Genomic DNA, 55,825 nt, shown 5'->3' on the forward strand with positions numbered 1-55,825 from the left:
TAGAAAAACACCTTCAAATTCCGAAATAAATGAAGGCGTTTGCCAATTTTCATCCAAATTGCTTCTTCGGTTAGTCCTATGAATAATCCGGGTTTAGGTTTGCTAATTAATTCCTGCTTTTTGCTTACCTTATTTATTTATAAGAAATCCTTCAATATCCCTAACAAATATCTCTCTTTATTTTCAATAATTGTCCTATTAATACTTATTGTTTGCAGTGTCTTGGAATACCAATTTGGCAATCAATTATTTCATGTCTTAGGAAGCTCTCACGACGCGAATTCTGTTATTTATAGATATCCTGTTTTAAACGTTTATACAAATTCTCTTTTATTTAATCTATATACTTTTGTTGGCCTATACAGCATAAGTGCCCTAATTGGTTTTTTTCTCAGATTTTTTTGAAAACAAAACATTTAAATGTAAAAGCATAGTTGGACACCTATATATATGGCCTAGGGTGACTTATAACATTTAAGGGGACCATTCACATTTAGTATAAAGGCCACTTTACGCCGAATAGACATTGAAATAAGCTATTTGGTATTATATTTATATATACCTTAGGGAGTCGGTTATATGAATACCGAAATATATAATAAAATTGAAGACTTTTTAGTGAGCAAGTTAAATCCTTCTTATATTATAGTGTTCGGTTCTCAAGCGAAAGACACTGCCCGTAAAGACAGTGATTTGGATGTGGCTTTTTATAAGGAAGATCAAAACATCTCTTCGTATGAGACGTTTCTTTTAGCCCAAGATTTAGCTGATATTATTAAAATAGATGTTGATTTGATTGATCTGCAAAAGGCATCTACGGTTTTTAAAGCACAAATTTATTCAACAGGGAATGTGATTTTTTCAAAAGATGACACCCTGTTAAAAATTCACCAGATGACTGCGCTTAGTATGTATGCAAAATTGAATGAAGAACGCGAACCCATCTTAAAGCATATTAATGAAAGTGGGTCAATCTATGGAAAATGATGTGATATTAAACAAAATTAATGTGATTGAACGCTGCGTACAACGTGTCAAGGAAGTATACGCAAACAAGCCATCCAACCTGAAAGATTATACGAAGCAGGATTCGATTATTCTAAATATCCAGAGGGCTTGTGAGGCTTCCATTGACCTAGCTATGCATATCATTTCGGAAAAGCGGCTTGGTTTACCGCAAACAAGCAGGGATGCTTTTGATCTCTTAAAAACATATGATGTTATTGACAAAGCTGTTGCCATACGATTAAAAGCTATGGTAGGATTTCGGAACATTGCTGTACATGACTACCAAGAAATCAATTTAGATATACTTAAACAAATAATAGAGAAACATACAGGCGATTTTACTGATTATACAAAACAAATCATAAAATATTAAAAGTGTCTGACTTCCCCAAGGTCAGGCACTTTTTTTAGAAGAAAAGCAGGAAAAAGCAAAGAATTGATAGAAATATGATAAACAACTGCAAAAATCATTAATTTATAAAAGGGAAACAAGCGAATAAATGATTTATTACATATAAAAATGCATAATGACGCAGAAAGGGGTGCTTGTTTGTTCGTTGAAGAAAGGCGTCAGAAGATACTTGAATACCTCACACAGAAGGGCAGGCTGCAGACAAAGCAGCTCGTCTCAATGTTAGATGTATCGATTGATACGATTAGAAGAGATTTGCTTGATATGGAAGCACGAAAGTTATTAAAGCGAACGCATGGCGGTGCGATATCAATGAAGAACGGGGATATGCTGCAAGACCCAAGCAGCCTTATTTATCAGGAAGGATCTCCTGAACAGAAAGCTGTAGCCAAAGAAGCCGTGGCATATATTCGAAGAGGCGACACTATTTTTATTGGCACATCATTTTTACATCATGTCATGCTCAATTACATACCAAGAAGTGAACCGTTTACAGTTGTTACAAACGGATTGAAAATCGCCGATGTGTTAAAAGACTATGAACATATTGATACGTACCTTATAGGAGGTAAAATAAAGCCATCTGGCAGCATCGTAGACGCCTTTGCGATTGAGTTTTTGAAAGGTCTCAAAATTGACCTTTGCTATCTTGCCGGGGAAGGACTTACCCCCAGTCGCGGGTTAAGTACGACGGCAAGCGAAGATGCGGTGCTATTGAGGACCGCCGCCGAAGTTTCCGGGCAAATCATTTGCATGGCAACGCACGAAAGGCTTGGGAACGAGGCTTTTGCTCGAGTGTTATCATTGGACCATATAGATACAGTCATTACTGATTGGGAAGCCCCTAAGGATGAATTGCAAAGAATCTTTGAACAAGGCGCTGAGGTAATTGTTGTGGGGGATGAAAAATAAGCTGATATTTCGTCAAAAGTCACCCTATAGTTGCTTTTTTATTGCAAAATTTGAAACCATCCCACTGATTTCCTATGATTACAGACACAAAGGGGCTTTAGCTGGCACGATTCGACTTAGTTAGATATGACTTAAGTTGTGTTTTTTGAAAAACAATTTTATTTTCAAATTTTTCTGTTAGTCTAGTATTATACAAAAGAGAGATTTATAATTTGATGTGCGTGAAAGCGTTCTTACACCAGAAAAAAACCGGCTCTTAGGCCGGCCCAATAATAGTCTTTTGATGTGAATTATCTCAAACTTCAGATTCTTTGGCGGTGCGGACACTGCCGTGCTCAGCAAGAAACTTTCCAGGAGAACGGACACTGCCATGTTCCGCCAATTTTTGATCAGAAGTACGAACACTGCCATGCTCGGCCAATTGTAGATCATGGGTACGGACACTGCCATGTTCGGCACTGAAATCTCCTGAATTAAAAGAAAAAGCGGCGGCACCAACCAAACCAAGCCCAAGGACACTAGTGAGAAATACACGTTTTAACACCATTATGAGCCTCCTTAATCAAGATATGACAACTATCGACATATTCATTATACCAAAATGTACTAATTTGTCGATAGAAATTTATGAATTTTTTAATTTTTTTGTTGAGAGGAGTAATTTTATGACAACGAAAGCTGTGTCTTGCGAAAGTGTAAGTAAGGTGTTAGGCCTTTGGCACAATGCTTTAATTCGTAATCAGCTAAATGAAGCGATTCAGTATAAAGACGATGTGGAAAACATCATTATGGACATGGAACAGGATCAAACGATTTTACTTTATTATTCGCTGCTGGTTTTAAGGCATAATTTATTAACTAATAATGCAGAAACACCTAACCAATATTTAAAATCCATCAAACCTTTTGAAGAAAAAATGGGTTCACTGTTAACCTACTATTACCACTTATTTACTGGGATGCATAAATCAGCAGAGAGACGATATGGTGAAGCATTGGATCACTACACAGCTGCAGAAGAGAAATTAATTGACATTCCGGATGATATGGAGAAAGGTGAATTTCATTACCGGGTGGCATCGGTCTACTATCATATTAGGCAAACAATGTTAGCTTACAAACATGTCAAACAAGCGAAAGCCATTTTTGATACGGACAAAGATTATGGGAAAAAAAGTGCTGATTGTGATAACTTGCTTGGCCTCTGTTACATTTTAAATAAAAATTTCGGGTTAGCTGAGAAGCACTTAAGGCAGGCATTTGAGACAGCGGAGCTTTTTAAAGATGAGGAATTGAAGCTGCACATTTACTACAATTTAGGTTTCCTATATGCCGAGAAAAAGGAACCTGACCATGCCATTGACTACTTGAACAAGGTGCATGCAGCCGGCTTCAACAAGGTCAGAACCCCGTTCCTTTTAGCCAGGGAATATTTTAAAATCGCTAAATCGGATAAGGCTTTCGAAATGATTGACAAGGGTCTTAAGGTTTGCGAAGAAACGAATAATGTTGAATATCGGCATCACTATAGTATTTTAAGAGCGTTTAACGATGGTTCAAGTGATGATGAGATTGAGTCCGCGGTAAAAGAGGGTATGACATATTTTAAAAAGCATCGCCTTAATGGTTATGTTAATGATTATTCAAGTCAGTTGGCATATTACTTTTGTGAAAGAGAAAATCACGAGAAAGCAAGCCGCTATTTCCGGTCGGCTTATGAGAGCAGGGAGACAGAAGGGCTTTTTATAAGTTAGGGACCTTTGTCGGAAATATAATAGGGTTTTAGCGCCACATCGGTATTATTTATTGCCTTGGCACTCATTTTATCTGATTGTTCCTCAAAATCGTCCGGAAGCGGCGATGTAGGAACACTCCATATATTGGGGGTTCCGAAGATCGCATATTTCCTTATTCCTGCATCTTTTTTTAAGCAACAATCTTTAGCCATTTATTTATAAATGACTAAAAAAGATTCCAAAATAAGATAGCCAAGCGCACTTATTTAGTAGGCATTAGTTTATTTTTCTAAAAAATGTTGTATAATGAATGTGGAAATATTCATAACATATAAAAGACCAGAGATGGTACCAACATCTCCGGTCGAGCAATAAGACGATACCCTTCAAAGGGGGCAGCGTCGGTTTTGATCAAAGAATAGACCTCTCCAAGCCGCAAAACTCGGGGGTCTATTTTTTGTCTTTTCTTATATATGTCAACGTTCTAATCAATACATTTAATCCTTCGTATCTTGAGATTATCAAAGTTTTTATTCATAATAGATAAGGAAATAGACTACGTGAGGTGAAAAATATGGATAAAGTACTTGTCTTCGGACATAAAAGCCCGGATACAGACACAATTTGCTCTGCCATCGCTTATGTTGATTTAAAAACTCAATTAGGAGTTAAAGCTGAAGCGGTTTGTTTAGGTCCAGTCAATGAAGAAACCCAATTTGCACTGGATTATTTTAAAGTGGATGCGCCCCGGCAAATTGAAACGGCGGCAAATGAAACAGAGGCTGTCATTTTGGTAGATCATAATGAACGCCAGCAAAGTGTATCTGATATTGATAAAGTTCGTGTACTAGAAGTAATTGATCATCACCGCATCTCTAATTTTGAAACGAATGATCCTTTGTATTACAGAGCTGAGCCGGTTGGGTGTACCGCAACGATTATAAAAAAACTATATAAAGAAAACGGAGCAGTCATAAGTAAAGAGATAGCTGGGTTAATGCTATCAGCTATCATTTCTGATTCGCTGTTATTTAAATCGCCAACATGTACGGAAGAAGATATCGCTGCAGCAGAAGAATTGGCCGAGATAGCTGAAGTGAATGCTGAAGAGTATGGATTAGCCATGTTAAAAGCAGGAGCTGATTTAAGTAAAAAGACCATTGACCAGCTGATTTCCCTTGATGCAAAAGAATTTCAAATGGGGGAACACAAAGTTGAGATTGCCCAGGTTAATGCAGTGGACACAAACGATGTTCTTGATCGCCAAACGGAAGTAGAGGCAGCAATTTCACGAGTTATTGATGAGAAAGAATTAGATTTATTCTTATTTGTAGTGACTGATATATTAAACAATGACTCGATCGCAATCGCGCTTGGCAACAAAGCTCATGCAGCCGAGAAAGCCTTTAATGTTTCGCTCGCGGGTAACAGAGTCATTCTAAAAGATGTTGTATCACGCAAAAAGCAAATCGTCCCTAATTTAACCGCCGTTCTTGGATAAAGAGATATCCTTGGATTTATTGGATAGAGGTCAATATTTCGTGATATCAAAAAAGGCCCTAATTCGGTTATATTCACCGAATAAGGGCTTTTTAATATTGGCTGATTCCTGTTTATTCGTATTTTGAATTAATTCTAATCTACTTCTATTTCAGCACCCATTCATACGTACCGGCAACACTCCATGCAAAGTTTTGAAAGGTTGTCTTCGCCGAATTACGCGGATCCCCGTTAACCTTTATTCTAAAGTAAACATTGGTTCCGTCGTATGCATAATAAAGTGATGGAAATGTTGAATTACCAAATTACCAACTAAATCCGTACTTGCTGGAGATTCATCCCCGACGGTGTTAAAGTACGGCTGCCCGTTAAGAGAAATAGCCGAAAATTGGCTATCGCTTGGAAACGGCACGATCTTCACCTCCATATAAAAAGTCCATAACTATAATATGTTTATAGTTTTAATGAACAAATGAAAAGACACTTGTGGCAAAAAAGAACAATGTTTAAAAGCGGAAAGGTAATTAGTATGAAAATAAAAAATGCATGGCCAATGAACAGTTATTTATCTATGCCATAAAATAAGAATGAAGCGGAACAAACGACTATTTATGAGCTTCGATGGAAAAGAAATCAAAGAATATCACATTGCATAAGGCTAAGGTAAACCGAAGGGATCTGGCATAAGCTTTATCAGAGGGGGATAGGGTCGTATGTTTTTAGACGGAGCTAATATTTGACATGGGTTAAACAATGACCTGGGGATATTCAGGGGGAGACAAGAAAAGAATATTAGACGAATCGGAGCAGTAACGAAACTACCTTGAGGTAAATAAATATTTATAACATAAAAAAGCAGGCTGCTACTCTTGTTCACAGCCTGTTTTTAGGATTCCATCGCTGCTACTCTTGTTCACAGCTTGGAAGCTTATCTTTTACTTAGAGATTATAGGGTTCCAGTGGTTCCTTCTTCTCCTAAGCAAGCAATACCGGCAATGCTGCGGCAATCCTCAATAAATGTCCGTCTTACTGTCGTTACTGGCGATGTTCCGGTCATCATCTCGAAGCTGAATACTGCACAGCAGTTGTCACGATCGAAATTTTCCAAAGTGAATTCCGTTGGAACGCCGGTTCCATCAAGAGACACTGGCTGAGCTGCACCTTTGTTTTTAATTAACAACCTTTGCCGGCCGCCATTTGTACAAAAGTCACTTACTCTTCTGTCATCAAGTTGAGCTAACAGTTCACAAACACAGCCTTTGCATTTTGTGTTTGCAGATTCTGTTTTACCGCTGCAGCCGCAACCGTCATTAAATAAGCTACTCATTATATTTTCACTCCTTTAGAATGAGATACATGTACCTGATTCTAAAATCATCAGGTAATATACTATATTAAAAGTTGACATTTACTGTATGGATAAATAACACGGGTTTGCAAAAAAGACTCTTGACTATAAAAGGTGTGGTCAAATGGAAAAATTAAAGCTATTATTTATTACCAAAGATCAATCCAACAAGCCTGAGAAAAGCAGTTACTATTTAACAGAGGAATTGAAAAAACATTGTCAGTTAATGGTTTGGCATCAGGATGGAGATATATCGAATATTTTGTCTCAATTGTCGTTTCAACCGGATTTTATTTTATTAAATGATTGGTTTGCGCCCAAATTATGCCCAAATATTAACGGTCTAAAAAATAACCGAATCCCAAAGGGCATGATATTTCATGACATGTCGAACCATGTTCATGAGCGTAAAAGATTTATCGTAAATGAAAATATTGATGCCGTTTTTCCGCACTATCGCGACGCATTTAAAAAATGGTATCCCAAATTCATACATCGTATGATTTGGTTACCCCATCATGCCAATATCGACGTCTATAAGGACTATCAAATAAAAAAAGACATTGATTTGCTTATGATGGGAGCAATAGCCCCACAGCTTTATCCTTTAAGATCCTTAATGTTGAAATCATTTTACAACAAACCGGGGTTCATTTATCATCCACATCCGGGCTATACGAATGAAAAAGATAGAAAACCGGGTTCATTTGTTGGTAAGGATTATGCAAAAGAAATTAACCGTACAAAGTTATTCTTAACTTGTAATTCTATATTTGGATATTCATTATTGAAATACTTCGAAGTGCTTGCATGCAACACCCTTCTGCTTGCACCGTTGAATAAAGAACTTTCCGATTTGGGATTTGTCGACGGGGAAACGATGGTTCAAATAACAAGGCATGATTTCCATGAAAAAGCGATCTATTATATAAAGAATGAGGAAGAACGCTTGCGAATTGCCAATAAGGGATATTATATGGTTAGGAGGAATCATTCAACAGAGAATAGGGCGAAGATGCTCGTTAAAAATATTGAGAGAATCATCAATCGGTTTGAATGATTCATTAGATCTAGTCAGGGGGACCTCAATTAAAAGCTCACCAATAATTTTGATGAGCTTTATTTAAGATTCAAACTTGATCCAATATCACTATACCCAATGCAATTCCTTAACCGTAAAAGTCATCTTCCCAATCATCACAATCTTGATTGTCTTCAAAATCAGACAAAACGTCGGCCCTTCTTTGACAGCTGACACAGTCATTGAAGCATTGTCCGAAATCCCCAGGGAAGAGGCGAACACATACATTCAAACAATAACGTTCGCAACTGTTTACATTACTCTCATTTCGATAACCCACTTTATCACTCCTTTCATATTAATATTTTATTCTTTCAACTAAAAGTTGAGAGGACGCATGTCTTATCAGTGAAAAATAGGGCAACGAGATGTGGTGATAAGTTAATAATCGCTTTCAGTTTTATTAGGACAATCTATTATTTTTTACAAATGACAAAGATCGTTATAGTACCAACTATTCTATGAAATATTTCAAAGTTTGTTATCCTGTAATCTAACTGTAAGGCATGAATAAAAGAATAGGACATAAAAGTAATACAGATCGACAATTAAGGAGGGATCTTCATGGCTACTAATAATGCCCTAATGAAGAAACTAGCTATAACCGCGACTCTCACGTCTTCTGTATTAACGATACCAACTGCCGCCAGCGCACATTTTAGCGATTCGTCGCTGAAAAAGGGTATGCATGATGATGAAGTCAAGACGCTGCAATATGTGCTAAAGGAGGCAGGTTACTATAAGCTATCAAAACCGAGCGGCTATTTCGGTGCATCAACAGTAAAGGCGGTAAAACAATATCAGCAGGATAAGCAATTAAAGGTTGATGGAGTGGTTGGCCCAAAAACAAAAACATCATTGAATAAAGATATGGAAAATAATTGGGATCTAATGCGGCAGGGGGATAAAGGTCATGGGGTTGAGGGAGTTCAGGATGACCTTAAAGACCTTGGTTATTATAAAGGGAATTTGGATGGCATCTTCGGTCCTTTAACAAGACTGTCAGTATTGCATTTCCAGAAATCAAATGAACTGAAAATGGATGGGATTGTCGGACCGAAAACATATTATGCGTTGCATGATGATCCGGTTGCAGCGGAGGAAGCAAAGGCTACCCGAAAAAAGTCGACAGAGAAAAGACCGGTAACCACAACAAATAAAAAAACAACTAAAAAGACTGTTAGCAGAGGTAAATCTTCAAATACCGTTAAAGAGTTATTTGTCAGTGCAACAGGCTATACAGCTAATTGTGCAGGGTGTTCGGGTATTACTGCTACAGGCATTAATTTGAAAAATAACCCCGGTGCAAAGGTTGTTGCTGTTGATCCCGACGTTATTCCTTTAGGGACGAAGCTTTATGTAGATGGGTACGGATATGCCGTTGCAGGTGATACCGGAGGTGCTATTAATGGTAAACGCATCGATCTCTTCTTTCCTGACCGGTCTGATGCGCTGCAATGGGGTCGCCGAACCGTTAGGGTTAAAGTACTTGATTAGGATTTAGCAAGGTGATACTTAAGGTCGTCACAGTATCAATAAACATACTTAGTGAACATGAAAAAACCTTTTGAAAACAAAAGGTTTTTTCAATGTGGTAACCAGCGTTCAATATTCTATAAGGTTAAACGGAAAGAATGTTTGGTAAAGAAAGGAATCGAATTTATACTGCGGAGAGTGATAGTGCATGGCTCGAGATTCCCGTACCCTTCCAAAAGTCCTCATTGTTTCTATCCCTAAAGCAGGTACAAATCTTCTTATGCAAGCGATTTTAGGAATTCCAGGGATGATTCAAATACGTACTAATATCTTCCAAACAAAATATTCTAATACCGATGAATTAATTAAAAATGGGGAAATGAGTGTTGTACATCTTCCTTATGAAGCTACTCTAGAGCGGATAATCAAAAAAAATAATATAAAGGTTATTTTTATTAGCAGAGATTTACGTGATGTTGCTGTTTCTATGGTTCACTTTATTGTTGATAAATTCAATGAACACCTATTATATCCAATCTTTATGAATCATTTACAGGACCATGATCAAAGAATATTGGCCATCATAAATGGGATTGATTTAATAAGAGATATCCCAGACTCAGTAACGATCAATAAAGGATTTGTTAAAAGTGGCGTGTTTTCCTACCCCGATATTTACCAATATAATAAATCTATATTAAGGTGGTTGACGTGTCCTCTCATTTGTCGTGTCAAATTTGAAGACCTAGCTGGGGATCCGTCATTAAGATATGAAACTATTCTTAAGATAGTAGACTTTTTGTGGGAAGACCTTCAAAAGTCAGGATTAAATAAACAATTTTTTATAAAAACAATGAATGAAAATATTAATCCTATTAAGTCGCCAACCTTTCGGAAGGCAAATATCGGTGACTGGAAAGCCCAATTTAATGAAGAGCATAAAAAGGCATTCAAAACAGTTGCAGGAAAAACATTAATAAAATTAGGGTATGAAAAGGATTCGGATTGGTAAAATTTGGTGTTGGTAAAAGGTAGATGTTTTAATAAATAATTATCTTTAACACAATTCCGTGAGTCATCGATGTCTATGGTTTCTAGGTTAACTTTTATCAAAATGGGATGATTTATTTCTTAATCCAAGTTGGCTTTAAGGCATCCTGAAATATGGTAATTGTCTGATAGAAATATAGGAAAATGATAGGGGCTAACCCCTATCATTTTCCTTATGATCAAAATAAAATAATTTGTTTTCGCAGTTTCAAAAGGGGAACAATGTAGCAGTGGATACGAATTTAGCTCGTTTTTTAATTAGCTTGTTTTTTAGCAATATCTTTCCAAGCTAAAATGGCATCGATCGGTGGATGATTATCACCATAAGCCTGGCGGAAAGAGGAATTGTTTGGACCGTGAAAATCTTTGAAAATTGTTACGTTATAACCCATATCTAGAAAATCCCTGGACTCCCATCCACTTCGGTGTTTCTGATACTTTTCTCCACCCATATTAAAATAATCAAAATCCTTTTGAGGGAAATAGCCTCTTGGGGTAAAAACGATGACTTTATCTGTTGCTATCTCTTCCGCGATATTTAACAAGTGTATGCCGTCCCGTTTTTTAAAATGTTCTATAGAATCATTAAAGAGTACTGTTGTAAACGTCTTTGGCAAAAATAATTTGTCCATTTCAAGAGCATTTGCGTTTATAGGGATAATATGGGGATGTTTACATTTTCTTTGTTCTAAATATGGACGGTGTATTTCTAATCCCGCAATGATCTTACAATTATATTCAGATAGTGAGGAGCATAGTCCACAGCCAACATCTAATAAACTGTATGAGGGATCAATCAATTTCTTCAATGCCAATAATATATCTTTATCATCACCCTTTACAATCTTCTTTCTATTGCCTGAATTTAAGCTATCTGACAATATGACCACCTCCTTTACAAGATCATCTTCTATATATAGCAAAGGAATGATAGAAGTAGATTGGTTCATACTTATTCTATGAAATTCAATTCAAAGTGAAACGGATAAGTATACAGACACAGAAGGATAGGATAGCCATTTAGTAGTATTTTTGCAGTTAATAAAATGTATTTTTGCTACTAATGGTAGTATACAAACGCTTTAGTATTTTCCCCATAAACTAGTAACAAAGGGAGTGTTTAATTTGGCAACAGTAATAGATTTCAATGCTAGTGTACCTGCCAACGGAAGCAATACAATTTTTATCCCAATAAATGCACAACCATTGAAAATAGCCGGATTTGGTTTAGGTATAACAACTCCATCTAACACCGTTATTATTGATACGACAGTAGGTGTAGTCAATACATTGGGGAATCCTGTACTTTTGTTTAAAGTGTTAAGGAACACACAGGTTATTCTTACTGTAAGGGAGGAAGTACAGCTAGCTGTTGGGGAAAGTAAAACGGTATCCTTTCAATCAGTTGATGTAGACGTACCAACTGGAAGTCAAGGTTATACTGTAACAGTAGAAATTGAAAATGGACTAGTAAATTCGGCCGCTGTTTCCGGTCCAATTACTCATTCAGGGGTTGCACTTACTAAGTAGGTCTGAAACTTGAATAAAGTGATTTTGAAACACATAAGAATGTTAAGAGAATATACCTTAACATTCCTTTTTTATTTATTTTCTAACTTAGAGTTATATCGGCAGTTTAAAGAAAGGAGTCATCATGAATATACTTTTTGTGTACTACTTACCAAGTGGAGGCATGGAAACATTAGCCCGTCAAAGGCATGCCGCATTAAAACAACACGGGGTAAACTTCCACTTTTTGTATTTTCAAAGTGGATCAGGGGTTCAGAATATCACTGGTATCCCGATATTTATAACAAAAAGTGATTTAGAAATACGAAAAATTTTACTTGATGGCAACTATGATTATATTATTGTTGGGGCTGACCACCTATTTGTAAAACGATTAAGGCAAATGAAATATAAGGGAAAGATAATTTATGAAGTTCAAGGGTTAGGAGATAAAATTATTGCCCAAAATTGGTTAAGAAATGCGGCTCCGTTTATTGAGAAGTATGCGGATGGCATATTATTTCCACGTACCCCTCATTTAATCAATTTCATTGATTCATATTATCCAAACACAAAAAAATTTTGTTTTGATAATTGTATAGATACTTCTATTTTTCAGTACAAAAAGAATTCAAGCCCTAATAACCCTGTCATTGGTTGGGTTGGCAGAATTGAAGAAAACAAAAACTGGAAAGACTTTTTAGACATATGTTATACGCTGCATCAAATAAATCCCAATATGAAAATTTGGATGTTCGAGGATAATACATTAACCGCTAAATCAGAACGACTTAACTTCCAAACAAAACTACATTCACTTCAATTAGTAAAACATCTTTCTTTGTTTAATAATATTTCTCATCATAAAATGCCTGAGTATTTCTCCATGATCGGTGATTCCGGTGGCTTTTTATGTTCAACTTCTAAAGTAGAAGGATTTGGATATGCGGTTGTTGAGGCAATGAGTTGCAGGTGCCCTGTTTTGGCGTCTGATTCTGATGGCATTAAAGCTTCTATTATTCACAATGAAACCGGGAAAATATACCCTCATCACAACATATCTAAAGCTGTTCAGGAAGCCAAAGAGTTAATGACTAATCAAGAATTAAGAAAAAACATCATAAATAATGCCCTCAACCTCGTTCAAAAAAAATTCACACTGACTACTTACGCAAATAACTTTATGGACATGATTAAAAGCTTAAAAAATAAATAATTGGGATTCCTTTTTAAAGGAATCCCAATTTAGGTTTAGTTAATAAAAAAGTATAAACTTTCTTACGCACATAAGTGCGGGCTAAGCCTCTGGCTACGCCTATTAAAGGCTTGCCAATCGGCAAGTTTTATTTACCAATTATTATCCCGTTCATATCCATAGTGACGCAACAAGTAGCCAGCATTATTTTTAAATGCATCTTTTAATTCATCGTCAAATTCCTGTTTCCAGCCTCCGATTTGACCTGAACGGAAGGTTGCGGATGTTTTTTGATTGATATTAGCGACCATACTTTTTACCATTTGTTCATAGGTGCAAGGTGGTGTCGCCTCTGCCCACAAAAATTTCGTTAAGTTTAGTAATGTAGATCGTTGGTACTGAACTGAATGCATAAGAGCTTCAAATGAAACACTATACGTATTTTTGTCATTTAGCCAGTCATAAAAACCGGAAATATATGTGGAATAATCCGGCCATTTTCCTGGTTCACCTTTAATCAGTGCCATTTGTCGCTTTTTAGGAGTCATGTGGGGTGACTGAAAATCTTTATGAAAAGGATGTTCAGGCCACTTGTCTTTTATAAAATAAGACATCGATACTAGTACATCTCTTGGATCACGTCGTAGAAAAATGTGTTTCATATTGGCTTTTTCCAGGATACTCGCATATTCCTTTGTATATCTAATATGCCCTAATCCGAATTCATTTTCCTTAAGAAGACTTAAACGATTGGAGTGATCTTGATAAAGATTTGCGTAATATTGTTCCGTTTCATTTACTGCATCGAAAAAGAATTTTTTTTGAGGATTTTTAATATCCATCGAAATGTGCGGCATACCTGTTAAAATCTGATGCAAAAGATGGGTACCGCTTTTTGGCACCGATGACATTAAAAAGGGTGGTAGCTTAGCAACTTTTTGTCCCAAATGTAAACCTCCTTAAATTCTTTTTAGAACATGTATATATTTATATGATTGGAAACCAAAAGGTGATTGAGTATTTATCCACTATTATATTTGTAATAGTTAAATTGTCTATTGAGAAAGAGACGGCTGTTTCCGGGCTCAGACAATTAAAAAAAGATTCCCATTGGAAAAAAGGCCCATATACACATAAGGGGTGATTGGAATATTTAAAACCTCTCTAATTCTTGAAAACTTTGTAATAGATTATGGAAAACCCTCAATTTAGCTAGATGCATCTTCTGTAGCGCCAACATTCTGTTTTCATTTGGGGTAATTAATCCATCAATCAATCTGGCTATTGGCTCATTGTTTTTTCTCTTGTAAGCTATTTTTTTAAGCATTTCCCTATATACTTTTTTAAATAACTTATATTGTTGGGGGTGACTCGTACCCAATTGATGATATTCATTTAAAATAGCGTTAATTTTATGGTAATTTGTTGGCCTTGGGGTAAATGATAAAGTGATTCCCATCGCATCAATATCATTATGTTTTTCGATAAAACGGCAATAATTATTATTTGCATCAATTTGGTTAGAAGTGGAAATTGGATGTTCTTGATGATAGGTCACGATATTGCGCCCATTTTGAAAGACAGCTCCAGACTTGTATAGACGATAACCCATTTCTATATCATCCCAACCGTATCCATCGTATTCTTCAAATAATAATCCGACCTTTTCCAAAAAAGACCTTTTTACTGATATATTTCCTGTGCCAAATGCGATCCAAGGTAACCGGTACCCTGCAAACGAATCGTTGAAATGATTAAAAATGCCTCTTTCATAAAATTTCTCCAAAGGTTTTACAAATGATAACATACTATAATTCTCATTATGGATATCCGCTTGGCTGATCAAAGGGGTTATTTTTTTATTCGAAACGAAATCGTTAATTTTTTTGTTATAATGCGGGTTATCCTGTGTCAGCTTGTTTACTTCGTTAAGTTGTGCTTGTGTATAGCCTGGAAATAGGACGGAATATAGCCCTTTCATTACTAATACTCCAATATTCACTAAATTGTTTCGAGACATATGACTATTAAAATGATTCAATACAAAGTCGTTTTTTACGATAACTTCCGCATCCAAAAAAATAATGACTTCACCACTGGCTGCCTTGATGCCCAAATTTCTGGCTTTAGGTCTTCCTATATTATTAAAACACTTAATATATTTTAAAAGAAAAGGGAATTGATGTTGAAATGGAATAGAGGAGGTCGGATCGGTTGAACCATCGTCGACTAAAATGACCTCCATTTGGTTCATGTTGAAGTTTTGTTTTTCCAGCGAATATAAAGTAAATAGGTTCAGCGGATATTTGTTATAGGTAGGAATAATAATACTTACCTTAATGTCTGATTTATCATTAAGTTGTTGTGTAACAGGAAAAACAGATGTTTCCACTTTAGGCAGTTGTAATGACTTAAGCACCTTTACCGACCACCCTTTTGTTTTAATTCCAGTAGAATAAATCGCTGTAACATTTGCTTATATTTAAGTTGTATGACCTTGACCTCCTGCATTTGTTTTGCAGTATGTTTCTTACTCCCCATGGTTTCATGAATTCTATATTTAAGTAGCGACTCATTCAATGAAACGACCTTTTTCTTCATCGCTAGACGAATCCACATATCATAGTCATGTGTGTATATAAGAGACTCATCAAATTGGCCTTCTCCTCTTAGAACATCCATTTTCATTAAAACGGTGCTTCCATTAATCGGACAACCCTTCATAAGAAATCTTAATAAATCAATACGCTTTGCCAGGTGAACACCAACCTTGCTTTTTGTTAATTCGTTCTTGTCATTAATGAGGTCAAAATTTGTATATACTATATCTGCATTAGTTGCTTTCATAAAATCAACTTGCTTTTGTAATTTATTTGGCAGGAACATATCATCGGAACTTAACCATGCAAAAAGATCACCTGCAGCATGTTTCATACCAAAGTTCAATGCTGTCGCGGTGCCGCCATTTTTCTTAAAAATATATTTTATTTTTTCTTTATAGGGATCTATTAATTCACGATATTGTGTTGACCCATCATCGACTACTATGATCTCAAAATTTTTATACGTTTGCTTGAGAACACTTTCTATTGCATGTTGAACATATTTACAATTATAAAAAGGAATGATCACACTTACCTTTGGATTCTGTGGATTTTTAAACACTGACTTCATCTCCTAACTATTCAATATTTCCACTAGAAAGAACGTTTTATAAAGACTTTTTTATCTAATATGGAGCTTCTAGACGCTAATAACAGTTGAATGCCTATATATCACTGTTATAGACAATGACGCCAATTACAACGTGTCGCATACAAGGCCCACAAGGTACTTTATTAGCGGATTGTCATAAAGCCGAGTTTCAAGTTTTCCAGGGTCAATATGATGATAGACGATACTAATGGACCTACCTTTTTTATATATATTGGTGTTCCTTTAAATATTTGATGATTTTATCAACTGCGGTCTCTTTTGTTTCCTTCTCAGTTTCAAGAATTATTTCGGGGTCTTCAGGTTTCTCGTAAGGTGATGAGATACCTGTAAAATTTTTGATTTCTCCCTTGCGGGCCCTTTTATAAAGCCCTTTTGGATCCCTTTGTTCACAAATATCTAGGGGGCACTTAATATAGATCTCAATAAACTCTTTATCTTGGACAAGGTTTCTCACAATCTTCCGGTCTGCTTTGTATGGAGATATAAATGAAACAAGGGTTATAATCCCGCTATCGACAAATAATTTAGCAACTTCGCCTATTCTTCTAATATTCTCTTTACGGTCTTCAGAATTGAAGGAAAGGTCGGAATTTAACCCATGTCGTATATTATCCCCATCGAGAAGATAAGTCGATTTTCTGTATTTGTGCAGGTTTTGTTCAAGGAGATTTGCGATTGTCGATTTACCGGAACCGGATAATCCAGTAAACCATAATATAGGGCTTTTATGCCCATGCAATAATTGCCGATGTTGTTTTGTGACATTGGTATTATGCCAAGTAATGTTTCGTTCTTTTTCCACTGTAAACACACCAGTCTTATAAAATTATAAAAAAGTGTATGAAAAAAATTTTAACTTTTCATTCCATCTATTAAAACGTCTATAACCTCGGAACGGCTAAATTCAGCGGGTGGGCGTTTCCCGTTTTTTATCATTTCTCTTACCTTTGTACCCGACAATATTATGTGTTCCTTATCGCCATGAGGGCATGTTTTGTCGGAAGTCATACCATGGCACTTTTTACAATAATAACTGTGTTCAAAAAATAAAGGGGTAATCCCTAATTCGTCAGGTTCAAATTGTTTAAAGATTTTTTGGGAATCATAAGTTCCGTAATATCCTCCGACACCGGCGTGATCCCTTCCCACAATGAAGTGAGTACATCCGTAATTTTTACGGACTAACGCATGAAAAACAGCTTCACGGGGGCCTGCATAGCGCATGAAAGCTGGAAATGTTGCTAATAAAACGCGGTTTTTAGGATAATAGTGTTCAATTAAAGTTTCGTAACTACGCATTCGTACGTTTGCAGGGATATCGTCCTTTTTTGTCTCACCTATTAGTGGTTGAAGCAGAAGGCCGTCTACTGTTTCCAGTGCGGTTTTTTGGATATACTCGTGTGCTCTATGAACGGGGTTCCTTGTTTGAAAACCAACAACGGTCTCCCAGCGCCTTTTGGTAAATTCAGCCCTGATTTTCTCAGGTGTCATAATGTAATTGTTCATGTCTTTTTTGTCAGGATATTTAATCATAATCACGCGGCCTGCAATATAAATATCAGGTCTTTCAAACAGCATCTTTACACCTGGGTGTTTTGGATCAAGTGTTCCAAAAACATGTTTTGCCTCGTAAAATTTATTCGGTTCGTACATGTCATCGATTTCAATCACACCGTATATAATCCCGTTTTTTACAAGCCGTGCTTTTGATCCAATTGATAAACAACTAGCTGCTTTTGCTGTGACGGGCAGTGTTACAGGCAGGGTCCATACGACCCCGTTTTTTAGGTGCATATCTGAAACAACTTGTTTATAATCCTGCTCATCCATAAATCCCTTCAGTGGACTAAATGCTCCATTTGCAAGACATTCCGCATCTGCCAAGGATTTATTATCACATTCAATTTCAGCCTTAATATTCTTAATATCGTAATCAGGAAGAAATTGATTTATTAGTTTTCCACCATGTGGATTAATTGTCACACTAACCCTCCTAAATTATAAAATAGCTTTCTATAACATTATGCAATCGTGCTTTAAATGTCTGGATACTTATAATAGTTAAACGGCCATTATGGATGATAGGTAAGGAGTGAAATCAACAGAATTAAGAAAAATATCCAATCAGAAAGCCGAGTCAGGAATAAAATAGAGCATCTCCTTTAAAACACTATTAAGGATTGATGTTATGAACATAGAATTGGTTTTGGGCGGATTTATCATCGGGGGACTAATAGGGCTCACCGGAGTAGGGGGGGCTTCGTTATTAACGCCTTTTTTGCTTTTTTTAGGTGCAAATCCTGTCGTAGCAATTGGAACTGATTTTTTATTTAACACTGTTACAAAATTTTTGGGCTTTATGACGCACTTAAGGCAAAAAACGATAGAATTCGGGATTGTTAAGGAACTTGCATGGGGGAGTATACCGGGAATATTTTTAGGAATCATTATTTTGCATTTACTTAATACATTGGAAATCGGCTCAAGTCAGTTATTAATAAAACATTTAATTGGTTATGTTCTGATTTTAACATCATTATTAACAATTTTGCAGCTTACTCTACCTTCTAAATACCTAAAGGAAAAGTTGGTTTCTTTGAGGAAATTAACACCTTTATTTGGATTTATTATAGGTACTTTTGTAGGGATGACATCAGTTGGGTCCGGTTCTATATTTGGCCTCTTTTTACTTAGTGTATACCGTGTTGCCCCTTCAAAAGTGGCAGGGACCGACATTGCCCATGCCCTAATCCTGGTTGCAATTTCTAGTCTTATAATGGTTGGGACAAACAGCGTGAATTATTCGATATTAATTTTATTATTGATCGGTTCAATTCCCGGAGTATTTATTGGAAGCAAATTAGCGACAAAGCTTCCGGTACTACCTTTTAAATTGATAATCATTTTTATCATTGCAACCAGTGGTATTTATCTAATAAAGTAATGACTATTAAAAATATAAAACAATTAAATTCCTAAATTGGTTAAAGACTTGCTTTTTTCTAGGAGAACAATCCAAGCTAAGGGATGATTTTATTCATACCCTATAATTATGAAAATAAGAAGAGGTGAAAGCAATAGTATGAAGATTCTAACAATCATAGGAACAAGGCCAGAAATAATTAGGCTTTCCGTAATTATGAAGAAAATAGATCAATTTGCCGACAAACATATCATTGTGCACACAGGCCAAAATTTTACCTACTCTCTTAATGATGTGTTTTTTGAAGAATTAAATCTTCGGAAGCCTGATTATATTCTCGACAATCGGGAGAATTCTTTTGGGAATCAATTATCTCTCATGTTTCGTGAATTGGAGAAGATTTTAGAAAGTGAAAAGCCGGATAAGGTGCTGCTGTTAGGTGATACCAATAGCGCGTTAAGTGCAGTGCTTGCCGAACGGATGAACATACCAGTATACCATATGGAAGCAGGAAACCGTTGCTATGACTTAAGGGTTCCTGAGGAAAAAAATCGTAGAGTAATAGATGCCGTATCAACAATAAATCTTCCATATACAAAAAGGAGCCGGGAAAACTTACTGAAAGAGGGTTTGTCCGCACAACGTATTTTTACATGCGGCAACCCAATATCTGAAGTATTGGACAAATATAAGTTGAACATTAAAACAAGTAACATTTTAAACAAATTGCAATTAAAGTCTGGAGATTATTTTCTTGTAACGATACACCGGGCTGAAAATGTTGATGTGGAACACAATCTAACTGAAATCTTTAAAGGTTTAAATCGAATTGCAGAAGTCTTCAATCAAAAAATGATATGCAGTATTCATCCCCGCACACGCTCGAAATTAGACCGTCTTTCCACATTCACCTTAAATCCTCTGATTGAATACTATGAGCCTTTCGGTTTTTTTGATTTTGTAAAACTTGAGAAAAATGCCCGGTGTGTCTTGACGGACAGCGGCACCGTTCAGGAAGAATGCTGTTTATTTGGAGTTCCTACAGTCACGGTGCGTAACAGTACCGAACGTCCTGAGACGGTAGAGTGTGGAAGTAACATTGTTTCCGGGCTCGATTCAAAAAATATCGAAAATGCCTTACGTATCATGGTATCAAAAGAAAAAACATGGGAAATACCGGAGGGCTACTTGGATCCTTTGGTTTCAGACAAAATAATAGCTTACTTATTTGGAGGGATAGCAAGTGCTAAATAATATTATTCTTATAACAGGAGGGACGGGATCCTGGGGGCATGAGCTCGTAAAACAGCTTTTGGAGAAGGATCCAAAAGAAATTAGAATATTATCCAGAAATGAAGCTAGCCAGGTGGCTATGCAAAGACATTTTGATAATAATCCTAAGCTTAATTTTATCATAGGCGATATAAGGGATATTTATACAATGAAAAAAGCCTGTGAGAATGTAGATGTCGTCTACCATCTTGCGGCTTTGAAGCATGTTCCAATTTGTGAACATCAAACGAACGAAGCCCTAAAAACAAATGTCATTGGGACACAGAATGTGATAGAAGCGGCTATTAAGAACAGAGTAAAGAAAGTTGTGTATATCTCTACTGACAAAGCTGCAAACCCTGCCAATTTCTATGGTATGACGAAAGCGATTGGCGAAAAGTTGATTATTCATGCAAATCTTTTAAGTGATTATACAAAGTTCGTTTGTGTTCGCGGAGGAAACGTTGTAGGAACCAATGGCAGTGTTATCCATGTGTTTAAAAATCAGATTTCAAAAGGTTTTGTAGGCATAACCGACAAACGGATGACGAGGTTCTTTTTAACCTTAGAGGACGCAATCAAGTTACTATTTAAAGCGACATATGAAAGCAGGGGCGGAGAAATATTTGTCATGAAAATGCCAACCTGTCGGATTATCGATCTAGCAGATGTATTAATAGAAGCCTCTGGAAAAACTAATATTAAAATTCTGGAGTCAGGTATTAGGCCTGGAGAGAAACTTCATGAAATTCTTTTATCAGAGTATGAAACAAATAACACTGTTTACTATGATAATGAATATTTCGTTATACTGCCAACTATTAATATATCAGGGCTTAAGGATTATTATTTGAATTTTAAGAAGGTAGACTTGGAGAGTTATAGCTCGTGCGAAAATCTTATGGGGAAGAAGGATATTCTCGATATGTTGCAAAAAGGCGGTTTTTTACCATGAGAATTCTTGTCCTAGGCGGCAACGGAATGGCAGGACATCTTATTGCCAATTATTTAAGTGAGAACACAAATCATAACATCCTAGTAACTTCGCGAAAAAAGAATGATGCAAATCATATATTCCTTGAAGCAACCAATTTAAGCAGTGTTCACGCATTACTTTCAAAAATAAAACCTGATATTGTAATCAATTGCATTGGTATTCTAAACGAGTCGGCTTCAAAAAACATTCGAGAAGCGATTCTCATTAACAGTGCTCTTCCACACGGGGTTGCCAAACACTTGGAACAATATGGTGGGAAACTAATCCATATAAGCACCGATTGTGTATACAGCGGATTAAAAGGCGCTTACACAGAGACAGATGAACCTGACGGAACATCTATTTATGCGCGGACAAAGGCCCTAGGAGAAATCAAAGATTCTAGACATTTAACAATTCGGACATCAATAATCGGCCCTGAGATAAAAGAAGGGATCGGTCTCTTTAAATGGTTTATGGAACAAAAGGGAAGTATAGATGGCTATAAAGATGTTCTTTGGAATGGCGTGACAACATTAGAACTAGCTAAGTTTATTACAAAAGGAATAGAAATGGATGCTAAGGGTCTGTATCACTTAACGGCCCCCGAAAGAATATCCAAATTCGGGCTTTTAACCCTTATCCAAACCGTATTTTCTAAAGATGATGTCGTCATCCATCCTGTTAATGAGCCTGTCTGCAATCGAACGTTGTTAAATACCCGAAGAGATATAGCCTATCAAACCCCTGGGTATCTTACTATGATCAAGGAGCTAAAACAATGGATTGATGCCTCATGAAAAAGGCGCCGACCATTCTCATAACAGGCGCCGGGGGATTTACAGGGCAGCATGCCTGTATGAACTTTATAAAAAAGGGATGGAGAACTGTTGCAGCAGTTAGGACAAAACAACATTTTTCTCTTAATTGCTGCTCCGTGGAATGTGATCTAACAAATTTTGAAGCTGTCAGGCAAATGATCCAAAGTGTTGATCCCCAATATATTTTACATTTGGCAGGCGTTAATTCAGTACCGCAATCGTGGGATACTCCTCTTACAACAATGCAAAACAATGTACTTGGTACATTAAATCTATTGGAAGCAACGAGGGAGCATGCACCCAAATGTAACATTTTAATAGTCGGCTCAGGACTTGAGAAAACATCACAGCCCAAGGAACCTCCCCTTCATCCTTATGGTATTAGTAAAACCCTCCAAAGAATGTTATCTGAGTCTTGGCATGTCTTGTTTGGGCAACATGTCGTTATTGCGAAACCATCAAATCTAATAGGACCCGGTCCATCAAATGGTGTTGTTTCTTTATTTGCAAAAAGGATAGCTAATGAGGAACAGAAAAATAAATCGGTGGAATTAAAAGTTAATAACCTACGATCACAAAGGGAATTTTTGGATGCCAGGGACGCAGTTAAAGCATACGAACTATTATTACTTAAAGGACAACCGGGATTAACCTATGAAATTGGATCAGGTCATTCAGTAAGTATTCAGGAGATCATCAATATATTTCAGCAAATGACCTCAGTCAAGATAAAAGTTATTGACCAAGGAATAAAAGAAAACGGAGTCGCAAAAATGGATACCGCCAATATGGAGAAAATAGGATGGACTCCCAAGATAGCTTTTAGTGATTCTTTAAAAGATATTTTACATTATCATCGTTCACTACACTGAACCATCAATGTCACAAGTATTTAAAAAATGACTATAAGTATAAATGAACATACAAAACCCGAATAAATGGACATTAAAGTGTCTGTTATTCGGGTTTGCAAATTGTGCGGCTAAGTATTTCGTAGAGACCTCACAATGTATTGGTTTTTATATAATCGGGAAAAAGGCTTTTCTAAGTTAATCAGAAAGTATAAACTTTCTTACGCACATAAGTGCAACTAAGCCTCTGTCTTCGCCAAAGGCTCGCCAATCGGCGAGTTTTCTTTAGTTAATCAGAAAGTATAACTTTCTGACGCACATAAGGGCAACTAAGCCTCTGGCTACGCCTATTAAAGGCTTGCCAATCGGCAAGTTTTCTTTAACTTTTGTTGAATTATAGTTTTGTAGCAAATATGGCTATCGCTGATATAACGTTTCAATAATGACGTCGTAATGTTTTTCGACTTCTTCAAGCGGGTAGATCTGAAGCTTGCTCTTCTTGTTAATAATCATGTCAAGGTTTCCTTTTAATAAGTACATAGGGCGGTCGCCAATATAGTCGCCTTCGTTTTCTTCAAAATAAATATCGTCGAGCTTACGGCGAAAGGTGAGATCCATGAAGGCATTTACGAGAAGAAGCGTGTTTTCTTTTTGATCAATCGCGTAGTAATAATTACCGTATTGATCCACAATGAGATCTCCGCGTTTTTTGATTTGCATGACAACCATCCTTTCATCATGTAGTGGTTTAATGATAGTATAATGCAAAATACAAGGAATGGGGGAATTTTCTGATGGAACTCAGACGAATAACTGATGACTGCTGGTATTTCCACAGTCCCGTGAATGTCGGATATATTAAAAATGAGGATACGGGTGTGTTAATTGACGCCGGCCTTGATGCCTCTGCGATCAAGAAGGTACTCAGACAGCTTGATGAGAAGGACTGGCCGCTGACACACTTGTTGATTACTCACGCCCATGCCGACCATTTCGGCGGAGCTCATACCGTGCAAAAGAAAAGAGATATCCGAACGATCGCACCCAGTATTGAAGCGGATATCTTGGCCTATCCCAAATGGGAACCTCTTTATCTCTATCAAGGAAATGAACCGCCTGCAGCGATGCGAACGAAATTCCTTGAAGGGAAGGCAGCAAGGGTGGACGAGCTATGTGACGAGGGTATGCTTCAATTAGGCGATGTAACAGTAGAGTGTATCAAGCTTGACGGGCATTCAGAAAACCAAATGGGCATCATTTATAAAGATATTTTATATGCCGCTGACTCGTATATGTCTCTTGATTACTTGGAAAAGCATGGCATCCCCTTTTTGATTGATCTTGATCGGACCTTGGCATCTCTTAAAAGACTGCTTGACTTGCCTGTAAGCGGTGCGGTGCCTGGCCATGGCGTATATGAGGAAAATTTTAAGGAAACGGTTCAGAACAATATCGATTTTCATCAAAGGAATGCGGAGCAGCTGTACGGTTTGTTTGAGAAGCATCCTGAAGGGCTAAGCCAAGAGGGCTGTATACAGCTCGCCCTTTCTGAATGGCGCATTGAATTAAAAAACATCGGATCTTGGGCATTGTATCGCACGGCGATAACTGGATATCTCCATTATTTATGCAGGGAAGGGCGCTTGGCGGTGGGCATCAGCCAAAATGTCCTTTGGTTCAAAAGGGGTCATCAATGATTTTAGCTGATATCCAGTCATGGGATGATTGGCGGGACGTTTTTACAGATGTTAGTTTTTGGCGGCCGTATATTGACCGGATTTGTAAAAAAGAGGGGCTTAAGTTTAAGAACATTGAAGGGAGCCTTCCGGGAACAAGCGCTGTCTTCATTCTTGACCGCAGCATGGTGATCAAAATTTATCCTAGTGTCCTAATCGATGATGACCAGATTGAGCGGGCTGCACTAGGACTTGTAAAGGAAAAGGATGAGATACTGATTGCTTCAGGCAGCTATGAAACCGAAGGCAGCTTATGGCCGTATATTATTATGACCTATATTGAAGGCGAGCCATATGGTGCAGCAAGACAGACTATGACTGCACAGGAAAAAACAGCATTTCTTCGCAAGGCTGCCGGGTGGTTAAAAGGTGTGCATAACATCAAAACTGATCATTTGCCGTCTATTGAACGGGGTATCCTTAATTGGCGCTCACACCGGGCGACGGCACTCCTTCAGATCAAGAGGCGAATCAACCAACTGCCCTTTTTGGCAGCCCATAAGATATGGCCTGATCTTTGCGATTTTTTGAACAAGCAGCTGCCTCTTCTTGATGCCATGCCGGTTAATCTCGTGCATGGTGACTTGACCGAGGATCACTTTTTGTTCAGCGAAGGGAAGACGTTAAGAGCGGTGATTGACTGGGGTGATGCGAGAGCCGCCCCTTATCTGTATGATTTGGTGACATTTTGGTTCTCGGTATTGAAGCAGAATGGTGAAGACCTTGATACTTTTCTTAAAGCTTATAATGAAGATTTGCTTAACAGCGATGATCTCCTCCCTCGGCTAACAGCCTTAACCTTCCTTCATCCTTTTTGCCCGGAAATAATGAAGGAGCTTTGGGAGCATCAAATGAGAGACCAGGCTTTTAGCGATTTTCCTTCTCTTTGCCGGTGGCTATGGCCGGTATCATAACAGAGTACATCATGCTACACTAGGATTAAGCATGTGTTGGAGGACATTAATTTATGGCTGAAAATAAAACGAAAAAGGGTATTTTGGTTACAATTGGGCTCTTGATCCTATCAAAAGCAAAATGGCTGTTTGCTATTTTAAAGTTTTCCAAGTTTGGCGTCACATTTATCAGCTTAATCGTGTCGCTTGCCGGCTATGCCGTTATCTTTGGCTGGAAGTTTGCCGCTGCTATTGTTTACTTGATTTTTGTCCACGAAATGGGGCACCTTGTTGCGGCAAAGCAAAAAGGTATCAAAACCTCCCCGGCTGTGTTTGTCCCATTTTTGGGTGCGGTCATTGGCATGAAGGAACAGCCAAAGGATGCCGCGACCGAGGCCTATTTGGCGTATGGCGGACCATTAGCGGGCTTGATCTCAATAATGCCTGCCATTGGGCTATTCTATATGACGGATGAGCCATACTGGGCTTTGGTTATTATGCTTGGAGCAATGATCAACCTGTTTAACCTGTTTCCAGTATCTCCGCTTGACGGCGGCCGGATTGTTGGAGTGTTGTCTACGAAGATTTGGTTTGTTGCTTTGATTGTTTTCTTGGTGTTTTTATTTTATAATCCCTCACCGCTTCTATTCTTGATCTTCATCTTTGGTATTTTTACATGGTGGTCAAGAGCGCGAGACAGTTACAAAAGTCAAAAGCTGGACCTGGAAATCCAAACAAAGAAAAACATGCGTGATTTTCTTGAAAAGTGCCAAAAGGACGTATTTTATACACACGGCACAGATGATGAAGGCGATCCTTTAATAAGTCCTGATATGATTTTATATCACATTCGGACTCTTCAGGGCAGAATAGCCGAAATTGAAACCGAGCTGTCATACATGAAAAAGTGGTATGTGCCTTTTCTTCAGGATAAGGAGCGCCTGAAGAAGGACGCGCTTCTTTATGAACGGCAGAGGTATGCCGAACTTGTCATGTTTTTGCAGAGTGAGATAAATTATTCCGAACTTCAAAGTAAAATAACGGATACGAATCACTCCATTAACAAGCTTAATAAAGAAAAGAACAAGCTTAAGACCTATTATAAGGCCAAGCCATCTACCAAGTGGAAAGTGTTCATTGCCTATGTTGTTTTAGCTGTGTGTTTGTCGCTGCTATTTGTCTATTATAGAGGCATACTGGATGCAGCGTACGGATATATTTACGCTTACTAGAAAAGCCTGCCGGCCGGCAGGCTTTTTTCTAAAGAACATAGGAAGCAGAGTGGTTCGCCCCATTTTTCCGAAAATTCGGGCTCGTGTTATAATGGACGAAAAGGATGATAGGGTTTTCACTGGTTCCAATAAAGGAGGAAGAGCATTGTCAGATCATAATGTTATAACGATTGATGGACAGGAATATTTAGCTGATCAGGGTCAGAATTTACTTGAATTGATAAAAAATAGCGGCATCGATCTGCCAAGCGTGTGTTACCACGAAAATTTAGGCCCAATCCAAACGTGTGATACATGTCTTGTCGAAGTGGACGGAAAAATGGAGCGGGCTTGCGGTGTGACGGCTAAAGCGGGAATGTCGGTCAGGACGAACACTGATGAAGCTTTTGAAGCAAGAAGGCTCGGAATGAACCGGATTCTTGTGAATCATGAACTTTACTGCACGGTTTGTGACTATAATAACGGCAACTGCGAGATTCATAATACCGTAAAGTCAATGAGTATTGAGCATCAAGATCGCCCTTTTGAACATAAGCCTTATGAAGAGGATTATACAGGGCCTTTTTATAGGTATGATCCAGACCAATGCATACTTTGCGGGCGCTGTGTTGAAGCTTGTCAAAATGTTGAAGTCAATGAAACGCTTTCGATCGATTGGTCATTGGATCAGCCCCGTGTGGTTTGGGATGGAGGAACGTCAATTGATGAGTCGTCATGTGTGAATTGCGGCCAATGCTCAACAGTCTGTCCATGTAATGCCATGATGGAAAAAGGGATGGTCGGTGAAGCCGGTTATATGACAGGCGTCGAAAAAGGCACATTACGTTCGATGATTGAGCTGACCAAAAAGGTGGAGAACGGCTACGGTTCACTAATGTCAATTTCCGATACCGAAGCGGCAATGCGTGAGGAACGGATTGAAAAGACGAAGACGGTTTGTACATATTGCGGTGTCGGCTGCAGCTTCGATGTTTGGACAAAGGGAAGGAAAATATTAAAGGTTCAGCCGCAGCCAGAATCACCGGCGAACGGCATTGCCACATGTGTTAAAGGGAAGTTCGGCTGGGATTACGTCAACAGCCCTGAGCGTCTGACCAAGCCGCTTGTCAGAAAAGGGGACATCTTCGTTGAAGTGACATGGGATGAGGCTCTAACGGTTGTCAGTGAAAAAATGAAAACGATCAAAGCTGAGTACGGCAGCGATGCGCTTGGTGTCGTTGCCTCATCAAAAGCAACTAATGAAGAGGCTTATTTGATGCAGAAATTTGCAAGACAGGTTCTCGGAACAAACAATATCGATAACTGTTCGCGTTATTGCCAGTCACCAGCGACGAAGGGTCTCTTCAGAACAGTTGGATATGGGGGGGACGCCGGGTCTTTTTCGGATATCGAATCGGCAAATTTGGTCATTACAATTGGTTCGAATACGGCCGAATCACATCCAGTGCTTGCATCGAAAATTAAGCGTGCCCACAAATTGAATGGTCAGCGCTTAATTGTTGTCGACCTGCGCAAGCACGAGATGGCGGAACGGGCCGACCTGTTTGTCCATCCAAAAGCAGGGTCAGATCTCGTATGGCTTTCTGCTGTCACCAAATACATTATTGATCAAGGCTGGCTGGACATTAAGTTTATCAATAATCGGGTGAATGGCTTCGATGATTACGTGCAAAGCCTTGAAAAGTATACGTTGGAATATGCTGAAGCGGAGACAGGTATCAGCCGCGATGTTTTGATTCAATTGGCTGAAGAAATTCACAAAGCGAAAGGAACCGTGATTTGCTGGGCCATGGGCGTCACGCAACAAAAGGGCGGAAGCGATACATCGACCGCGATTTCTAATTTATTGCTGGCCACAGGGAATTACGGCCGGCATGGAACGGGAGCTTACCCGCTAAGGGGCCATAATAATGTCCAAGGGGCCAGCGATTTTGGCTGCATGCCTGATAACTTTCCCGGTTATGAGAAGGTAGCGAATAGCGATGTAAGGAAGCGTTATGAAGAAACATGGCAAGTCAAGATCCCGGCCGAACCGGGCCTGAATAATCATGAGATGGTTGAAGCCATTCATGACGGACAGTTGAAAGCATTGTATCTCCAAGGTGAAGATATGGGCATTGTTGATTCGAATATTAATCATGTCCAATCAGCCTTTGAAAAACTGGACTTTTTTGTTGTTCAGGATCTCTTTTTAACCAGGACTGCGGAATACGCCGATGTGGTGCTGCCTGCGAGCCCGAGCCTTGAAAAAGAAGGGACATTCACAAATACCGAAAGGCGGCTGCAAAGAATTTATCAAGTTCTGGAACCGCTTGGGAACTCCAAACCAGATTGGCAAATCACAAGCCTGCTCGCTGACCGCTTAGGCTTCAATTGGAGTTACAGCTATCCTGGCGACATCATGGCAGAAGCTGCAAAGCTTTCTGAATTGTTCCACGGTGTACGCTATGAAAAAATGGAGGGCTATGGCAGCCAGCAATGGCCGGCAACTGAGGATACAACAGACAGTTCTTTATTATTTACGGAAACCTTTCCTTTCGATGACGGTAAAGCGCGCTTTTTCCCAGTTGATTGGACAAGGCCTACAGGTACAAATGATGAATATGACTTGCATATTAACAACGGCCGTTTGCTTGAGCATTTCCACGAGGGCAACATGACTTATAAATCCGAAGGCATCAAGAGGAAGACTCCTAGGGCGTTCATTGAGGTGTCACCTGAACTCGCGGAAGAAAGGGGTATTAAGACCGGGTCGCTGATCAGATTAGTCTCTCCTCACGGCGCAGCTAAAGGACATGTGCTGGTTACGGAGAGGGTTGCGGGTAATGAGCTATACTTGCCAATGAACGATAACGGTGAGACAGCTATTAACCAGCTGACTTCCACCGAAACTGACAAAGATACAGACACGCCCGCATACAAAGACACTGCTGTCAGAATGGAAGTGCTGGAGGTTGAAGGTGATAATCCGTTGCCTGCCAATAATCACCGTTATGGGCACCGGACACCGCAGAAAGGTGTATTGGTGGAACGAAAATGGTCACGGGATGATTACGTGTTTCCAGGCGATGTGGTAAAGATGAAGAAGGAGTTGAAGTTGAATGGCTAGACCGGTGACCAAAATTGAACGGATGACGGTTGACCCCGATGTGCAGGAAGCGAAGGAAAGGGAGGAGGTCATAGCCGCCCTTATGGAAAATAAGGAAGCTGTTCTGTCAGTCATAACACTCGTCGATAAGCTGCAGGACCGGGGTATTCTCGATTTGTTGATTGCTTTATTTGGCCAAGGAGACAAGGTGTTATCAATCGCCGCAAGGGAACTTAATAAGCCGGGCGTGGCTGATACACTGGATCATCTGATGAACGCGGCCCAAATGCTTGGCAAGCTTGAAATAAATAAAATGAAGGGTCTTGTTGATAACGTCAATGCGGGAATAGAGGAGGCTGAGAAGCGGGTTGAAAGCGGTGAGACGACAAGCCTTTTTGATCTAATGAAACTGCTCAAAGACCCTGACGTCAACCGGGCTGTCACCGCCTCTGTCGGATTTCTGAAAGGTGCGGGGAAGGGTATTAAATAAATGAAACTGAGAACCGCCACTCCAACATTTCGGGGTGGTGGTTTTAATATCTTGGAGGGCTATTGAATGTAGATATGTGGATAAACGGTGTCAGTGAAGCTGAGATCGTAAGGGAAGCCATTAGGGAGTACGCAAAATTGCATTTAAAAGGCGGAAATTCATTGTTAAAAATGGGGAAGCTGGCAAAAGAGGAAAGAGTTGATTCTCCAGGAGATCTGTCTATTCAACACGATCATTATCTTAAGGAAATTTACGAGAATGAAAAATGATTTATTTGTTGATATTAGCGCTTTTATGGCTTTGAATGATGCAAAAGATCAACATTACCAAGAGGCAATGTCGATCGCTTCTAACATTGGCGAGATAAAGTTTGTTATATCCGATGCTGTAATTAGTGAAACATATACTATCCTAAGATATCGTTTGGGCCAGAGGCAGGCGTTTCGTTTTTTAAGCACGGTTTTGGATAGTAAAGAATACGAGATAGTCGCCATTTCAAATGATTTAAGGAAATTAACTTTGGATTTGTTGGAAAAGTATAACGACCATAAAATATCCTATTGTGATGCTTTAAGTGCAGCGATTATGGCCCAATATAAAATTCCCTGCATTTTCACTTTTGACCATCACTTTGAAATCCTAGGCGTAAAGCGGCTGTTTTTCAAGACCTAAAGGGCACAAAAAAACCCCGCTGCTTTTAAAGTAACGGGGTCAGGTCTTACTTGGTGAAGTAATCTCTGTTTAACTGAATGTATTGTTGTTCATCCTCAGGCACCTCGTCCTCAGGATAGATAGCTTCTACCGGGCAAACTGCTTCACAAGCGCCGCAGTCGATGCATACATCGGGGTCGATATAAAACATATCTTCGCCTTCTGAAATACAGTCTACAGGGCACGTTTCAACGCATTCAGCAGCTTTTTCGTCTTTACATGGTGAAGTAATAACAAATGCCATCTTGAGATTAATCCCCTTTCATAATCTTTCCGAAAGTTTTCCCTTTCAACTTTCTATAATTCCTAGTATGACGAATATTAAACGAAATTTCAACTTTGTTTTATATTCACTCTCTTCCCGCTTGCTGCAGGGGAGGGTTAGTAAACTTAGAAAAAGTCTTCCGGGAATTATCAAAAAGTGTTCTAATCCTTTATACTTATAATAACATTAAAAGGGGATGAAAAGTCCGGAGGTTATTATGCTGTCAATAATTGCTACAATATTACTCGTCCTAAGTATATCCTATGTCTTCTACAAAGCAGTCCGTAAGCATCGGACGGAAGGGTCAATCGGCGACATAAGAAGCTATTTATCATCAATTTGTCTTTTCCTGATAGCGATTGTCAATCTTTGGGCACAATCGTTCGATTTATTAGGGATTTTAAGCTGGGGAATAACAATCATCTTATTAATGATTGGCAGTTATTGTACGAAATACATACGAAAAGCTGAGAATGGATAGAGGATAGCTGTCTTCAAAAGAAAACAGCCGCTAAATGCGGCTGTTTGTTAGATGACGTTTTTGGCTGCTATGTTTGGTGGACAATGGTCGCTAGCTTGCTTATTTAAATCTTGATGTTGGAATGATAGTATGGCCACAAAAGTAATGGCACAGATCCCCAAAATAAATCGTTTCATTGATTCTCCCCCTTTTTGCCGTTAATGCAATTCGTTTCTTGCACCGATAGCTAGCCTAAAATAGTGGCCAGCCCTTTTATATTTTCCTATATCATAGCAATAGTTGGCAAGTTCTTCAGCGTATTCTGAAACGTGCTCCCATAGCTTAACTTTACTGAAATATGGTATAGCCTTTTTTCTAAGAAGTTCTTCATACTCCTCATTCTTATTATTTATTTTCAAGTCAAGAATTTTAAATTTATAATAACTATCACTAAGATTGTTCTGTTTTGACATTTTTAATCCCTCTTGAATAAAACTTTGTGCTTTTTCAGTATCATTAATTTTAAAATGTTCTCTAGCTAATAAAAAGAGAGTAAGACATTTGCTTTTAGGGTCAAAGGTTTCCCTTAAAATTAATCCTTTTTTATAATAATCAATGGCAATTTTTGAGTTACCTAAGAAGGATTGGACATAGCCAAGATTGTGATAAAGAATACCTTTCCTAATATCATCTTTATACAATTCCGCGAATTTCAAAGCCTGAGTATAATGAAATTCAGCCTGATCATAATTAAAAATTCTTCGGGAACTAATTCCTAATAAAGTCTGGCAATCCGCGATTCGTTTTAGATTATAGCTTTTTTCAAACAACTCTAAAGCCTTATGAGCGTAGTTTATACCCTGACTAATATGATAAAAATCAGTATGAGTTAAACTGATTTGGTAGTAAAGTTCTGCAGCTTCCTTTTCGTTGTAGTTTAATTGAATCAATAATTCTTCAGCATGTTGGTATAATCGCAATGCTTCGTTGTAATTTTCCAGTGTATAAAAATAGACTCCTTTAAAGTGGTAGTATAGATACTGCAATTCGGGAGTGAAGATTTCTTTGAACTTTTCTATATTCGCTAACATAGGCTTGGCTTCGTCGCTTTTATGGTCAATAAGAAGGAGCCTGACTTTGAAGAGTTCATATTTGATTAGTAAAAAAGGATCTTCTGTGGTGTTAATTTTTTCAGTTACGGCTTGTTCTTTTTCGGCCATGTCATCTGGATTTCGGTCCCTGATACTTTCATACCACTCATCAAGCAATCTGTTAATCTCGGCGATTTCCTCATGATTGTCAACATCCTCAAATGATATGCCCAGGCGGTCACAGAGGAATTTGATGATCTCATCACTGGCTTTTTCACCGTGTTCAAACTTGCTCAGATAAGAAACTGAACAGATGCCGTCGGCAAGTTGTTCTAGGGTTAACCCCGACCGTTTTCTATAATAGCGTATTCTGGTTCCTATCATAATATACCTTCCTTTACACTTTGGGAAAAATCCTTCTCGGACCCCCCAAATATCTGGTACATAATAATGCTTTTTTCCCAATAAAAGAGTACCAGTATTTCTGGTATGATAGATATAAGGAATCAAAAGGTTTACCAAGTCAAATGTAACGAATAAACACTTGACGAAAGCCTTATAAGGACGATCTGGCACTTATGTACAACGAAAGTATGAGATGTCACTTATAAATCTATTCTAAAACATTCGTATTAGAAAGTTAATAACAATATTCAATATTCGAAAGGCAGATCTCATAATCCTTGTTTTTTCAAAAGAAATTATATGTTTATAAATATTGTTGCATTTTCGTCATGAAATATGGACGTCATTAATCTATTATTTAAAGCTTTTTAAATAAGTTTTGGATACAAAAAATAAGGAGGTTTTGTGGAGATGGACTGTACGTTGAAAGAATTTAAAAGCCAAGAGTCTGCATTAGAAATTGATGCGAGTGTCATTGATAGCGTCAAAAGTTCCTTGCAATCCCAGACGATTATTTTCAATACGTTTCAAAAGTCCGTTGACGGATCCCGCTGTGAGTCGCAACATTTTGACCAATTCTTGATAGACGACAACGGAAATTACTGGTTTACAGAAAAAGTAACCGATGGCCAGAGCGCCAACCATCTCTACATTTATAATCATAGCGGCAAATTTTTGAGGAGCTTAGCGGTTAACGGTAAAGCAACATTGTATGAATACGCCGAATGGATGATTGCCGCCTGTGAAGGCCCCGATAACAAAGGGTACATTTATAAATACTCTAAAGACACACAGCAGCTGGTAGAACAATGGGTTATGAATGGATTTTTATGGGATATCGAAATGGACTTAGAAAGACTCTATATCACAAGCTACTTACCAATGACAGATGAAGCAGTACTTTATCAGATTAAAGGTAAAACCATAGTGAAACAGGTTTTGGGCACAGGTTTCTTCCCAACGGGTATTATTGGAAAAGATAAGTGTCTCTATGTGTCGACTAGTCAAATTTTTTCTTCCGGTAAAGGCGAAATGATGAGACTTGACCTTGATGGTAACATTTTAGATCAGTTCGATATAGAGGTTTCGCCAAGGCAAATTTTTGAATACGAAGGCCAGCTGGTCCTTCACGGATTGGACCTGGCTGAAGGTAAAGCCGAAACTCTCGTCTATGTTGATCCTGATCTTGGCATATGCGAAACCTATTCGATTCCAAGGGCATCGCAAATCCGCACACAGGGCCAATACTTGCTGTTATTTAATGAAAAGGCACAATCACTTATGTATTGGAGCCATAGGAAGAAAAGGGTAATTAGAGTTGTACATTGGCCAATGAAAAAACAAGAATACAAAATAAAAGATTTAAGCGTAAACCACTAACCCCAATCTGGTTAGTGGTTTTTTGTTAACAACGGGGGGTTAGAGTAAAAAGGTGCACATGGGCAAATGATGCCCGTGGACCGGGAAAATAGGCCGCCACGGCCACCATAGAGAGCGTCGCTGCCCGCCCCAACCGAATCAACCGCAGTATTTTCCCAAATGTTTTTTTACATGAATGCAATAGGGCATTTTTTGGGAACAATAGGGAAAATGACAGAGAGGGTGAATCAAATTTGGCACATATTTTATCCATCGGTACCGCAAATCCTCCGCATTCCCTAAATCAAGAACAGACAAGACAGTTTGCCAGAGATTTTTTTAAGGATAACTTTCATGATATTGATAGACTGTTAACTGTCTTTGATAACGGTCAAATTGACCGTCGTTTTTTTTCGGCACCGCTTGAGTGGTTTCAGCAGGAAAGAACACTGCGGGAAAAGAATGATCAATACATAAAAACATCCATAGATATAGGAATAAAAGCAATAGAAAAGTGTCTTACAAGCGATGATTTTCTGGAGTCATCCGTTTCTCCAAGCGATGTTGACGGCTTAATCTATATTTCAACCACAGGCATGTCAACACCGAGTATAGAGGCTAAAATAATGAATAGAATGCCTTTTCATTCTCATACCAAACGTATTCCAGTATGGGGGTTAGGTTGTGCCGGCGGGGCCGCAGGGTTGGCACGCGCCTTTGAATTTTGCCGGGCCTATCCCGAGTCGTCTGTCTTGGTTCTGTGTGTTGAACTGTGCAGCCTAACCTTTCAATATGGCGATCGGTCAAAAAGCAATCTTGTCGGAACATCATTATTTGCTGACGGTGCCGCTTGTGTGCTTGTTGCCGGTGCCAAGTCCCCTTTATTAAAAAAATACAGACGGAGAGCCTGTCCAAAAATAGTTGGCACAGAGACAACCTTGATGCCTGATTCAGAAGATGTCATGGGCTGGGATGTCAAAGAAGGTGGACTGCATGTCGTTTTCGCGAAAAGCATACCAAATATAGTGGAACAATGGTTTAAGCCTACTGTTGATCATTTTCTAGATAGACACGGACTGACATCCCAAGAACTGGATCATTTTATTGCCCACCCTGGAGGAAGGAAGGTGCTGGAGGCTTATCAAAAAGCATTGGATTTAAAGAAAGGGATGACAGACCCTTCAACGAACGTTCTTCAGCATTATGGCAATATGTCCTCACCAACTGTCCTGTTTGTTCTTGAACATGTCATGGCCAGGACGGACCAGGCGGGAGAAAGAGGTGTGGCCGTTTCATTGGGTCCCGGCTTCAGTTCAGAATGCCTTTTACTTGAGTGGGAGCGGATCTCATGATTTTCTTTTTCATCATATTTGCTTTGGTTGTTATTCAGCGGATCGTTGAATTAAGGATAGCAAAAACAAATGAAAGATTTATGAAGGAAAAGGGAGCCTTTGAAGCGGGGAAATCCCATTATAAATGGATGGTCACTCTCCATGTCCTTTTTTTTATTTCATTATTCGTCGAGGTCATAACCTTTCATAAAACACCCGCACAATGGTTTTGGATCCCACTCTGTTTATTTATCATTAGCCAGGTTGTCAGAGTGTGGGCGCTGCAATCCCTAGGCCGATTCTGGAATACTAAAATTATCGTCCTGCCGGGGGCAAAAGTCGTTGCCAAAGGACCATACAAATATATCAGGCATCCTAATTATTTTATTGTCATGACAGAAATTATCACGCTGCCGTTAATCTTTCAGGCATACATAACCGCTGTCGTGTTTGCTATATTGAATATTATTATTTTATCAATTCGTATTCCAATCGAAGAAAAAGCCCTGGCTGAAGCCACAAACTACTCTCATGTGATGAAGAGCCGGAGCCGCTTTATGCCTCGCGATAATTCAAAATAAAAAGGCCGGAGTGATCCAGCCTCTTCTTTATATAACATTCGAATTTGTTCCTTCGACCTCTTCGTATTCTTCATCTTCAGTAATTCGCGGTTCTTTCAAGCCCGTGTTGACACCCCAATAATAAATGCCTAAGGCCAATACCGCGACGAGAATGGTGTCCCATGGTGCGGGGATAATGGCTTTCCCGCCGAATGTGCCTATACCGGACATGACAAGAACCATAATATAGTAGGCGAAAATCCAAATTGAGGAACGGAAGTCCTTTTTAAGATTCTTTGTAAACTTCTCATCCCGATCAATAAATGCAAAATAGAGGACGAGAGATCCCAGTGTCAGACCTATGATCAGCGAATTAACACTCCATCCGCTCCAGTAAGCAATAAGCGTTGCTGCAATAAATGCAAGCGGTGAAATAACCGCCATTGCTTTAAGTCTAAAAGGTCTTTCAAGATCAGGCAGGGTCTTGCGGAACGCACCTGCGGTCACTGGCCCTGCCATATACGTCAGGACAAAGGCTGATGTTACCGCTGAAATTAACCCGCCCCAGACTTGGAACTGTGATGGCAGCGTCCACAATGCAGCAAGAATAAATGTAAGCCAAAGTGCGGCGCGCGGTACACCCGTTTTTGGGTCAACCTTTTGGAATATGGAATAAAAGTAACCGTTTTTAGCCCAGGCAAACAGAACCCGTGCTGTTCCTGAAAGGTAGATATTACCTGTGCCAGCTGGTGAAATAACCGCATCAAATAGGATGAGGTTAACGAGCCATATCATCCCTAAGGCCGCAGCCAAGTCAGCGTATGGTGATTGGAAGTCCAGGTTTGCCCAGCCATTAATAAGCTGATCCGGCGGCACGGAACCGATGAATGCGATTTGCAGCAGGACATAGACAACCAAGCCAATGACAACAGATAAAATGATCGATAACGGCACATCTTTTTGCGGTCTTTTCGCTTCACCGGCAAAATCGATGGCCTGCCTGAATCCCAAGAAGGCGAACACAATACCCGCTCCGGCGACGGCTTTAAAGACGCCATGCATCCCGCCGGGTTCGGCTGTGGTCACACTAAAATTGCCCGAATGCATAACTGATAGTAATACAATAATGGTTATAGCGGGGACAACAAATTTAAAAACAGTTACCAAAGTGTTAACTTTACCGAAGATATTAACACTCCAATAATTAAGCAAGAAGAAAATGAATAAAAGTGCAATTTGAACAATAAAACCAAGTATTGTCGGGCTGCCGTCCGCATGCCCAAGTGCCGTCCACCATGTTTGTGCATAGCCCCTAACAGCCTCGACCTCAACGCCGATTACACTGGAGTACGCAAGCAGCGATGCAAAACCGATCAAATAGCCTGCGATAGACCCGTGCGAATAATCAGGATAACGGACAAATCCGCCTGCCCGTGGCAATGACGCTCCTAATTCAGCGTAGACTAGCCCAATTAAAATAATAGCGAATGCGCCAATAAGCCATGAGAGCCATGCCATGGGTCCTGCATAGGAGGCTCCCTTAAGTGAGGCATATAACCACCCTGATCCGATAATGGAGCCTACACCTAAAAAAGTTAAGTCTAGCAGGTTTAATTTTCTCTTGAATTTCCCTTGTGACATCAAATCCCCCCTAAGTCAATCAATGTGTAAAATTAGTACAACAAAATTATATGTTTTAATGTCAGATAAATCAATAATTATTTAATATTCTGTCGCTTCAATGCGATGAAGTTTCGCGGAAAAATATTTTTATGAACTTTAAGCACAAACAAAGAAAGAATAAGGCTTAATGAAGGGTAACCGAAGTCATAAGTAAACAAAACAGCAGGGGTTTATTACCTTTTAATTAGTCTAAAATACCTATCTGAATAACCGCAAAACAAAGTTGGAAAATAGCTTTGTTAACTCACTTTCTTTTTGTAAAATAAGATAGTTTCTGGTAATTGGTGACAAATAGTTTGGAAGATCATAGTTTTATTTGTATAAAAACTATGATTCATAGGCAATTAGGAGTTAATTTTATTAAAAGTCACTTGTTTGGGGAAAAAATTGTTATAAGGTGGGGATTTACATCTACTCCTCACTTGGTAAGTGGATGTTAGGATTTTTATCGGACCGTGGTTCCGCTATCTATTACAAAACGCTTTATTTTATGAGCGTATCGGACTGTGATTAACTGTGATTCCGTTATTCGGGAATTTAGGAGGTGATTTATGTTGATTTTTAGCAAATAACGGAATCTAAGTCCTATAACATCAAAAAAGCGTCACTTTTCGTACAAATAGCGGAATCTGAGTCCTATAATGAATGAAATTTCTATTGCAGTGTGTAAGTTCCTCCGCACCTCACCACCCTATAAATTTCGCTTCTCAAATTTATTAATAAGTATGGGGTCCCTTGACTCTGAACAACATGATTGGTGCCAAGATAAATCCACCCAATAAGCCGAATAGGTGACCCAAAATATCAATATTAGGGGTAAGAAATGTCATAATCAGGCCAAGAACAAGAATAACTGTTATGACTGTTTTATCCTGCCGGCTGATTAGATCGCGTCTCAAAGCAACCATGTAAAGATAGAAGCCGAATAACCCATAAATTGCTCCGCTTGCACCCAAATGAGAAAATTGAAGCGGCTGCATGAAATATGTAGCGATGTTGCTGATAAGCCCTGTGCCTAAATAGGCGATAATAAATTTCCATTTTCCTAGAATTAATTCCAGTGCAGGAGCAAAAAGAAACAGTGAGAAACAATTAAATAGGACATGTGAGAAAGTAATATGCAGGAAAATCGGTGTGATTAAACGCCACCATTCACCTAAGTGAATCAATAAGTTATAGCCAATGCCAAACTGGACAATGGTATAGCCTATGCCAGTCGAGAGAAACTTATCTAAAAAGAAGATAAGGTAGACAACAATATTTAATGCAAGGATAATTGAAACAACAGGATAGTGCCTAGTGAATGTTTTAAAACTTTCATTTCGGATAAACAAAAGGTAAGCCTCCTTTTTGAGCACGCATCATTAGTATAGTATAAATCAAAATCGAGTGGTTGTATCTCCACTCTTGATAAAAAGGTGAAAAAGATGATTATAGGAACAGGATTAGATGTTGTGGAGCTTGATCGAATCGTTAACCTTATTCATCATGATAAATTTATAAGCCGGATTTTAACTCCCACGGAAATAAATCTTTACATAAAGCGGACTGATAAAAGAAAGACTGAATTTCTGGCCGGCCGTTTTGCTGCTAAGGAAGCATACGCAAAGGCAAAAGGGACAGGCATCGGCAAGAATCTTTCATGGCAGGATATTGAGATAGTAAATGATATGCAAGGCAAACCCATTTTAAACGACCGAATGAATCAAGAGCAAGTCATCCATTTATCTATTACCCATACAAGAACAACCGCTGCAGCATTTGTTATTATTGAAAGCCTGTCAAGCTAGTCTGCATATTGCGGGAAGTTGTCTCATATATTTTTAATGCGCTGGGAGGGACTATTGTGCATATCGTATCACGAGAAGAGATGCAAGCCATCGACCACTATGCAATCGAAACTATTGGCTTGCAGGGCGCGATTTTAATGGAAAACGCCGGCCGTGCGATTTTCCAAAAGTTATTACCGCTTTTGAAAAAAGAGGATCGGATAGGAGTGATCATAGGTAAAGGGAACAATGGCGGAGATGGATTTGTCATAGCAAGATGCCTGATGGAAAAGTCATTTCAAACCGATGTCTGGGTCGTTCCGGCGAAAAAAGAACTGACTGGAGACGCGCAAAGTCATATGGGAATTTATTTTCGTGCAGGCGGCACCGTCCGATTTATCCAAGATGAGCATAACACTTTCCTGAAAAAAGTTAATGAGTATACGGTTGTTATTGATGCGTTGTTGGGTACGGGTGTTCACGGTGAACCCCGTTCCCCTTATCTTGGGGTGATTCAGAGCGTTAACCAGTCGCAGGCAATGGTAGCAGCAGTGGATCTGCCGAGCGGGGTTCCGGCCAATGGGGGTCAGTTTACGCACGAAGCTGTTCAGGCCGATCACACCTACACATTACAGTGCCCAAAGCTTGCCATGTATACCAAGCCTGCAGCAGCTTATTTTGGAACCAGTCATATAGTGGATATTGGCATTCCGAATATCGCATTCAGAGAACAAGAAGTTCTTCGAAGACTCTGGACGAGGGAGGATGTCCTCACATCATTGCCGAAGCGGGAAGCGTTCTCGCATAAGGGTGCGCATGGCAAAGGACTGTTAATCGCAGGTAGCACAGAAATGCCGGGCGCTGCCGCATTGGCCGCAAAGGGGGCACTTCGATCTGGAATCGGGTTATTAACAATCAGCACACCTGAGGAAATCTGGACGGCGGTTTCCACACATGCAGTTGAGGCAACATATGTATCCAGAGACGATATTCAGTTTGATCATTATGATGGGATTGCACTTGGCCCCGGGCTTGGAAGGGAAAAATCAACTGCTCATTTGGTCAAAAAGGCCCTTAGCCATGATGATATCCCATTGTTGATTGATGCAGACGGCTTGTTCCATTTAAAAAGCTATATAAAGCTATTAAAAAAGCGGCAGGCGCCGGTAGTGATTACTCCGCACCCTGGTGAGATGGCAAGACTGACCGGTCTTACTATTAAAGAAATTGAAAATAACCGGTTTCAGACAGCCAAAGCGTTTGCGGTTAACCATGGCATCTATGTTGTTTTGAAAGGGAAATATACGGTCATTTCCACACCGGATGGCAATCAGTTTGTCAATGACACAGGCAACGCCGCTCTTGCTAAAGGGGGAACCGGGGATGTCCTTACCGGGATGATTTTCGCCTTTATGTTTCAGCATCAGTCGCTCTTGTCCGCCATTTGCAATGCCGTGCATCTTCATGGGATGGTCGCCGAACACCTTACTCTGCACAGCCATTCTAAATTGGATGTTCTGGCATCCGATGTAACTCAGGCAATTCCGGTGGTGCTGCATAACTTCTATCGTGATACGGTTTGTTAAAATAGAATCCCTCCTTTGTCACCGACATGAGACAAAGGGGTTGGATAAAAGTGAAAAGAACTATGGGAATCATATTCGTGGGCATCATGTTCCTGTTTGTCTTGGCAGGATGCGGTGAAAAGTCCCAAAAAGATGTTGTGTCTGAATTAGACAAAAAGATGGATAAAATCGAGGGCTATAAAACCAAGGCGGTCATGACATTTATGCATGGGGATAAGAAGCAAAGCTACCATGCTGACATTTGGTATAAGAATCCGAATTACTACAAAGTTGTTTTAAAAGATGATAAAAAAGAAAACACACAGATGATTATCCGCAATAAAGACGGTGTCTATGTCTTAACACCCGCTTTGAACAAAAGCTATAAGTTTGAAAGCGATTGGCCGGAAAATCGCAGCCAATATTACCTCTACCAATCACTTGCAAAAGACATACTTAACGACTCCGAGCCAACTTTTGAAGCCAAAGAAAACAAGTTTATTTTTAAAACAAAAACGAATTATCCGACCAAAGAGCTTGCGTATCAGAAGATTTCATTAATGAAAGATAATTTGCGCCCGGCCTCTGTTCAGGTCATGGACAAAGATATGAATGTGGTCGTAGACATCGCATTTAAAGACTTTACCTTCAATCCTAAATTTGACAAAGATGCCTTTAACGTCAAAAAGAATATGACAAGCGCAAAGATTGATGAGCCAACTACAGCAAGTAAAGAGAATGAATTTAAAGTTTTCTATCCGACAGTAAATCTGCCAAAAACAAAGTTGGAAGAGATGACATCGGTAGGGACCGCCGGAGACAAAAAATTTATATTAAGGTATAAAGGCGACAAATCTTTTACCTTAATCGAATCAAAAAGTGAAGCGGCTAATACGAGCAAACAAGTCGCAGCGATGGGTAAGCTGGTCTACCTGGGATTTACTGTAGGGACAATGACCGACCATTCATTATCCTGGTCTAACAAAGGGATGGAATATTACTTGGCATCGGATAAATTGACAAAAGAAGAGATGCAGGCCATTGCCCGTTCTGTCAATGGCAAGGTAATTAAATAAACCTTAGTAGTACCGGCTCGAGTGACATTCACCTGAGCCTTTTTTTATTGGTTAATCGGAAAGTATAAACTTTCCGGCGCACATAAGTGCAGCCAAGCCTCTGGCTGCGCCTGTGAAAGGCTTGCCAATCGGCAAGTTTTCTTTAGTTAATCGGAAAGTATAAACTTTCCGGCGCACATAAGGGCAACTAAGCCTCTGGCTACGCCTATTAAAGGCTTGCCAATCGGCAAGTTTTCTTTATACAATGATAAGATAAACGAGAAACCTTTTAGGAATAGATTAGATGATGGACAAGGAGATATATGAAAATGGAAGTGCCTTTTTATAGAGATACATGGGCGGAGATTAATCTCGATGCGATTGAAGCTAATGTTGTGAACATGAGACAGCTGCTTCCGGTTGATACCATGGTTATGGCTGTCGTCAAGGCGAACGGCTATGGGCACGGCGCGGAAGAGGTTGCGGAAACAGCGCTTGAAGCAGGCGCCAAATGGTTGGGTGTCGCCCTTTTGGATGAAGCGGTCAGATTAAGGGTGTCAGGAATAGAGGCGCCTATTCTGGTGTTGGGGTGGACACGCCCTGAAGATGTTCATATTGCTGCAAAATACAATATTTCAATTACGGTTTTTCAGCAGGAATGGGTGCGTGAAGCGTCGAAATGTTATAAAAGTCAGCATCCCGTCTTTTTTCATCTTAAGTTTGACACTGGGATGGGGCGGTTGGGTGTGCGTGATTATTCAGAAGCTAAGGGCTTGATAGGCGAAATGAAATCGGATCCGCGTTTTATCATTGAAGGTGCATTCACACATTTTGCTACAGCTGATGAGGATAATCAGACCTATTTTAATGAGCAGTACAGCCGTTTCAAAGAGGGACTGTCATGGCTGAAGGAATTAGGGATTAATCCCAATTTGATTCATTGCGGGAACAGTGCAGCCTCATTGAAACATCCTGAAAATATGTTCAATCTCGTTCGCTTTGGCATTGCAATGTATGGGCTTTCTCCTTCAGAGGAGATGAAGCCGGGGCTTCCGTTTAAATTAGAAGAAGCCTTTAGCTTTCATAGCAGGCTGGTTCACGTCAAAAGCGTGCCTCCTAATGAAGGAATAAGCTATGGAGCCATTTACCGGACGGAGAAGGACGAATGGATTGGCACTGTTCCGGTCGGCTACGCAGACGGCTGGACGAGAAGCCTGGCAAAGGACAGCACAGTCATTGTTAGAAATAACCGGTGTCCAATTGCAGGGAAAATTTGTATGGATCAATTCATGTGCCGTCTGCCTTATGAAGTCCCTGTAGGTGAAAAGGTAACGCTTATCGGCGGCGGCCCCGACGTAAAAATCACGGTTGATGAAGTAGCCGCGAGACTTGGAACAATTAACTATGAAATTCCTTGTATGATTAGTGAACGTGTACCGAGGATATACTTTAGAAGTGGCGAAAGATTAAAAGTCAGAAACCCTCTACTGGAAACAAACGAGGAGATATAATTTTTTTCTGGGTTAAAAGGCTTATAACTTCTGAATTTATGTAAAGAATACAGGATAGAAATCTTTTTTTCTTTACCAATTATTGCTTACAAAGTATCTTTGCAATGCCTTTAGGGTAATGATATGATTGAATGTGGAATAATAATGTGTCGTAGTGATTTGTTGGAGGTGCACCTATGCCTGAATCGAATTCAAGAGAAATTGTAGTGAAGCTGCCGCATCATTTAGTAAGTGAAATGGATGGCATTGCTCAGCAGGATAACGTTAACCGGAGTGAGTTTCTTCATCGTGCAGTAAGAATGTATCTGCGGGAAAGAGGCAAACGCCAAATTCGGGAATCGATGCGCCAGGGGTATATGGAAATGGCAAAGATCAACTTACACATCGCTTCCGAAGCGTTTCAGGCTGAAGAGGAGGCCGAAGTCACCTTAGAGCGCCTTGTTAGTGGGGTGTAGGTAGGGTGATTGTAAAACGCGGCGATGTTTACTTTGCCGATCTTTCCCCGGTCGTTGGTTCAGAGCAAGGCGGTGTGCGGCCGGTCTTGATCATCCAAAACGACATCGGCAATCGTTTTAGTCCTACAGTAGTTGTGGCAGCTATTACAGCTCAAATTCAGAAGGCTAAATTACCAACGCATGTTGAAATTGATGCGAAAAAGTATGGATTTGACCGTGATTCTGTCATTTTGCTCGAACAAATTCGGACGATCGATAAACAGCGTTTGACAGATAAAATCACACATTTAGATGATGATATGATGAATCATGTTAACGAGGCAATCCAGATTAGTTTAAGTCTTGTAGACTTCTAGGAACCCGTTCTAATCCGGTGGAAGAGAAAACAATATGCATAGACATTAAAGGCATTTACCCGTATGATGGGTAGATGCCTTTGGTGTTTTTAACCTACAAAATGATTGCTTTAATGTCCAATGAATGGAATAATTATTTACAGTATATACATGAATATATATACGAAGGGAAGGGTCAAGGTGCCTGTTATTAAGTATATAAAGGACAATAAAGAAGATATTGTTACTTTATGGAAGAAACAAATGGACGAAGAGAGACCGGAATATTCAAATTACACTGTCCCACATAAAACAATGGAAACGGCAAACGAAAACTTTATTGACGTTATTTTTGATTACCTGAATGGTAATGGCGGAGAAAGTTCAGAAGGCGTCAATGTTTTTATAGAACAGATTCTTCAATTTGGCTGGCCATTAAGTTATTTAACGAGTGGTTTGCAGGTTTTTAGAAAAGTGGTCATGGATGTCATTGACAAAAATGTTACGGAAGCTAAAGACCTACTGGGATTATACAAGCGCACGGACGCCATTATAGACCCCATTTTTAACCAGTTAATAAAGGATGCAACCGAAACATGGGAGCATACCGTATCGATGCAAAAAAGCGCGTTGTTGGAATTGTCTGCACCGCTAATTCCTATAATGGAGCACATTTCCGTCATGCCGCTTATAGGGACGATCGACACGGAGCGGGCGAAGCTCATTATGGAGAACCTTCTCCAAGGTGTCATTGATCATGGAGCCGAGGTCGTCTTGATCGACATTACCGGCGTGCCCGTTGTTGATACGATGGTGGCCCATCATATCATACAAGCTTCTGAAGCGGTTCGTCTAGTTGGTTCAGAGTGTATTCTAGTCGGTATTCGCCCAGAGATTGCTCAGACAATTGTTAATCTTGGAATCGAACTTGGAGAATTTCCAACAAGAAGCACGCTTAGGAAAGGGATAGAAACCGCTTTGGAAATGACAAAGCGGAAAATAATTAATATCGCACAGGAGGATGGACAGTGAGAATTCCAATCTTGAAACTGTATGAATACCTCTTGATTACGATTCAAGTAGAGCTGGACGATCGGACCGCGATACAATTTCAAGAGGATTTACTCGATAAAATCCATGAGACCGGTGCCAAGGGTGTTGTGATCGACCTTACGACTGTTGATATGATCGATTCTTATATTGCCAAAATTCTCGATGATGTTGTAAAAATGTCCGCGCTTCTAGGTGCGAAGGTCGTATTAACCGGTATCAGACCTGCCGTAGCCATCACCCTGATTGATTTGGGGATTAATCTAAAAGGTGTCCCGACATCATTGGATCTTGAAAAAGGGCTTGAGAAACTGCAGCAGGAATTGGAGGGCTAGCGTATGGAGACCCAAGCCTCTGTGAAAATCAGAAATGAGTGGGACATCGTTCAGGCGCGTCAGCTTGGCCGTGAACTCTCAAAAGAAATGGGCTTTGGACAAGTTGATCAGGCCCGTATTACAACTGCTATCTCGGAATTAGCAAGAAACATCTATTTGTATGCCCAGAACGGGGAGATAGATGTTGAAGCTTTTGGTAAGGTGGGGCGAATCGGACTTAAAATCATTTCCACTGATCAAGGCCCGGGAATTAGTGATATCCGTCTGGTTATGCAAGACGGCTATACAACTTCCGGGGGGCTTGGAGCAGGGTTGCCCGGAGTAAAACGGTTAATGGATGATTTTAAAATTCATTCTCAGGAAGGCCGGGGAACAGAAATTGTTGCAATTAAGTGGCTCCGTTAGATAGAGAGGGGACAGGTTTCTAATGGATTATGAGATCCTATTAGAAAGATATCAGAACATGTTGTCCAATTATATTAAGGTTAGGGGAGAACGGGCCTTATATAAGGGTCAGCAGTTCAGCAGAAAGATGATTGAGCAGAACGTATCACCGGAAGAAGTCGTTAGCCTGCACATAGAGGTCCTTAATAATCTTTTACCTGACTTGGACGAAAAAATGTACGCCTCTTTAGAGTTTTTGCTTGAGGTGATGATCGGTTACGGGTTTGCTTACAGAGAGCACCAAAGTCTAAGGGACAGGCAGCAGCAGCTCGATTCAGAAATTGACATTGCGGCTAATGTCCAGCAATCACTTCTCAAAGGGAAAGTTCCTGATTGTGATTTCATCGACATTGGCGTGATCAGCCAGCCTGCCAAAAAGATGAGCGGGGATTATTATCATTTTGTAATGGATGATAATAATTGTATTAGTGTAGCTGTAGCAGATATTGTTGGAAAAGGCATCCCTGCTGCTATGTGTATGTCGATGATTAAATACTCCATGGACAGTCTGCCGGAACAACGTATGCAGCCAGGAGCCATGCTTGAAAGTCTGAACCGTGTAGTTGAACAAAATGTTGATCCAAGCATGTTCATTACAATGTTTTACGGTATTTATGACCCGCGTATTCAGGAATTCTCCTTCGCATCAGCTGGGCATGAGCCAGGTTTCTACTATTCTGCAGATAGCGATTATTTTGATGAACTGAGTGCTAAGGGGCTCGTTCTTGGTTTGTCACGAACGACGACCTATCAGGAATACGTTAAAACGGTCGGGCCGGGCGATATGATTATATTGCTCTCTGACGGTGTTACTGAGTGCCGTACGGAAAAGGGATTTATTGAACGTGAAGAAATCATTGCTATGATCCGCCGCAATATGCATCTTTCCGCTCAGAAAATTGTTGACAACGTTTTTTATGAACTCGAGAAGCTGCAAGATTTCGAGCTCAGGGATGATTTTACATTACTTGTGATGAAATTCTAAGGTTTAGGTTTTTTTGTTACGGGTAATTTACAATATAGTACTTATGGCCTTTAGGAGGTTTCTTATGAACTTGAATATTGAAAGAGCGGAAATGAATGGCAATAGATATGTTTTGACCCTTCATGGTGAAGTGGATGCTTTCACGGCTCCCGAGCTTAAGAATGAGCTTTTGCCGCTTACTGAAAAGGATCATGCAATAGTCACACTTGATTTAAGTGGAACGGAATATATGGACAGTACAGGATTAGGTGTTATTATTGCCGGCCTTAAATCAGCCAAGCAACATAATAGCAGCCTTGAAATACAAGGTATGACGCCCCGTGTTGAAAGGCTTTTTCAAATCACTGGACTAATGGAGATTCTAAAGGGTGATGAGGCAGTAAAGGGGGAACAACGATGATACAAAGTGCCGATACAATTGAATTAACCATCCCCGCAAAACCTGAATACGTCGGCATTGTCAGGCTGACAACATCGGGTGTCGCGAATAGGATGGGGTATTCCTACGATGATATTGAAGATATCAAAATTGCCGTCTCTGAAGCTTGCACAAATGCAGTCAAACATGCCTATAAGGATGTTGAAAACGGACAGATCGCCATTCGCATCGAATGTCATACAGACCGCATTGAAATTATGGTCATAGATAAGGGTGCGAGCTTTGATTATCAACAGGTTGTCGGAAAGCTAAAACCACTAGATCCTAACATGTCATTAGACCAGGTTAATGAAGGAGGGCTGGGGCTCTTCTTAATCGATACGTTAATGGACGACATAACCATTAGCAGCGAATCGGGCATTGTTGTCATGATGACCAAGTTCCTTAATAGAGACGGGGTGGATTCTTTTGCCGATAAAGTCTCAACTTCAACAGAGTGATATTAATGATTTAATTGCTTTATATCAGAAAGACCCTAAAGATGAGGCTGTGCAAAACCGGTTAATTAACCAGTATGAAAATCTGGTTATATCACTGTCCAACAAATTTTCGAAAAGCCGTGACATTCAAGAGGATCTCTTCCAGGTCGGAATGATTGGTTTACTAGCTTCATTCCGCCGTTTTGATCCTTCATTCGGCAGAAGCTTCGAGTCTTTTGCCGTGCCGACAATTGTTGGAGAAATCAAACGTTACATTCGTGACAAGACATGGAGTGTCCATGTTCCGCGCAGAATTAAGGAATTGGGTCCTAAAATCAAAAAAGCAGTGGATGTGCTGACGAATGATTTACAGAGGTCACCCAAGGTTATTGAGATTGCTGATTATCTCTCTGTTTCCGAAGAAGATATACTTGAAACGATGGAAATGGGCAAAAGCTACAATGCTTTGTCTGTCGATACGAAGATTGAAGCTGATTCTGAGGGAAGCACAGTTACACTCCTGGATTTGGTTGGCAGTCAAGAGCAGGGATATGAAACGGTTAACAAAAAGTTATTGTTGGAGAAGGTATTCCATGTGTTGTCAGAAAGGGAGAAGCAAATCCTAGAATGCACCTATTTTGAAAATTTAAGTCAAAAGGAAACCGGAGATCGTTTGGGCATATCACAAATGCATGTGTCACGGCTGCAGAGAAGAGCTTTGCAAAAGCTTCGGGAAACCTTGCCTGATGAAGGGCTTGAAAAGTTGACATGATTGAATATTATCCTTTCGATAAATTTAAAGTGTCTGCTATCCAAAAAGCCAAAAGGGACAAACCTTGTTGTGGAGACAGTTATTATGTAAAGGAAACAGATGACTATCTTATATGCGCCGTTGCTGATGGTCTTGGAAGCGGTATAGGTGCAAAGGAAGCGTCCCAAAAGGTTGTTGACACCGTTCGGAATCACCATGAACTGCCTGTTGAAACACAAATGTTAAAGGCTAATCTTTCACTTCATAATGAACGTGGAGCAGTGGTAACAATATTTAAAATTGATTACAAAAAGGGCTTGGTCACGTACTGCGGTGTTGGAAACATTAGACTGTCAATTTATCCGAAGCAGGGCAAATCAATTACACCGCTTTCGAAACCCGGTTTTTTATCAGGAAGACCTGTCCGCTTTCATGTGCAGGAATTTGCTTATCCTGAAGGCGGGCTTTTTGTTATTCATTCCGATGGTGTGAACATCCTGTCACAGCAGCTCCCGGTTATTCGGCATATCTATTCTGCTGACAGACCGGACCAAGCCGAGGATTATTTTAACGATTTAATGCAAGGCAATGGGGATGACGTGACCCTTTTGATCGGAAAGCCATTGTGTTAGGATTATAAAAATACATCAGTCTCCTTAATACAGGAGGCTGTTTTTCTTTTGTGTTGTTAACAGATGATGAGGAAAAAGGCAACTTTTGATATGATAATAACAATGAAGGAGGCGTTGGAATTGAGCCAGACAGCACTGCAAGATGGATCAACGCTGCAACAGATCGCAAATGAGCTGCAGCTTCAAATTAAAAAAGTAGAAAATGTTATCAAGCTGCTTGAAGATGATAATACAATACCTTTTATAGCGAGGTATAGGAAAGAATTGACCGGGGGGCTTGATGAGGTCCAAATTAACGCGATAAACGACAGTTGGCAATATGCTGTACAACTTGGCAAAAGGAAGGAAGAAGTCTTAAGGTTAATCGAAGAACAGGGCAAACTGACTGACGATCTTCGAAAATCAATTGAAAAATCAGTTAAGCTGCAGGAAGTGGAAGATCTTTATCGACCCTACAAACAAAAACGAAGGACGCGCGCTACTGTGGCGAAAGAAAAGGGGCTTGAACCATTGGCTGATTGGCTTCTGACTTTACCTTCTGAACCGGTTGAACCCGAGGCAGAAAAGTATTTATCGGAAGAACATGAACTGCTTCAGATTGAAGATGTGATTAAAGGGGCGGGAGACATCGTAGCGGAAAAAGTATCAGATGATCCTGAAGTAAGAAAATGGATCAGATCCAGGACTTACAAAGGCGGGTCGCTGAAGATAACCGGTAAGGAAAAAGAGAAGGATGAAAAGAAAATTTATGAAATGTACTACGAGTATGAAGAAATGATCGGAAATATAGTGCCTCATAGGGTGCTTGCAATCAACCGCGGTGAGAAGGAAGGCATTCTAAGGGTAAATGTTAAAGCTCCCGCAGACGACATTAACAGATGGCTTGATTCTTATACAATGCGAGGAAAGACAACCGCCGCGAGAGGAATCTTGACTGAAGCTGTTGAGGACGCCTACAAACGGCTGATTGCACCTTCAGTCGAACGTGAAATCCGACAATCTTTAACTGAGAAGGCTGGCGATCAGGCCATACATATTTTTTCAGAGAATCTCAAGCACCTGCTGCTTCAACCCCCAATTAAAGAAAAGGTTGTTCTTGGGGTTGATCCGGCTTACCGTACCGGCTGCAAACTTGCGGTTGTGGATGAAACGGGCAAGGTGCTGGATATATCGGTTATATACCCAACGCCGCCGAAATCAGAAACAGCGAAATCCAAAGCGCATGTTCTTGGTCTTATTGACAAATATCATATTGAAATGATCGCGATCGGAAATGGGACAGCTTCTAGAGAAACCGAAACATTTATCGCAGACGTCATTAAGGAAGTAAGTGATAAAGACATATACTATCTTATTGTCAATGAGGCGGGCGCAAGTGTCTATTCTGCATCAGCTCTTGCGAGGGAGGAGTTCCCTGATTTTAAAGTCGAGGAGCGAAGCGCTGTTTCCATTGCAAGAAGGCTTCAGGACCCGTTGGCAGAGCTTGTTAAGATTGATCCAAAATCAGTTGGTGTCGGTCAATATCAGCATGATGTTTCACAGAAGGATCTTAACGCCTCTTTAACATTCGTCGTGGAAACCGTTGTTAACCGGGTCGGCGTGAATGTTAATACTGCATCATCCTCACTTCTCCAATATGTTGCCGGCTTTTCAAAGACTGTGGCCAACAATATTATTAAAGAACGGGATAAAAACGGAAAGTACGACACGCGCGATCGGTTGAAAAATGTCCCTCGTCTTGGCGCTAAAACGTATGAACAAAGCGCAGGCTTTTTGCGGGTTACCGATGGAACTCAACCGCTCGACCGGACAGCAATCCATCCGGAAAGTTATAGTGACACTCTTAAGCTGCTGGAGAGGATTAACTGTTCATTAGAAGATTTAGGAACTGATCGTTTAAAAGAACAACTTGCAGCACTATCTTTAAAAGAAACGGCTGAGGCGATGGGGATTGGTGAACCAACTTTAAAGGATGTCATTGATGCCTTGATCCGCCCGGGACGGGACCCGCGTGAAGACATCAAAAAACCTCTATTAAAAACAGATGTTCTTGAATTAAAGGATTTAAAAGCAGGTATGCAGCTCGAAGGGACAGTAAGAAACGTTGTCGATTTTGGCGCGTTTGTTGATATAGGGGTTAAACAAGATGGACTAGTTCATATTTCGAAGTTATCGAAACAATATGTGAAACATCCATTAAATGTTGTACACGTCGGCCAGATTGTAAATGTGTGGGTGGAAAATGTCGACGAGCAAAAGGGAAGGATTGCGCTATCTATGTTGCCTCCAAATGAATAAAGGGTAGAAAAAGGCACTGTTTGCTACGAACAGTGCCTTTCCTGATAAAAGAACCAACATTGATTGAGTAATTTAATTTGATAACGGTCTTTTTTATAGTAAGCTTCTCTTAACTGCTTTTTAAACCAAAAAGGCATCCGGTGAAAAACCTCCTTTTCAGTTGCTTTATTGTTAATTTATGTAGGAGTGCCTGTATAAAGTGCCCAAAATTCAATGGGCCAAGGTAATTTTTACTTTAAACTTAGGTTTATACATCGAAAAAGAGAAGCCAAGTTGTCTTAAAAACGAATAAATGAGGTAATCATAAATGACTAATGATGAATTGCAACAACTGGTCGAAGAAATTTCGTTATCCCGTTTTCATCTTCCTTTTGCACATGAAGCAAGATTTAATCATCGGCTAAGAACGACCGGCGGCCGCTATCTGCTGAAAAGCCATGATATTGAATTTAATCCAAAACAATTAAAACACTATGGAAGGGAGGAGTTCATCGGGATTATTAAGCATGAGCTTTGCCATTACCATCTCCATATTCAAGGGAAAGGCTATCAGCATCGAGATCGCGATTTCAAGGAGCTCTTAGATAATGTTGGCGGTTCGAGGTACTGTCAGTTAGTCCCCGGGACAAAAAATCAAATTTCTACGAAGTATGTTTATAAATGCACCGGTTGCGGGCAAATATATAATAGAAAGCGCCGGATTAATCTGACTAAATATGTTTGTGGGAAATGCCGTGGAAAGCTTGGTCAAATTCCATTTAAAAAGGCTTGACTAAGCAATAATTGATGTGCTAAATTAATAAAGTCGCCGTAGCGAGATCGCAGTTGTTAAACGGCTTTTATAAACTTAAAAAAACTTGTTGACATTCAAAGGTACTTGTTGTATTATATTAAATGTCGCTGTTGAGATAATAAAGTATTTCCGGCACAATGTTCGAAATGCGTTTTGCGCTACATATTGCGTTTTAAAACGTTGTGATAGAAATGATTTATCGTCTAATAAGCATTACAAACATTACACTCTAAGTAGCTCAGTGACGAGCATTTGCATCTCGAATAAGCTTCGAGTTGTCTCGATGCACAAGGCTGCGAAGGATATGCTTTTAGAAGAAGAGACAGCAGACATCTTCGAATAATATTCCACAGTAGCTCAGTGACGAGCATTTGCATCTCGGATAAGCTTCGAGTTGTCTCGATGCACAAAGCTGCGGAGAATATGCTTTTAGAAGAAGAGACAGCAGACATCTTCGAATAATATTCCACAGTAGCTCAGTGACGAGCATTTGCATCTCGAATAGGCTTCGAGTTGTCTCGATGCACAAGGCTGCGAAGGATATGCTTTTAGAAGAAGAGACAGCAGACATCTTCGAATAATATTCCACAGTAGCTCAGTGGTAGAGCTATCGGCTGTTAACCGATCGGTCGCAGGTTCGAATCCTGCCTGTGGAGCCATATGGAGAAGTACCCAAGTTGGCTGAAGGGGCTCCCCTGCTAAGGGAGTAGACGGGTATCCCCGTGCGAGGGTTCGAATCCCTCCTTCTCCGCCATTTGAATCTTAATTAACGTGGCCCGTTGGTCAAGCGGTTAAGACACCGCCCTTTCACGGCGGTAACACGGGTTCGAATCCCGTACGGGTCACCATTATAATCACCACGGACCCGTGGTGTAGCGGTTAACATGCCTGCCTGTCACGCAGGAGATCGCCGGTTCGATCCCGGTCGGGTCCGCCATTTGAATTAATGGCCCATAGCCAAGCGGTAAGGCAACGGATTTTGATTCCGTCATGCGTTGGTTCGAATCCAGCTGGGCCAGCCATTCATCTTAGAATGTGCATCTTATGGAGTAAGCGAATAATTATCATTTATTTAAAGCATGAGCCATTAGCTCAGTGACGAGCATTCACATCTCGAATGAACGTCGAGTTGTCTCGAAGCACAAGCATCGAAGCAATACTTGTAGATGGAGAGACAGCCATTCATCTTAGAATGTGCATCTTATGGAGTAAGCGGATAATTATCATTTATTTAAAGCATGAGCCATTAGCTCAGTTGGTAGAGCATCTGACTTTTAATCAGAGGGTCGGAGGTTCGAGTCCTCCATGGCTCACCATCTTTACTGCTTAAGGGCGGGAAGATGAAATTTTAAATTGCGGGTGTGGCGGAATTGGCAGACGCGCTAGATTTAGGATCTAGTGTTTCGCGACGTGGGGGTTCGAGTCCCTTCACCCGCACCACATTATTTTTCTGCGGTCGTGGCGGAATGGCAGACGCGCTAGCTTGAGGGGCTAGTGGGGGAGACCCCGTGGAGGTTCGAGTCCTCTCGACCGCACCATGCTACAATTTAGCAGAAAGAATTTAATAAGAAATACGCGCCCGTAGCTCAATTGGATAGAGCGTTTGACTACGGATCAAAAGGTTAGGGGTTCGACTCCTCTCGGGCGCGCCATTAACGGGAAGTAGCTCAGCTTGGCAGAGCACTTGGTTTGGGACCAAGGGGTCGCAGGTTCAAATCCTGTCTTCCCGACCAGGAAACGCGCGGGTGTAGTTTAGTGGTAAAACAAGAGCCTTCCAAGCTCTGGTCGTGGGTTCGATTCCCATCACCCGCTCCATTTGAATTTCCCATTTTAGATGGGCCTGTAGCTCAGCTGGTTAGAGCGCACGCCTGATAAGCGTGAGGTCGGTGGTTCGAGTCCACTCAGGCCCACCATCTATGAAATATTTACCTGTTGACAGTTAGATAGATTCATAGTATGATAAGTAATTGAAACGATAAAACGCCCTCGAAAATATTTATAGATAGTGTTTTGCGAGTGGTATTAATGCTCAAAAACATCGAGTAATGTGTGTCTTTTCACAAATCGATGTTATATCGAGAAGCAACGCTCTTTGTGTCCTTGCGCAATAACATCGCGCTTCGCGTCATGTTATCACGCAAATCACAGCGTACTCGAGAAGTGGATGTTCTTTGAAAACTAAACAAAAGCCAAGCGTGATTAAAAAGGGCAACCTTTTGAATTAAACAGCTAAGGATCACAACGATTGAATGACAAGTTGCGAAGGCAACTTATTTATAACGAGACCGCATAGCGTCTCAACTATTTTGAGAGTTTGATCCTGGCTCAGGACGAACGCTGGCGGCGTGCCTAATACATGCAAGTCGAGCGCGGGAAGCAAGCTGATCCCTTCGGGGTGA

At 39.9% G+C, this 55,825-nt stretch carries 58 protein-coding genes, 12 tRNA genes and 1 rRNA gene; 55 read left to right on the forward strand and 16 right to left on the reverse strand.

Going from position 1 to position 55,825, the window contains the following annotated elements:
• Positions 1 to 579 precede the first annotated feature (579 nt).
• The 3 genes from mntA to EV207_RS16105 all read left to right on the forward strand — a co-directional run bounded on the left by mntA (position 580) and on the right by EV207_RS16105 (position 2,332).
• On the forward strand, positions 580 to 987 hold the full coding sequence (gene mntA / locus EV207_RS16095) for a type VII toxin-antitoxin system MntA family adenylyltransferase antitoxin (RefSeq protein ID WP_132747184.1): 408 nt from the start codon (positions 580 to 582) through the stop codon (positions 985 to 987).
• Positions 977 to 1,381, forward strand: a complete 405-nt coding sequence (hepT, locus tag EV207_RS16100) for a type VII toxin-antitoxin system HepT family RNase toxin (RefSeq protein WP_132747185.1) — start codon at positions 977 to 979, stop codon at positions 1,379 to 1,381. Before mntA ends, hepT begins: the two co-directional genes overlap by 11 nt.
• Positions 1,382 to 1,558: 177 nt before the next feature.
• Positions 1,559 to 2,332: a DeoR/GlpR family DNA-binding transcription regulator gene (locus EV207_RS16105; RefSeq protein ID WP_165886973.1), complete on the forward strand. Its 774-nt coding sequence runs from the start codon at positions 1,559 to 1,561 to the stop codon at positions 2,330 to 2,332.
• 295 nt (positions 2,333 to 2,627) lie between these two features.
• Here the strand turns inward: EV207_RS16105 and EV207_RS16110 are convergent, their stop codons facing one another.
• Positions 2,628 to 2,879 carry a hypothetical protein gene (locus EV207_RS16110; protein ID WP_132747187.1) on the reverse strand — a complete coding sequence of 84 codons (252 nt, stop codon included), beginning with the start codon at positions 2,877 to 2,879 and terminating at the stop codon, positions 2,628 to 2,630.
• Positions 2,880 to 2,997: 118 nt separating this feature from the next.
• Here EV207_RS16110 and EV207_RS16115 point away from each other — a divergent pair, with 118 nt between their 5' ends.
• Both EV207_RS16115 and EV207_RS16120 read left to right on the forward strand, forming a co-directional pair.
• The gene (locus EV207_RS16115; protein ID WP_165886974.1) at positions 2,998 to 4,086 is read left to right on the forward strand and encodes a response regulator aspartate phosphatase; all 1,089 of its coding nucleotides are present in this window, start codon (positions 2,998 to 3,000) and stop codon (positions 4,084 to 4,086) included.
• A 556-nt stretch (positions 4,087 to 4,642) separates the two neighbouring features.
• Positions 4,643 to 5,569 carry a manganese-dependent inorganic pyrophosphatase gene (locus EV207_RS16120; protein ID WP_132747189.1) on the forward strand — a complete coding sequence of 309 codons (927 nt, stop codon included), beginning with the start codon at positions 4,643 to 4,645 and terminating at the stop codon, positions 5,567 to 5,569.
• Between the two features lie 237 nt (positions 5,570 to 5,806).
• Here the strand turns inward: EV207_RS16120 and EV207_RS23155 are convergent, their stop codons facing one another.
• Both EV207_RS23155 and EV207_RS16125 read right to left on the reverse strand, forming a co-directional pair.
• Entirely contained in the window at positions 5,807 to 5,980 is a 174-nt protein-coding gene (locus tag EV207_RS23155; RefSeq protein WP_165886975.1) for a hypothetical protein, read from the reverse strand.
• 534 nt (positions 5,981 to 6,514) lie between these two features.
• Complete coding sequence (locus EV207_RS16125) at positions 6,515 to 6,895, reverse strand: hypothetical protein (RefSeq protein ID WP_132747190.1); 381 nt, start codon at positions 6,893 to 6,895, stop codon at positions 6,515 to 6,517.
• A gap of 145 nt (positions 6,896 to 7,040) precedes the next feature.
• On the opposite strand from EV207_RS16125, the gene EV207_RS16130 reads away from it, so the two are divergent.
• The 3 genes from EV207_RS16130 to EV207_RS16140 all read left to right on the forward strand — a co-directional run bounded on the left by EV207_RS16130 (position 7,041) and on the right by EV207_RS16140 (position 10,485).
• Positions 7,041 to 7,976, forward strand: coding sequence for a glycosyltransferase family protein (locus tag EV207_RS16130; RefSeq protein WP_132747191.1), 936 nt, complete (start codon positions 7,041 to 7,043; stop codon positions 7,974 to 7,976).
• A gap of 585 nt (positions 7,977 to 8,561) precedes the next feature.
• On the forward strand, positions 8,562 to 9,494 hold the full coding sequence (locus EV207_RS23750) for a peptidoglycan-binding protein (RefSeq protein WP_132747192.1): 933 nt from the start codon (positions 8,562 to 8,564) through the stop codon (positions 9,492 to 9,494).
• Between the two features lie 187 nt (positions 9,495 to 9,681).
• Positions 9,682 to 10,485 (forward strand): sulfotransferase domain-containing protein, encoded by an 804-nt coding sequence (locus tag EV207_RS16140; RefSeq protein WP_132747193.1) that lies wholly within the window; start codon positions 9,682 to 9,684, stop codon positions 10,483 to 10,485.
• 292 nt (positions 10,486 to 10,777) lie between these two features.
• Here EV207_RS16140 and EV207_RS16145 read toward each other — a convergent pair whose 3' ends face one another.
• Positions 10,778 to 11,404 carry a class I SAM-dependent methyltransferase gene (locus EV207_RS16145; protein ID WP_132747194.1) on the reverse strand — a complete coding sequence of 209 codons (627 nt, stop codon included), beginning with the start codon at positions 11,402 to 11,404 and terminating at the stop codon, positions 10,778 to 10,780.
• A gap of 244 nt (positions 11,405 to 11,648) precedes the next feature.
• Between EV207_RS16145 and EV207_RS16150 the strand changes: the two genes are divergently transcribed.
• On the forward strand, positions 11,649 to 12,053 hold the full coding sequence (locus EV207_RS16150; RefSeq protein WP_132747195.1) for a hypothetical protein: 405 nt from the start codon (positions 11,649 to 11,651) through the stop codon (positions 12,051 to 12,053).
• Between the two features lie 124 nt (positions 12,054 to 12,177).
• Positions 12,178 to 13,248 (forward strand): glycosyltransferase family 4 protein, encoded by a 1,071-nt coding sequence (locus EV207_RS16155; RefSeq protein ID WP_132747196.1) that lies wholly within the window; start codon positions 12,178 to 12,180, stop codon positions 13,246 to 13,248.
• Positions 13,249 to 13,379: 131 nt separating this feature from the next.
• On the opposite strand, the gene EV207_RS16160 is transcribed toward EV207_RS16155, so the two are convergent.
• The 5 genes from EV207_RS16160 to sat all read right to left on the reverse strand — a co-directional run bounded on the left by EV207_RS16160 (position 13,380) and on the right by sat (position 18,426).
• Positions 13,380 to 14,174 (reverse strand): sulfotransferase domain-containing protein, encoded by a 795-nt coding sequence (locus EV207_RS16160; protein WP_132747197.1) that lies wholly within the window; start codon positions 14,172 to 14,174, stop codon positions 13,380 to 13,382.
• A 206-nt stretch (positions 14,175 to 14,380) separates the two neighbouring features.
• The gene (locus EV207_RS16165) at positions 14,381 to 15,646 is read right to left on the reverse strand and encodes a glycosyltransferase family 2 protein (RefSeq protein ID WP_165886976.1); all 1,266 of its coding nucleotides are present in this window, start codon (positions 15,644 to 15,646) and stop codon (positions 14,381 to 14,383) included.
• A gap of 2 nt (positions 15,647 to 15,648) precedes the next feature.
• Positions 15,649 to 16,392, reverse strand: coding sequence for a glycosyltransferase family 2 protein (locus EV207_RS16170; RefSeq protein ID WP_243647112.1), 744 nt, complete (start codon positions 16,390 to 16,392; stop codon positions 15,649 to 15,651).
• Between the two features lie 253 nt (positions 16,393 to 16,645).
• Entirely contained in the window at positions 16,646 to 17,245 is a 600-nt protein-coding gene (cysC, locus tag EV207_RS16175) for an adenylyl-sulfate kinase (RefSeq protein WP_132747200.1), read from the reverse strand.
• Between the two features lie 50 nt (positions 17,246 to 17,295).
• On the reverse strand, positions 17,296 to 18,426 hold the full coding sequence (gene sat, locus EV207_RS16180) for a sulfate adenylyltransferase (RefSeq protein WP_132747201.1): 1,131 nt from the start codon (positions 18,424 to 18,426) through the stop codon (positions 17,296 to 17,298).
• Positions 18,427 to 18,649: 223 nt separating this feature from the next.
• Between sat and EV207_RS16185 the strand changes: the two genes are divergently transcribed.
• The 5 genes from EV207_RS16185 to EV207_RS16205 all read left to right on the forward strand — a co-directional run bounded on the left by EV207_RS16185 (position 18,650) and on the right by EV207_RS16205 (position 23,307).
• Positions 18,650 to 19,387: a sulfite exporter TauE/SafE family protein gene (locus EV207_RS16185; RefSeq protein WP_165886977.1), complete on the forward strand. Its 738-nt coding sequence runs from the start codon at positions 18,650 to 18,652 to the stop codon at positions 19,385 to 19,387.
• 138 nt (positions 19,388 to 19,525) lie between these two features.
• A complete protein-coding gene (gene wecB / locus EV207_RS16190) occupies positions 19,526 to 20,620 on the forward strand; it encodes a non-hydrolyzing UDP-N-acetylglucosamine 2-epimerase (protein ID WP_132747203.1) in 1,095 nt (364 codons plus the stop codon).
• Positions 20,610 to 21,593: an SDR family NAD(P)-dependent oxidoreductase gene (locus EV207_RS16195; RefSeq protein WP_132747204.1), complete on the forward strand. Its 984-nt coding sequence runs from the start codon at positions 20,610 to 20,612 to the stop codon at positions 21,591 to 21,593. The genes wecB and EV207_RS16195 overlap by 11 nt, the downstream gene beginning before the upstream one ends.
• Positions 21,590 to 22,414, forward strand: a complete 825-nt coding sequence (locus tag EV207_RS16200) for a dTDP-4-dehydrorhamnose reductase family protein (protein WP_132747205.1) — start codon at positions 21,590 to 21,592, stop codon at positions 22,412 to 22,414. Before EV207_RS16195 ends, EV207_RS16200 begins: the two co-directional genes overlap by 4 nt.
• Positions 22,411 to 23,307, forward strand: coding sequence for an NAD-dependent epimerase/dehydratase family protein (locus EV207_RS16205; RefSeq protein WP_132747206.1), 897 nt, complete (start codon positions 22,411 to 22,413; stop codon positions 23,305 to 23,307). The genes EV207_RS16200 and EV207_RS16205 overlap by 4 nt, the downstream gene beginning before the upstream one ends.
• A gap of 396 nt (positions 23,308 to 23,703) precedes the next feature.
• Here EV207_RS16205 and EV207_RS16210 read toward each other — a convergent pair whose 3' ends face one another.
• On the reverse strand, positions 23,704 to 24,006 hold the full coding sequence (locus EV207_RS16210) for a hypothetical protein (protein WP_132747207.1): 303 nt from the start codon (positions 24,004 to 24,006) through the stop codon (positions 23,704 to 23,706).
• A 74-nt stretch (positions 24,007 to 24,080) separates the two neighbouring features.
• Between EV207_RS16210 and EV207_RS16215 the strand changes: the two genes are divergently transcribed.
• From EV207_RS16215 to EV207_RS16245, 7 genes are all read left to right on the forward strand, one after another.
• Entirely contained in the window at positions 24,081 to 24,983 is a 903-nt protein-coding gene (locus tag EV207_RS16215; protein ID WP_132747208.1) for an MBL fold metallo-hydrolase, read from the forward strand.
• A complete protein-coding gene (locus tag EV207_RS16220) occupies positions 24,980 to 25,936 on the forward strand; it encodes a phosphotransferase family protein (RefSeq protein WP_165886978.1) in 957 nt (318 codons plus the stop codon). Before EV207_RS16215 ends, EV207_RS16220 begins: the two co-directional genes overlap by 4 nt.
• A gap of 53 nt (positions 25,937 to 25,989) precedes the next feature.
• Positions 25,990 to 27,147, forward strand: a complete 1,158-nt coding sequence (locus EV207_RS16225) for a site-2 protease family protein (protein ID WP_132747210.1) — start codon at positions 25,990 to 25,992, stop codon at positions 27,145 to 27,147.
• Positions 27,148 to 27,292: 145 nt separating this feature from the next.
• Positions 27,293 to 30,256, forward strand: coding sequence for a formate dehydrogenase subunit alpha (gene fdhF / locus EV207_RS16230; protein ID WP_243647113.1), 2,964 nt, complete (start codon positions 27,293 to 27,295; stop codon positions 30,254 to 30,256).
• A complete protein-coding gene (locus tag EV207_RS16235; protein ID WP_132747211.1) occupies positions 30,249 to 30,725 on the forward strand; it encodes a helical membrane plugin domain-containing protein in 477 nt (158 codons plus the stop codon). The genes fdhF and EV207_RS16235 overlap by 8 nt, the downstream gene beginning before the upstream one ends.
• A gap of 62 nt (positions 30,726 to 30,787) precedes the next feature.
• A complete protein-coding gene (locus EV207_RS16240) occupies positions 30,788 to 30,994 on the forward strand; it encodes a hypothetical protein (protein WP_132747212.1) in 207 nt (68 codons plus the stop codon).
• Entirely contained in the window at positions 30,984 to 31,397 is a 414-nt protein-coding gene (locus EV207_RS16245) for a type II toxin-antitoxin system VapC family toxin (RefSeq protein ID WP_132747213.1), read from the forward strand. Before EV207_RS16240 ends, EV207_RS16245 begins: the two co-directional genes overlap by 11 nt.
• A 46-nt stretch (positions 31,398 to 31,443) precedes the next feature.
• On the opposite strand, the gene EV207_RS16250 is transcribed toward EV207_RS16245, so the two are convergent.
• On the reverse strand, positions 31,444 to 31,680 hold the full coding sequence (locus EV207_RS16250; RefSeq protein ID WP_132747214.1) for an indolepyruvate ferredoxin oxidoreductase subunit alpha: 237 nt from the start codon (positions 31,678 to 31,680) through the stop codon (positions 31,444 to 31,446).
• Positions 31,681 to 31,918: 238 nt separating this feature from the next.
• On the opposite strand from EV207_RS16250, the gene EV207_RS16255 reads away from it, so the two are divergent.
• Positions 31,919 to 32,182: a hypothetical protein gene (locus tag EV207_RS16255; protein ID WP_243647114.1), complete on the forward strand. Its 264-nt coding sequence runs from the start codon at positions 31,919 to 31,921 to the stop codon at positions 32,180 to 32,182.
• Positions 32,183 to 32,229: 47 nt separating this feature from the next.
• Here the strand turns inward: EV207_RS16255 and EV207_RS23755 are convergent, their stop codons facing one another.
• Together EV207_RS23755 and EV207_RS16260 are read right to left on the reverse strand one after the other, a co-directional pair.
• Positions 32,230 to 32,358: a hypothetical protein gene (locus EV207_RS23755; protein ID WP_279389200.1), complete on the reverse strand. Its 129-nt coding sequence runs from the start codon at positions 32,356 to 32,358 to the stop codon at positions 32,230 to 32,232.
• A 21-nt stretch (positions 32,359 to 32,379) separates the two neighbouring features.
• On the reverse strand, positions 32,380 to 33,636 hold the full coding sequence (locus EV207_RS16260) for a helix-turn-helix domain-containing protein (RefSeq protein ID WP_132747216.1): 1,257 nt from the start codon (positions 33,634 to 33,636) through the stop codon (positions 32,380 to 32,382).
• Positions 33,637 to 34,068: 432 nt separating this feature from the next.
• On the opposite strand from EV207_RS16260, the gene EV207_RS16265 reads away from it, so the two are divergent.
• From EV207_RS16265 to EV207_RS16275, 3 genes are all read left to right on the forward strand, one after another.
• The gene (locus tag EV207_RS16265) at positions 34,069 to 35,037 is read left to right on the forward strand and encodes a hypothetical protein (protein ID WP_132747217.1); all 969 of its coding nucleotides are present in this window, start codon (positions 34,069 to 34,071) and stop codon (positions 35,035 to 35,037) included.
• 233 nt (positions 35,038 to 35,270) lie between these two features.
• On the forward strand, positions 35,271 to 36,368 hold the full coding sequence (locus EV207_RS16270) for a type III polyketide synthase (RefSeq protein ID WP_132747218.1): 1,098 nt from the start codon (positions 35,271 to 35,273) through the stop codon (positions 36,366 to 36,368).
• On the forward strand, positions 36,365 to 36,928 hold the full coding sequence (locus EV207_RS16275; RefSeq protein WP_132747219.1) for an isoprenylcysteine carboxyl methyltransferase family protein: 564 nt from the start codon (positions 36,365 to 36,367) through the stop codon (positions 36,926 to 36,928). The genes EV207_RS16270 and EV207_RS16275 overlap by 4 nt, the downstream gene beginning before the upstream one ends.
• A gap of 27 nt (positions 36,929 to 36,955) precedes the next feature.
• Here EV207_RS16275 and EV207_RS16280 read toward each other — a convergent pair whose 3' ends face one another.
• Entirely contained in the window at positions 36,956 to 38,548 is a 1,593-nt protein-coding gene (locus EV207_RS16280) for an APC family permease (RefSeq protein WP_132747220.1), read from the reverse strand.
• Between the two features lie 758 nt (positions 38,549 to 39,306).
• Positions 39,307 to 39,924, reverse strand: a complete 618-nt coding sequence (locus EV207_RS16285) for a rhomboid family intramembrane serine protease (RefSeq protein WP_132747221.1) — start codon at positions 39,922 to 39,924, stop codon at positions 39,307 to 39,309.
• 93 nt (positions 39,925 to 40,017) lie between these two features.
• Here EV207_RS16285 and acpS point away from each other — a divergent pair, with 93 nt between their 5' ends.
• The 15 genes from acpS (at position 40,018) to EV207_RS16360 (ending at position 52,633) form a co-directional block, all read left to right on the forward strand.
• Positions 40,018 to 40,380, forward strand: a complete 363-nt coding sequence (gene acpS, locus EV207_RS16290) for a holo-ACP synthase (protein ID WP_132747222.1) — start codon at positions 40,018 to 40,020, stop codon at positions 40,378 to 40,380.
• Between the two features lie 56 nt (positions 40,381 to 40,436).
• Positions 40,437 to 41,945 (forward strand): NAD(P)H-hydrate dehydratase, encoded by a 1,509-nt coding sequence (locus EV207_RS16295; protein ID WP_132747223.1) that lies wholly within the window; start codon positions 40,437 to 40,439, stop codon positions 41,943 to 41,945.
• A 50-nt stretch (positions 41,946 to 41,995) separates the two neighbouring features.
• Positions 41,996 to 43,000, forward strand: a complete 1,005-nt coding sequence (locus EV207_RS16300) for a LolA family protein (protein WP_243647115.1) — start codon at positions 41,996 to 41,998, stop codon at positions 42,998 to 43,000.
• Positions 43,001 to 43,308: 308 nt separating this feature from the next.
• Positions 43,309 to 44,490 (forward strand): alanine racemase, encoded by a 1,182-nt coding sequence (gene alr / locus EV207_RS16305; RefSeq protein WP_132747224.1) that lies wholly within the window; start codon positions 43,309 to 43,311, stop codon positions 44,488 to 44,490.
• A 176-nt stretch (positions 44,491 to 44,666) separates the two neighbouring features.
• Entirely contained in the window at positions 44,667 to 44,945 is a 279-nt protein-coding gene (locus EV207_RS16310; protein WP_132747225.1) for an antitoxin, read from the forward strand.
• A gap of 5 nt (positions 44,946 to 44,950) precedes the next feature.
• Positions 44,951 to 45,301 carry a type II toxin-antitoxin system PemK/MazF family toxin gene (locus EV207_RS16315; protein WP_132747226.1) on the forward strand — a complete coding sequence of 117 codons (351 nt, stop codon included), beginning with the start codon at positions 44,951 to 44,953 and terminating at the stop codon, positions 45,299 to 45,301.
• Between the two features lie 180 nt (positions 45,302 to 45,481).
• Positions 45,482 to 46,312 carry an STAS domain-containing protein gene (locus EV207_RS23760; RefSeq protein WP_279389201.1) on the forward strand — a complete coding sequence of 277 codons (831 nt, stop codon included), beginning with the start codon at positions 45,482 to 45,484 and terminating at the stop codon, positions 46,310 to 46,312.
• Positions 46,309 to 46,665 (forward strand): STAS domain-containing protein, encoded by a 357-nt coding sequence (locus EV207_RS16325; RefSeq protein WP_132747228.1) that lies wholly within the window; start codon positions 46,309 to 46,311, stop codon positions 46,663 to 46,665. Before EV207_RS23760 ends, EV207_RS16325 begins: the two co-directional genes overlap by 4 nt.
• Before the next feature lie 3 nt (positions 46,666 to 46,668).
• Positions 46,669 to 47,070, forward strand: coding sequence for an anti-sigma regulatory factor (locus EV207_RS16330; RefSeq protein ID WP_132747229.1), 402 nt, complete (start codon positions 46,669 to 46,671; stop codon positions 47,068 to 47,070).
• A 22-nt stretch (positions 47,071 to 47,092) separates the two neighbouring features.
• Entirely contained in the window at positions 47,093 to 48,094 is a 1,002-nt protein-coding gene (locus EV207_RS16335) for a PP2C family protein-serine/threonine phosphatase (RefSeq protein WP_132747230.1), read from the forward strand.
• A gap of 64 nt (positions 48,095 to 48,158) precedes the next feature.
• Entirely contained in the window at positions 48,159 to 48,494 is a 336-nt protein-coding gene (locus EV207_RS16340) for an STAS domain-containing protein (RefSeq protein WP_132747231.1), read from the forward strand.
• Positions 48,491 to 48,973 carry an anti-sigma B factor RsbW gene (gene rsbW, locus EV207_RS16345; RefSeq protein WP_132747232.1) on the forward strand — a complete coding sequence of 161 codons (483 nt, stop codon included), beginning with the start codon at positions 48,491 to 48,493 and terminating at the stop codon, positions 48,971 to 48,973. The genes EV207_RS16340 and rsbW overlap by 4 nt, the downstream gene beginning before the upstream one ends.
• On the forward strand, positions 48,942 to 49,724 hold the full coding sequence (gene sigB / locus EV207_RS16350) for an RNA polymerase sigma factor SigB (RefSeq protein WP_132747233.1): 783 nt from the start codon (positions 48,942 to 48,944) through the stop codon (positions 49,722 to 49,724). Before rsbW ends, sigB begins: the two co-directional genes overlap by 32 nt.
• Positions 49,721 to 50,335 carry a PP2C family serine/threonine-protein phosphatase gene (locus EV207_RS16355; protein ID WP_132747234.1) on the forward strand — a complete coding sequence of 205 codons (615 nt, stop codon included), beginning with the start codon at positions 49,721 to 49,723 and terminating at the stop codon, positions 50,333 to 50,335. The genes sigB and EV207_RS16355 overlap by 4 nt, the downstream gene beginning before the upstream one ends.
• A gap of 120 nt (positions 50,336 to 50,455) precedes the next feature.
• Positions 50,456 to 52,633 (forward strand): Tex family protein, encoded by a 2,178-nt coding sequence (locus EV207_RS16360; RefSeq protein WP_243647116.1) that lies wholly within the window; start codon positions 50,456 to 50,458, stop codon positions 52,631 to 52,633.
• Positions 52,634 to 52,656: 23 nt separating this feature from the next.
• Here EV207_RS16360 and cmpA read toward each other — a convergent pair whose 3' ends face one another.
• Complete coding sequence (gene cmpA / locus EV207_RS16365; protein ID WP_132747235.1) at positions 52,657 to 52,770, reverse strand: cortex morphogenetic protein CmpA; 114 nt, start codon at positions 52,768 to 52,770, stop codon at positions 52,657 to 52,659.
• A 170-nt stretch (positions 52,771 to 52,940) separates the two neighbouring features.
• Between cmpA and EV207_RS16370 the strand changes: the two genes are divergently transcribed.
• From EV207_RS16370 to EV207_RS16435, 14 genes are all read left to right on the forward strand, one after another.
• Positions 52,941 to 53,405: a SprT family protein gene (locus tag EV207_RS16370; RefSeq protein WP_132747236.1), complete on the forward strand. Its 465-nt coding sequence runs from the start codon at positions 52,941 to 52,943 to the stop codon at positions 53,403 to 53,405.
• Between the two features lie 605 nt (positions 53,406 to 54,010).
• Positions 54,011 to 54,085: transfer RNA gene (locus EV207_RS16375), tRNA-Asn, on the forward strand.
• Between the two features lie 3 nt (positions 54,086 to 54,088).
• A tRNA-Ser gene (locus EV207_RS16380) sits at positions 54,089 to 54,180 on the forward strand.
• 19 nt (positions 54,181 to 54,199) lie between these two features.
• Positions 54,200 to 54,274 (forward strand) — tRNA-Glu (locus EV207_RS16385).
• A gap of 13 nt (positions 54,275 to 54,287) precedes the next feature.
• Positions 54,288 to 54,363 (forward strand) — tRNA-Asp (locus tag EV207_RS16390).
• A 10-nt stretch (positions 54,364 to 54,373) separates the two neighbouring features.
• A tRNA-Gln gene (locus tag EV207_RS16395) sits at positions 54,374 to 54,448 on the forward strand.
• Between the two features lie 218 nt (positions 54,449 to 54,666).
• Positions 54,667 to 54,742: transfer RNA gene (locus EV207_RS16400), tRNA-Lys, on the forward strand.
• A gap of 39 nt (positions 54,743 to 54,781) precedes the next feature.
• Positions 54,782 to 54,866 (forward strand) — tRNA-Leu (locus EV207_RS16405).
• A gap of 12 nt (positions 54,867 to 54,878) precedes the next feature.
• A tRNA-Leu gene (locus EV207_RS16410) sits at positions 54,879 to 54,964 on the forward strand.
• Positions 54,965 to 55,001: 37 nt separating this feature from the next.
• Positions 55,002 to 55,078, forward strand: a tRNA-Arg gene (locus EV207_RS16415).
• A 4-nt stretch (positions 55,079 to 55,082) separates the two neighbouring features.
• A tRNA-Pro gene (locus EV207_RS16420) sits at positions 55,083 to 55,159 on the forward strand.
• 8 nt (positions 55,160 to 55,167) lie between these two features.
• Positions 55,168 to 55,241, forward strand: a tRNA-Gly gene (locus EV207_RS16425).
• A gap of 21 nt (positions 55,242 to 55,262) precedes the next feature.
• Positions 55,263 to 55,339: transfer RNA gene (locus tag EV207_RS16430), tRNA-Ile, on the forward strand.
• A 389-nt stretch (positions 55,340 to 55,728) separates the two neighbouring features.
• Positions 55,729 to 55,825, forward strand: a 16S ribosomal RNA gene (locus EV207_RS16435); the annotation flags it as partial.

Origin of the sequence: Scopulibacillus darangshiensis (genome assembly GCF_004341035.1) — a bacterium.
In the GTDB taxonomy this organism is placed as follows: Bacteria; Bacillota; Bacilli; order Bacillales; family Sporolactobacillaceae; genus Scopulibacillus; species Scopulibacillus darangshiensis.

Excerpts from the sequence above, each read along its gene's own strand:
- mntA (WP_132747184.1), top strand. The coding sequence starts at position 580 with ATGAATACCGAAATATATAATAAAATTGAAGACTTTTTAGTGAGCAAG.
- hepT (WP_132747185.1), top strand. The coding sequence starts at position 977 with ATGGAAAATGATGTGATATTAAACAAAATTAATGTGATTGAACGCTGC.
- EV207_RS16110 (WP_132747187.1), bottom strand. The coding sequence starts at position 2,879 with ATGGTGTTAAAACGTGTATTTCTCACTAGTGTCCTTGGGCTTGGTTTG.
- EV207_RS16115 (WP_165886974.1), top strand. The coding sequence starts at position 2,998 with ATGACAACGAAAGCTGTGTCTTGCGAAAGTGTAAGTAAGGTGTTAGGC.
- EV207_RS16120 (WP_132747189.1), top strand. The coding sequence starts at position 4,643 with ATGGATAAAGTACTTGTCTTCGGACATAAAAGCCCGGATACAGACACA.
- EV207_RS16125 (WP_132747190.1), bottom strand. The coding sequence starts at position 6,895 with ATGAGTAGCTTATTTAATGACGGTTGCGGCTGCAGCGGTAAAACAGAA.
- EV207_RS16130 (WP_132747191.1), top strand. The coding sequence starts at position 7,041 with ATGGAAAAATTAAAGCTATTATTTATTACCAAAGATCAATCCAACAAG.
- EV207_RS23750 (WP_132747192.1), top strand. The coding sequence starts at position 8,562 with ATGGCTACTAATAATGCCCTAATGAAGAAACTAGCTATAACCGCGACT.
- EV207_RS16140 (WP_132747193.1), top strand. The coding sequence starts at position 9,682 with ATGGCTCGAGATTCCCGTACCCTTCCAAAAGTCCTCATTGTTTCTATC.
- EV207_RS16155 (WP_132747196.1), top strand. The coding sequence starts at position 12,178 with ATGAATATACTTTTTGTGTACTACTTACCAAGTGGAGGCATGGAAACA.
- wecB (WP_132747203.1), top strand. The coding sequence starts at position 19,526 with ATGAAGATTCTAACAATCATAGGAACAAGGCCAGAAATAATTAGGCTT.
- EV207_RS16200 (WP_132747205.1), top strand. The coding sequence starts at position 21,590 with ATGAGAATTCTTGTCCTAGGCGGCAACGGAATGGCAGGACATCTTATT.
- EV207_RS16205 (WP_132747206.1), top strand. The coding sequence starts at position 22,411 with ATGAAAAAGGCGCCGACCATTCTCATAACAGGCGCCGGGGGATTTACA.
- EV207_RS16210 (WP_132747207.1), bottom strand. The coding sequence starts at position 24,006 with ATGCAAATCAAAAAACGCGGAGATCTCATTGTGGATCAATACGGTAAT.
- EV207_RS16215 (WP_132747208.1), top strand. The coding sequence starts at position 24,081 with ATGGAACTCAGACGAATAACTGATGACTGCTGGTATTTCCACAGTCCC.
- EV207_RS16220 (WP_165886978.1), top strand. The coding sequence starts at position 24,980 with ATGATTTTAGCTGATATCCAGTCATGGGATGATTGGCGGGACGTTTTT.
- EV207_RS16225 (WP_132747210.1), top strand. The coding sequence starts at position 25,990 with ATGGCTGAAAATAAAACGAAAAAGGGTATTTTGGTTACAATTGGGCTC.
- EV207_RS16235 (WP_132747211.1), top strand. The coding sequence starts at position 30,249 with ATGGCTAGACCGGTGACCAAAATTGAACGGATGACGGTTGACCCCGAT.
- EV207_RS16245 (WP_132747213.1), top strand. The coding sequence starts at position 30,984 with ATGAAAAATGATTTATTTGTTGATATTAGCGCTTTTATGGCTTTGAAT.
- EV207_RS16250 (WP_132747214.1), bottom strand. The coding sequence starts at position 31,680 with ATGGCATTTGTTATTACTTCACCATGTAAAGACGAAAAAGCTGCTGAA.
- EV207_RS16255 (WP_243647114.1), top strand. The coding sequence starts at position 31,919 with ATGCTGTCAATAATTGCTACAATATTACTCGTCCTAAGTATATCCTAT.
- EV207_RS23755 (WP_279389200.1), bottom strand. The coding sequence starts at position 32,358 with ATGAAACGATTTATTTTGGGGATCTGTGCCATTACTTTTGTGGCCATA.
- EV207_RS16260 (WP_132747216.1), bottom strand. The coding sequence starts at position 33,636 with ATGATAGGAACCAGAATACGCTATTATAGAAAACGGTCGGGGTTAACC.
- EV207_RS16265 (WP_132747217.1), top strand. The coding sequence starts at position 34,069 with ATGGACTGTACGTTGAAAGAATTTAAAAGCCAAGAGTCTGCATTAGAA.
- EV207_RS16275 (WP_132747219.1), top strand. The coding sequence starts at position 36,365 with ATGATTTTCTTTTTCATCATATTTGCTTTGGTTGTTATTCAGCGGATC.
- EV207_RS16280 (WP_132747220.1), bottom strand. The coding sequence starts at position 38,548 with ATGTCACAAGGGAAATTCAAGAGAAAATTAAACCTGCTAGACTTAACT.
- acpS (WP_132747222.1), top strand. The coding sequence starts at position 40,018 with ATGATTATAGGAACAGGATTAGATGTTGTGGAGCTTGATCGAATCGTT.
- alr (WP_132747224.1), top strand. The coding sequence starts at position 43,309 with ATGGAAGTGCCTTTTTATAGAGATACATGGGCGGAGATTAATCTCGAT.
- EV207_RS16310 (WP_132747225.1), top strand. The coding sequence starts at position 44,667 with ATGCCTGAATCGAATTCAAGAGAAATTGTAGTGAAGCTGCCGCATCAT.
- EV207_RS16330 (WP_132747229.1), top strand. The coding sequence starts at position 46,669 with ATGGAGACCCAAGCCTCTGTGAAAATCAGAAATGAGTGGGACATCGTT.
- EV207_RS16335 (WP_132747230.1), top strand. The coding sequence starts at position 47,093 with ATGGATTATGAGATCCTATTAGAAAGATATCAGAACATGTTGTCCAAT.
- EV207_RS16340 (WP_132747231.1), top strand. The coding sequence starts at position 48,159 with ATGAACTTGAATATTGAAAGAGCGGAAATGAATGGCAATAGATATGTT.
- rsbW (WP_132747232.1), top strand. The coding sequence starts at position 48,491 with ATGATACAAAGTGCCGATACAATTGAATTAACCATCCCCGCAAAACCT.
- EV207_RS16355 (WP_132747234.1), top strand. The coding sequence starts at position 49,721 with ATGATTGAATATTATCCTTTCGATAAATTTAAAGTGTCTGCTATCCAA.
- cmpA (WP_132747235.1), bottom strand. The coding sequence starts at position 52,770 with ATGCCTTTTTGGTTTAAAAAGCAGTTAAGAGAAGCTTACTATAAAAAA.
- EV207_RS16370 (WP_132747236.1), top strand. The coding sequence starts at position 52,941 with ATGACTAATGATGAATTGCAACAACTGGTCGAAGAAATTTCGTTATCC.